Here is a 56226-nt window from a genome sequence, read left to right as displayed (position 1 = left end):
CCGGTTCGGCAGCCGCCGTTCCGGTCAATCTGCGCGGTGCACGAATTCTGGTCGTCGACCGCAACGAAGCGACCCGCGGGGTTGCAAGGGAGTTGCTGACGGAGTGGGGGTTCGATGTCACCGCCGTCGCGAAGCCCGACGAAGCGCTCGCCTTGCTGTCGGCCGCCGCCTCGATCGACATCACCGTCGATGCGGCGATCGTCGACAAGGATTTGCGCGACGGCGGCGGCCGCCGCCTGCTCGAGGCAATCCGCGAGGATTTCCCGCAGACCGCGCTGATTGCGCTTTCCGCGCTCGGCGCGCGGACGCTGGAGCAAGGCTTCGATGTGCCCGAGACGGACGCCCACCTGATGAAGCCGATCCGCGCCGGGCTGCTGCGCGAGACCGTATGCAACGTGATCCGCTCCGCCCGCCATCGAGGATCTGCCGGAGCCGTCCCGCCGGCGGCCACGAGCGATACCCCCGCCACCGTGCCGCTACGTCTCCTCGACGGCGGTCCGGTGCCGGTCGACGTGCTTGTCGCCGAAGACAACGAGGTCAACCAGATCCTTTTCCGGCAACTGCTCGAGGGGGCGGGCGTCAGTTTCCAGCTGGTCACCGACGGCGAGCAGGCCGTGGAAGCGTTCAGGCGGCTGCAGCCGCGGATGATCCTGATGGACGTGTCGATGCCGGTGATGAGCGGTCACCAGGCAACGCGCGCCATTCGCGAGATCGAGACCGGTTCCGGGGGACGGGTGCCGATCGTCGCGGTCACGGCACATGTGCTCGACGGCGACCGCGAGGCCTGCCTATCCGCGGGAATGGACGACTATCTGGCCAAGCCCATCAGCATCGACAGGCTGGAGGAAATGATCGATCGCTGGCTGAACACCGCCCGCAGGGCCAATGCCAACGGCACGACACTTCATTAGCTCAAACGGCTATGGCCGCCGCTGTCCGCAGAGCATTTCCCGCTTTCCGGCGAAGCCGCGCCTGCGTTCCACCGAAAAGCCGGCGGCGGCGAGGTTGCGCCGGACGAAGCCGGCTGCGGCATAGGTCGCGAACGTGCCGCCAGGGCGGGTGTGGGCGAACACCTCTGCCATTAGCTCCGCCGACCACATGTCCGGATTGCGGGACGGCGCGAAACCGTCGAGGTACCAGGCGTCGAAGGAAAGCCGGCTCCACCCCAGTCGCTCGAGTGCCGGGCCGACGATCACCGTCAGCCGGGTCCGCTCATCGAGCGTCAGGTCGATCATTTCCCGGCTTCCCGGTGCATCGGGCCACAACGCGGTCAGCGCACCGCGCTCGCCGTTGATCTCGGGCCAGTGCGCCAGCGCGCGGTCGATGGCCTCGCGCGCAAGCGGGAAACGCTCGAAGGAAACGAAATGCAGGCATCCGCTTCCGGCGGATGCCGCGCGCCACTGGCGCCAGGTCTCGCAGAGGTTGAGCCCGGTTCCGAACCCGAGTTCGCCGATGGTGAAGTCGCCGCCCCCGGCCCAGCGGTCGGGCAGGCCGTTGCAGCCGAGAAAGACGTGACCGCATTCGAGCCTGCCGTCCGTGCGGCAATAAAAGTGATCGCCATAAGCCGGCGAATAGGGCATATCGCCCTCATGCCAGTCGAGGGTCAAACTACTCGCCGCAGGCGCGGCGTCGGGAGCATTGTCAGCCATGCCGGCAGTCGATAGTCGCGCCGGCCGTCCTGGTCAACCGGTGCCGGACGTGCTGGTGGTCGGCGCCGGGATCATGGGGCTGTGGGCCGCGCTGATGGCGGCGCGCGCCGGGCTGTCCGTGCTCGTGCTGGAAGGCGACGACGTCGGCGCCGGCGCCAGCGGCGGCCTGCTGGGTGCGCTGATGCCGCACCTGCCGGACCGGTGGAACGCCAAGAAGCAGTTCCAGTTCGAGTCCCTGGTTTCGCTCGAGACCGAGATCGCCGAACTGGAGGCGGCGACAGGCCTGTCTGCCGGGTATCGCCGTACCGGCCGGCTGATCCCGCTCGGCGCCGGACATCAAGGCGATCGCGCCAGGCGGCATGCTCGTGACGCCGCCGAAAACTGGCGGGTGCCGGGCCGCAGCTTCACCTTTGACCTTGTCGATGCCGCACCGACCGCGCAATGGCCGGCGCCGGACGCCATGCCCGCCGGGCTGGTGTTCGACAGCCTGGCGGGCCGGGTCTGGCCACGGGGGCTGCTGGCGTTGCTGCGCGCCGCGCTTGCCGCCATGCCGAAGGCGACCATCCGCACAGGATGCGAGGTGCGAGCGGTCGACGGCGCGACGCGAGCCGTGGTGCTGGCCGACGGCGAGCGGATCGCCGGCGGCCACCTTATCCTTTCCGCCGGCGTTGCGAGCTTCGCGCTGCTCGCAGCGATGGGGCCCGCGACGCCTCGGCCGGTCGGCTGCGCAGTCAAGGGACAGGCGGCGCTGTTTCGGGCGGACGTCGACCCGGCTTTGCCGGTCCTGTTCAGCGACGGTGTCTATGTCGTTCCGCACGAGGACGGATACTGTGCGGTCGGCAGCACGAGCGAGGACCGCTTCACCGATCCGGTTTCCACCGATCGCCTGCTGGACGAGACCATTGCCGGGGCCTTCCGACTGGCGCCGATCCTCCGCTCGGCCGAGTGCGTCGAGCGCTGGGCCGGGGTGCGGCCGAAGGCGATCGGACGCGACCCGATGGCGGGGCGTCACCCGGTGTTTCCCGGCATCAGCCTGTTGACCGGCGGCTTCAAGATCAGCTTCGGCGTCGCGCACGAACTGGCGCGCGCGGTCGTCGATGAGGCAAAAGGCGACAGCCCGGCGCGGCTGCCGCCTTCCTTCACGGTCGAGGCGCATCTGGAGGCTGCGCGCCGTGATCGGACGTGATCGTCACATCCAGTAGGGGCGGATGCCGTAGTAGTCGTGGATGCGCTGGCCGTTGTCGCGGCTCCAGTCGTAGTCCATTCCGCTCTCGTAGTGCGGCGCGGCTTCCACCTGTTCCTTGGTCACGTCGATCCGGTAGCCGCCGAGGCCGACGTCATAGTCCAGCTTGCTCCACGGCACGGGGTAATGATGGTGGCCGATGCCGAGGAAGCCGCCGAAGCTGAGCACGGCATAGGAGACCTGTCCGGTCAGCTTGTCGAGGATCAGGCGTTCGACCGAGCCGATGTGCTTGCCATCGGCGCCGTAGACTGCGGTGCCTTCGACCTTGTCGCTGGCGATCAGCGCTTCGGTCTCACGGATGTTGGCGTCGTATGAGGTCATCGTTCTACTCCCTGTCTGTTGTGTCGGTGACAATGCGCTGAGGGACGTGATTGTTCCGGTCTTGCGGAGCCGGGTACGGCCATCATCGCGCCGACGGCGATCGCCCGGGCGGTGCTGCCCGAGACCGTTTTCCGGCTTGGGAGAGACCGCATTTCGCCTCGACTTTCTCGTCTCGGGTGCTACCGTTCGGGCGTGCATCCAGGGGTGAAACGATGTCCGAAACGACCTATCCGCGCGATCTCGTCGGCTACGGCCGAACGCCGCCGCACCCGCGCTGGCCGGGCGACGCGCATATCGCCGTCCAGTTCGTCGTCAATTACGAGGAGGGCGGCGAGAGCTGCGTGCTCGACGGCGATCCGGCGTCCGAATTCCTGCTGTCGGAGATCGTCGGGGCGCAGCCCTGGCCGGGCCAGCGCAACCTCAACATGGAATCGATCTATGAGTACGGCGCGCGCGCCGGCTTCTGGCGGCTGTGGCGGCTGTTCACCGACCGCAACGTGCCGGTCACCGTCTACGGCGTGACCCTGGCGATGGCGCGCAATCCCGAAGCCGTCGCCGCGATGAAGGAGGCCGGTTGGGAGATCGCCAGCCACGGTTATCGCTGGCTGGAATACAAGGACTTTGCGGAGGAGGCCGAGCGCCGGCACATCCGCGAGGCGGTGCGGCTCCATACCGAGCTGACCGGTTCGCATCCGCTCGGCATGTACCAGGGCAAGCCGTCGGCGAACACGCTGCGGCTGGTGATGGAGGAGGGCGGGTTCGTCTATTCCTCCGATTCCTATGCCGACGACCTGCCCTACTGGGTGGAGGGCAACGGCGAGCCCTTCCTGATCATCCCCTATACGCTTGAGACGAACGACATGCGCTTTGCCACGCCGCAGGGTTTCAATGCCGGCGACCAGTTCTTCACCTATCTGAAGGATGCCTTCGACGTGCTGTACCAGGAAGGCCGGGAGGGCAGCCCGAAGATGCTGAACGTCGGCCTGCATTGCCGGCTTGTCGGCCGCCCCGGGCGCGTCGCCGCGCTGGCGCGCTTCGTCGACTACGTGCTCTCGCACGACAAGGTCTGGGTACCGCGCCGAATCGACATTGCAAGGCACTGGCACGAGCACCACAAGCCGGAGACAGGCACGCCATGACCCGCGCCGACTTCATCGCCCGCTTCGGCGGCGTGTTCGAACACTCGCCCTTCGTCGCCGAGCGCGCCTTCGATGCGGGCCCGATCGGCGAGCCGCTGACGGCAGGCGCCGTGCACGCGGCGATGGCGGCCCAGTTCCGGGCCGCTTCCGCCGGCGAGCAACTCGCGGTCCTGCGCGCCCATCCCGATCTCGCCGGCCGGCTCGCGATCGCTGGCGAGCTGACCGAGGACAGCCGCAAGGAGCAGGCCGGCGCGGGCCTCGACCGGCTCAGCGCGCAGGAGCATGCGCGCTTCACGGCGCTGAATGCCGCCTATGTGGCAAAATTCGGCTTTCCCTTCATCATCGCGGTGAAGGGGCTGGGCAAGGACGACATTCTTGCCGCGTTCGAGACGCGGATCGAAAATTCGCGCGAGCAGGAATTCGAGACGGCCAAGGCGCAGGTCGAGCGAATCGCGCTGCTGCGGCTCGCGGCCCTGGTTCCGGGAGAGGGCGATGCCTGAGCCGTCCGAGCCGCGCCGCGTGCCGGTCGTCCTGCCGGTGCGGGCGCTGACGAAGGAGGCGTTCGCGCCGTTCGGCTCCCTGATCGAGGCCGACCCTTCGACCATGCGACACATCAACGCCGGCACGACGGAGCGCTACCACGCGCTCGCCGAAGCGGAGGTGACCGGGCAGGACGCACGCGTCATCATCAACATCTTCCGCGGCAGCCCGCGCGTATTTCCCTATGTCGTCGACATGGTGGAGCGTCACCCGCTCGGCAGCCAAAGCTTTTCGCCGATCGACAATCGTCCCTGGCTGGTGGTCGTGGCGCAGGACGAGGGCGGCCGGCCGGGCGCGCCGCAGGCGTTCCTGGCTAGCGGCCGGCAGGGCATCAACTACCGGCGCAACGTCTGGCACCACCCGCTGATGGCGGTCGGCGCCGCCAGCGACTTCCTTGTCGTCGACCGCAGCCCCGCGGACGGCAACCTCGAGGAGTTCTTCTACGAAATGCCCTACATCATCGAGAGCCCGGAGGTGACGCCGTGACGAGCCGTGGACGACTGACCACCCACGTTCTCGATACCGCCCGCGGCCGGCCGGCGGCCGGGCTCGCGATCGAGCTGTATCGCTACGAGCCGCAGGGCGACCGCCTGTGGATCGCCACTGCGACGACCAATGCCGACGGGCGCGTCGATGCCCCGCTGATCGAAGGCGACGATTTTCTCGCCGGAACCTACGAGCTCCTGTTCCATGCCGGGGACTACCTGCGCAGGAGCGGCGCCGGCGTCACCGACCCGGCCTTCCTCGATCTCATCCCCTTTCGCTTCGGCGTCGCCGATCCGTCCGGGCACTACCACGTGCCGCTGCTTCTTTCGCCCTACGGCTACTCGACCTACCGCGGGAGTTGACCGGCGCACCGGACGATCAGAGCCCGGCCTTCATCGCCTTGCCGGCGACATAGGTTTCGCGCACCGAGCGGTCGTCGCCGAGGGTCTGCAACAGAAACAATTCGTCGGCGAGCGAGCGCACGACTTCCATCCTGAGGGCCATGGCAGGGGTCGCCGCCGCGTCGAGAACGACGAGGTCGGCGTCGCTGCCGGGCTGCAGCGTGCCGATCCGGTCGGCAAGCGACAGCGCCTCGGCGTTGCCGAGCGTCATGTGATAGAAGCTCTCGAACGGGTTCAGCCGCTCGCCCAGCAACTGCTGGATCTTGTAGGCCTCGTCCATTGTCCGGAGCATCGAGTAGCTCGTGCCGCCGCCGATGTCGGTGGCGAAGCCGAGGCGCACCGGCCTGTCGCGGCGCGACAGCGACCTGAGCGGGAACAGGCCGGAGCCGAGAAACAGGTTGGACGTCGGGCAGTGCACGGCGACCGCGCCCGCCTCGCTCATCGCGTCCGCTTCGCGATCGGTCAGATGGATGCAGTGGCCGAACAGGCTCTTCGGTCCGAGCAGGCCGTAGCGCGCATAGACATCGGTGTAGTCGGCCGCCTCGGGAAAGAGGCTGGCGGTGAAACGGATCTCGTCCTCGTTCTCCGACAGGTGGGTCTGGATGTGCAGGTCGGGAAACTCGCGGGCGAGCCGGCCTGTCGCCTCCATCTGCGCCGGGGTCGAGGTGATGGCGAAGCGGGGGGTGATGGCGACGTGGTTGCGGCCCTTGCCGTGCCACTCGGCGATCACCGCGCGGGTCTCGTCGTAGCCCAGCTGCGGCGTGTCGAGCAGGCCCTGCGGCGCGTTGCGGTCCATCATCACCTTGCCGCCGACCATGCACATGCCCCGCCGCAGCGCCTCGGCGAAATAGGCGTCGGCCGAGGTCTTGTGCACCGAGCAGTAGGCGACCGCGGTCGTGGTGCCGTGGCGGATCAGTTCGTCGTAGAAGTGGCCGGCGATGCGGGCCGCGTGCGCCGGCTCGACGAAGCGGCATTCTTCCGGGAAGGTGTGCGTGTTCAGCCATTCCAGCAGGTTGGCGGCATAGGCGCCGATCACCTGCATCTGCGGAAAGTGCAGGTGCGTGTCGATCAGGCCCGGCAGGATCAGATGCGGGCGGTGGTCGATCTCGGCGACGCCGGCCGGGGCCTTGGCCCGGACGTCCGCATAGGCGCCGGTCGCCGCGATCCTGCCGTCCACGACCAGCAGGCCTCCATCGGCGTCGTAGTGGTAGCTGCCCGTGTCGTCCATGCCTTCGGGCCGGCGGACGAAGCCGAGCAGTCGCCCGCGCAAAAGTATGGCCGTCATTTCGCGCCTCCGAAGACCGCGCTCTCGTACCAGGCGGTCAGCACCCGGCGCTCCTCGGGGGTGACGCCGGTCAGGTTCCCCGGTGGCATGGCATGACTGCGCCCGGCCTGCAAATAGATTTCGCGCGCATTGCGCGCGATCGCCGCGTCGCTGTCCAGAACGACGTCCTTCGGCGCAGCCAAAAGGCCGTCCCAGACCGGCTCGGCGGCATGGCACATGCTGCAGCGGCTTGTGACCACGTCGCGCACGGCCGGGAAATGCGGATCGGCCGCGAACTTCCGGAAGATCGGCGCGGACGTGGCCTCCGGCACCTCGCCGACCAGTACCTTCGGCGCGGTCGACAGCCAGATGATGAGGATGAACAGGATTGCCGTCGCCAGCCAGGTCCAGGTCGGCCGGCCCTTGCGGGCGTGGGTGGTGTTGAACCAGTGGCGGATGGTGACGCCCATCAGGAAGACGAGGGCGGCGATGATCCAATTGAAGGCGGTCGCGAAGGCGAGCGGGTAGTGGTTCGACAGCATGAAGAAGATGACGGGCAGCGTCAGGTAGTTGTTGTGCAACGAGCGCTGCTTGGCGATCACGCCGTACTTCGGGTCCGGCGTGCGTCCGGCGATCAGGTCGGCGACGACCACCTTCTGGTTGGGGATGATGATGAAGAAGACGTTGGCCGACATGATCGTGGCGGTGAAGGCGCCAAGGTGCAGGAACGCGGCGCGGCCGGTGAAGACTTGTGTATAGCCCCAGGCCATGGCGACCAGCAGCGCATACAGCAGGATCATCAACCCCCAGGTGCTGGCACCGAGCGGCGACTTGCAGAGCAGGTCGTAACAAATCCACCCGAGTGCGAGCGAGGCGATCGAGATCGCGATCGCGGCCGGTGCGGAAACCTCGAGCACGCTACGGTCGATCAGGAACAGGTCGGCGCCGGCATAGTAGACGATGCAGAGCATGGCGAAGCCGGACAGCCAGGTGGCGTAGCTCTCCCATTTGAACCAGGTCAGGTGCTCGGGCATCGTCGCCGGCGCTACCAGGTATTTCTGGATGTGGTAGAAGCCGCCGCCGTGCACCTGCCATTCCTCGCCGTAGGCGCCGGCCGGCAGGTGGTCGCGCCGCACGAGGCCAAGGTCGAGCGCGATGAAGTAGAAGGACGAGCCGATCCAGGCGATCGCGGTGACGACGTGCAGCCAGCGCACGGCAAAGCTGACCCATTCCCAGGCAATGGCGTAGTCGTACATGCGGGCCCCTCTCGTTCATTCGCATCCGCACATTGCGAGAATTTTGCCGCAGAGGAAAGGGGTTGGGCAGGCGAGCCAACGCCGACGCATCAGTCGGCGAAGCTCGGCAGTTCCGAGCGCAGCCAATTGCGGAACAGCTTGATTTTCGGAACGTTGCGCCGGCTTTCCGGATAGGCGAGCCAGTAGGCCTTGCCGTCGGTGCAGGCGATGTCGAACGGCTGGTAGAGCCGGCCGAGCGCGATGTCGTTGGTATAGAATTCAGGATTGAGCATGGCGACGCCGTGGCCGGCCATCACCGTGTCGGCCTCCAGCGTCTGGGTGCCGAGATAGGTATGCGGCCGGTCGCTGAGGTCGATGCCGGGCAGGCCGGCGGCGGCGAACCATTGCGTCCACCACGGGTCGGTCGGATCGAAGATCGGCAGCTTCAGCAGATCCGTCGGCTCTACAATGCCGCCGACGCTCGCGGCAAGCGCGGGGCTCAGCATCGGCGTGAAGCTCAGTTCCATCAGCTTGTGGCTGGCCAGCCCCGGCCAGTTGCCGTCGCCATAGCGCAGCACGACGTCGACCGCCTCGCGGGAAAAGTCGACCAGCCGCTGGTCGGTCAGCAGGCGCACCGCGACCGTCGGGTTCTGCAGGTGAAACGATCCCAGATGCGGCGCCAGCCATTTCGAGGACAGGGTAAAGGTCGAACTGATGACCAGCGTCGCCTCCGCGTCGTCCAGAACGGAGCTGAAGGCAACGCTGAGGATGGCGAAGGCCTCGGCCACCCGGGGCGCCAGCCGCTGACCGGTCTCGGTCAGCACGATCTGCCGCGGCCGGCGCAGGAACAACGGCTCGCCGAGGAGATCCTCCAGCAGCTTGATCTGGTAGCTGACGGCCGTCTGCGTCATGCCCAGTTCCTCCCCGGCGCGGGTGAAGCTGCCGTGTCTCGCGGCGGCATCGAAGACGCGCATGGCGTTCAGGGGGAACTGGCGCGCCAGTTTCATGGATCAGCTCTCTTTATGCGTCCAGACGGAGGTTCGATTGGAATTCCAGCATTCTCCGGCGCAAACTGCAAGCAAGTTCAACGACCGCCATGAGGTGTCATTATGGCTTGCCCGGACATGGAATATCAGCGCCAGACCCTTCCCACGCCGTTCGACTGGTGGGTGCGCGCCGTCGTCGACGCGCTGATGCCGACCTTGCAGCACAGACCCCCGCGGCTGGATGTCGAGAACCTGCCTGACCATCTCAAGCGTGATCTCGGCCTTCTCGACGGCCGGGCACCGTACCGGGAAAGGGACTTTTGATAACCGAAAGGCGGCCATCGTCCCGGATCGGGGCGATGGCAACGGTCGCTCACGCCGCCTTCAACCGCTCGACCGCCATCAGCACCCGTTCCGGCGTCGCCGGCGCATCGAGTCGCGGGCAGTGGCGATAGCCGGCGACGCTGGCGACCGCCATGGACAGCGCCTCCAGCACCGAGATTGCCAGCATGAACGGCGGCTCGCCCACGGCCTTCGAGCGGCCGATCGTCGGCTCGACGTTCTGCGACCATTCGGCAATCGCGATATTGAAAACCGGCGGCCGGTCGGAGGCGAGCGGAATCTTGTAGGTCGAGGGCGCGTGGGTGCGCAGCCGGCCCTTTTCGTCCCACCACAGTTCCTCGGTCGTCAGCCAGCCCATGCCCTGGACGAAACCACCCTCGATCTGGCCCCGGTCGATCGCCGGGTTCAGCGAGCGGCCGACGTCGTGGAGGATGTCGACGCGGTTGACCTGGTGCTCGCCGGTGAGGGTATCGATCGAAACCTCGGACACCGCCGCGCCATAGGCGAAATAGTAGAAGGGCGAACCGATGCCCCTGGCGCGGTCCCAGTGGATCTTCGGCGTCTTGTAGAAGCCGGCGGCCGAGAGCTGGACGCGGGCGAGGTAGGCCTGCCGGATGAAGTCGGGGAAGGGGACCAGGGTCTCGCCGACCCGCACATGGTGCGGTACGAAGGCGACGGCCTCCGGCGGAACGTTCCATTTTTCCGCGGCGAACGCGACGAGGCGCTCCTTGATCTGACGCGCCGCGTCGAAGGCCGCCATGCCGTTCAGGTCGGAACCGGAGGAGGCGGCGGTGGCCGAGGTGTTCGGCACCTTGCCGGTCGTCGTCGCGGTGATCTTGACTTGCGCGATGTCGACCTGGAAGGCGTCGGCGAGCACCTGTGCGACCTTGACGAACAGGCCCTGGCCCATCTCGGTGCCGCCGTGGTTCAGGTGGATCGAGCCGTCCTGGTAGACATGCACCAGCGCGCCGGCCTGGTTGTACCAGGTGGCGGTGAACGAGATTCCGAACTTGACCGGCGTCAGCGCGATCCCCTTGCGGATCACGCGACTCTTGTCGTTGAAGGCGAGGATGGCGCGGCGACGTGCCTGGTAGTCCGATGAGCGTTCCAGCTCGTCGACGATACGGTGGACGATGTTGTCCTCGACCGGCTGGTGATAGGGCGTCAGGCAGCGGTCGGAGCCGGCCTCGCCGTAGAAATTGGCCTTGCGGACTGCGAGCGGGTCCTTGCCGAGCGCGTAGGCGATCTCCTCGATGATGCGCTCGCCGCCCACCATGCCCTGCGGACCGCCGAAGCCGCGGAAGGCGGTGTTGGAGACGGTATGGGTCTTCAGCGGCTGCGAGCTAAGCCTTACGTGCGGATAGAAGTAGGCGTTGTCGGCGTGAAACAGCGCCCGGTCCGTCACCGGCCCGGAGAGGTCGGAGGAAAAGCCGCAGCGCGCGGCATAGTTGGCCTTTACCGCCAGGATGCGGCCCTCATCGTCGTATCCGGCCTCGTAGTCGATGATAAAATCGTGGCGCTTGCCGGTGGCGACCATGTCCTCGTCGCGGTCCGGGCGGATCTTCACCGCGCGTTTCAGCTTCTTGGCGGCGATGGCGGCGATCGCGGCGAACTGGTTCGACTGCGTCTCCTTGCCACCGAATCCGCCGCCCATGCGGCGCACCTGCACGGTGACGGCATTGGAGGGCACGCCGAGCGCATGGCTGACCATGTGCTGCACTTCGCTCGGGTGCTGGGTCGAGGACCAGACGGTGACCTCGTCGTCCTCACCGGGAATGGCGAGCGCGACGTGGCCCTCGAGATAGAAATGGTCCTGGCCGCCGACCCGCATCCGCCCGCCGAGGCGGCGCGGGGCCTGCGCGAGCGCCGCCTCGGCGTCGCCGCGCGACAGCGTCAACGGGTCGGTGACCAGAATCGCTCCGCCTGCGAGCGCATCGGCAGCGTCGGTCCAGTGCGGCAGGTCGCGATACTCGATCGTCGCCAGCCGGGTGGCGCGGCGGGCCGCCTCGCGCGTCCGCGCGATCACGGCGAAGACCGGCTGGCCGTGGAACTCGACCCTGCCTTCGGCCAGCACCGGTTCGTCGTTGCGGCCGGTCGGGCTGATGTCATTGACCCCCGGCACGTCCGCGCCGGTCATGACCCAGACGACGTCCGGCGCGGCGCGAACTTCGGCCAGATCGATCGCGACGATCTCGGCATGGGCGCGCTCGCTCATGCCGAGGGCGGCATGCAGCAGGCCGTCCGGTTCCGGTATGTCGTCGATGTACTCAGCCGTGCCGGCGACATGCTTGTGGGCGGAGTCATGCCGCTGCGGCGCGTGCATCGGCGCGGTGATCGTCTTGCGGTCCTCGAAGGCGGAACGGTCCATCATGCCTCACCTCGTTCGGGTTGCCGGCGGCCCTGCCGCAGCGACCGACCCGGGCCGTGTGCAGCGCGGCTGCGGGAGGGCGCGTGCCGTGATTGCCGCATCACGCCACCTCCCCGAACCGCCGCAACTGCGCGGCTTCGCCGGCCGTCTCCAGGAAGAAGCGTAAGAGCAGGTTCTTCGCGGCCAGCATCCGGTACCCGGCCGACGCGCGCCAGTCGGTAAGCGGCGCGTAGTCCTTTTCGAAGGCGGCGCACGCCGCTTCGACCGTCGCTTCGCTCCACGGCCTGCCAGCAAGGGCGGCCTCGACGTGGCGGGCGCGCTTGGGTGTCGCCGCCATGCCGCCGAAACAGACGCGCGCCTGCTCCACTCCGGCCCCGGCATCGAGCGTGACACGGAAGGCGCCGCAGAGGGCCGAAATGTCTTCGTCGCGCCGCTTCGACACCTTGTAGGCGGCGAAACGGTCGTCCGGCGACGGGGCCGGCACGAACACACTCTCCAGGAATTCGCCCGGACGGCGGTCCTGCTTCCCGTAGTCGATGAAGTAGTCTTCGAGCGGCAGCTCGCGCGTTCCGGTGGCGGAGCGCAGCGTCAGCGTCGCGCCGAGCGCGATCAGCGGCGGCGGCGTGTCGCCGATCGGCGAGCCGTTGGCGATGTTGCCGCCGATCGTGCCCATGTTGCGCACCTGGTCTCCGCCGAGCCGGTCGAGCAATGGCCGCAGCGCCGGGGCAAGGCTTGCGAGCGCTTCCTGCGCCTGGGTGTAGGTCACGCCGGCGCCGATGCGGAGGCCGCCGGGCGTGCGGGTCACGGTCTGCAGTTCCGGCAGGTGGTTGATGAACACGACCGGGTCGAGCGCACGCATCTGCTTGGTTACCCAGAGGCCGACATCGGTGCAGCCCGCGACGACGGTGGCGTCCGGGTCCCGGGCAAGCACGCCGGCAAGGTCCTTCACCGTCGCCGGGACGATGACGCGGCCGCCCGGCGGGCCAAGCCGGATGGTCTTGCGCGGGGCGAGCGCTGCAAGCCTCGCTGCCACGTCCGCGCGGCTGCGCTCGATCGGGTCGAACACGGCGCTCGGCCGCTCCGCCGCGACCGCCTCCGCCGCCCTGACGATCGGCTCGTAGCCGGTGCAGCGACAGAGATTGCCCTGGAGCGCGCGCTCGATCTCCGGCCGTCCGGGCCGGTCGTTGTTGAGCCAGAGGCCATAGAGCGACATGACGAAGCCCGGCGTGCAGAAGCCGCATTGCGATCCGTGCTGGTCGACCAGCGCCTGCTGTACCGGGTGGAGCGTGCCGTCGGCGGCAGCGAGATGCTCGACCGTGACGACGTGGGTGGCGTTCATCGACCCGACGAGTCGGATGCAGGCGTTGACGCCCTCGTAGACGAGCCGGCCGTCGAGCAGCCGTCCGACCAGCACGGTGCAGGCGCCGCAATCGCCCTCGGCGCAGCCCTCCTTGGTCCCGGTCAGCCGCCGGCGCAGGCGAATCCAGTCGAGCAGCGTCAGGGTGGCAGGCACGTCGTCGAGCGCGACGTCCTCGTCGTTCAGGATGAAGTCGATACTGCCGGTCCTTTCGCCCATGCGCCGCCCTTTGCGTGCTATTGCGCCGTCCAGCCGCCGTCGATGGAGATGTGCGTGCCGGTGATCGATCGGGCCGCGTCGCTGGCAAGGAACGTGGCCGCTTCCGCGATCTCCTCGACGGACACGAACTCCTTGGTCGGCTGGAACTTCAACATGACGTCCGACTTCACCTGTGCCTCGCTGATGCCGCGCGCGCGCGCGGTGTCGGGAATCTGCTTTTCCACCAGCGGCGTCAGCACATAGCCCGGGCAGATCGCGTTGACGGTGATGCCCTGGTCGGCGACCTCCAGCGCGACGGCCTTGGTCAAGCCCATGATACCATGCTTGGCCGCCACATAGGCCGACTTGAAGGGCGAGGCGACGAGGCCGTGGGCGGAGGCGATGTTGACGATCCGGCCCCAGCCCTTCGCCTTCATGCCGGGGATGGCGGCACGGATGGTGTGGAACGAACTCGACAGGTTGATGGCGATGATCTGGTCCCACTTCTCGACCGGGAAGTCCTCGATCTTCTCGACATGCTGGATGCCGGCATTGTTGACGAGGATGTCGACGCCGCCGAACTCGGCGGTGGCGGTCGCGATCAGGTCGGCGATCTCGGCGGGTTTCGTCATGTCGGCGGGATGATAGAGGATCCTGCCGCTGCCGAGGCCAGCGAGCTTTTCGCGGGTCGCGTCGATCTCGGCCGGGTCGCCGAGCCCGTTGATCACGACATTGGCGCCGTTCCTGGCAAAGGCACTGGCGATCGCAAGCCCGATGCCGCTGGTGGAACCGGTGACGACGGCTGTTTTCATTTTACAACTCTCCCTGCATTCACGCCGGCCGTCCTCGTTGCCGGCCGTGCTGCGTCGCAGCAGCCTACGCGCAAAGCTCGAAGGCTTGCAATTGGCTTTTTGGAAGGAGAAAACAGGGAGGTCGGGCGCGGTCGACTTGCGATTTATTTTCTTTTGACATTCGTTTTGATGTCGTATTGAAACTTTCGAAGGGCCATCGGGAGCGGTCCGACACAGGCGGGAGGATTTCATGGGTGGATACATTCTCGCGATCGACCAGGGCACGACCTCGAGCCGGGCGATCGTCTTCGATGGCAACCAGCAGATCGCGGGTGTCGGGCAGCGTGAGTTTACCCAGCAGTTTCCCCGGTCCGGCTGGGTCGAGCACGACCCCGAGGAGATCTGGAACAGCGTGATCTGGTCGGTCCGTGCCGCGCTCGAAAAGGCCGGCGTCGCCGCCGCCGACCTGTCCGCCATCGGCATCACGAACCAGCGCGAGACGGTCGTGGTCTGGGACCGGGCAACCGGCCGGCCGATCCACAATGCGATCGTCTGGCAGGACCGGCGCACGGCGGCCCATTGCGAAGAGCTGAAGAACAAGGGCCTTGAAGACATCTTCATCGCCCGGACCGGGCTGCTGCTGGACCCCTATTTTTCCGGCACGAAACTCGCCTGGATCCTCGACAGCGTCGAGGGCGCGCGCGGGCGCGCCGCGCGCGGCGAACTCTGCTTCGGCACGATCGATAGCTTCCTGATCTGGCGGCTGACCGGCGGGCGGTCGTTCAAGACCGATGCGACCAACGCCAGCCGCACGCTGATGTACAACATCGCCGACAACGGCTGGGACGAGGAGTTGCTTGCGATCCTGAACGTGCCGAAGGGGATGCTGCCGGAGGTGCTCGACTGCGCCGCCGACTTCGGCGTCACCGAACCGGAGCATTTCGGCGCAGCGGTGCCGATCCTCGGCGTGGCCGGCGACCAGCAGGCGGCGACGATCGGCCAGGCCTGTTTCGAGCCCGGCATGATGAAGTCGACCTACGGCACCGGCTGCTTCGCGCTGCTCAATACCGGCGCCGACATGGTGCGCTCGAAGAACCGGCTGCTGACCACGATCGCCTATCGCCTGGACGGCAAGACCACCTACGCGCTCGAAGGCTCGATCTTCATCGCGGGCGCTGCGGTGCAGTGGCTGCGCGACGAGTTGAAGATGATCGAGACCGCCTCCGAGGCGAGCGCGCTGGCGGCCAAGGCCGATCCGATGCAGCAGGTCTATCTCGTGCCGGCCTTTACCGGCCTCGGTGCGCCGCACTGGGATCCCGATGCGCGCGCGGCGATCTTCGGCATGACCCGCGGCACCGGGCCCGCCGAGTTCGCCCGGGCGGCGCTCGAGGCCGTCTGCTACCAGACGCGCGACCTGCTCGACGCGATGCACGGCGACTGGCGGAACGGCGGCAGCGAAACGGTGCTGCGCGTCGACGGCGGAATGGTGGCCTCCGACTGGACGATGCAGCGGCTCGCCGACATCCTGAACGCGCCGGTCGACCGGCCGACGATCCTGGAGACGACGGCGCTCGGCGCGGCCTGGCTGGCCGGGGAGCGCGCCGGGGTCTGGCCCGACAAGGCCGGCTTCGCCAAGGGCTGGGCCCGTGACCGCCGCTTCGAGCCGCAAATGGACGAAGGGACGCGTGGCGCGAAGGTTAAGGGCTGGAAGGACGCGGTGCGGCGGACGCTGAGCGCCGGCTAGGCGGACGGAGTGCATGACCGACGGTATTGGGGCGGCGAACGGGCTCGGCGCTCAGGGCCGCTGCACGGCATAGAGTTCCCACGTTCCCGGAACGTCCCGCAATGTCCTTGGGAGACGTTCCGAAAACATCGTGCCGGATCCGGCGACGAGGTCGCGAACCGTGCGCGACACCAGAAGTTCGCCGGCCGCGGCTTCATCAAGAATGCGCGAGGCAATGTGAACGGCGAGCCCGCCGACATCGCTGTCCCGCATCTCGCACTCCCCGGTATGCGCCGCAGCGCGAATGGAGAGGCCGAGCGCGGCGAGTCGTTCCGAGATTGCACCGGCGCATCGGATCGCCGGGGTCGGTCCCGGGAAGGTGGCAAGCAGGCCGTCGCCGGTCATCTTGATCTCCCTGCCGCCGTGGCGCTGCAACTCTGAGCGGATGGCGTCGTCGTGACGCCTGAGAAGTGCGGTCCATTCGCGGTCGCCGAGACGGGCGGCCAGCGACGTCGATCCGACGATGTCGGTGAAGAGGACGGTCAGCAGGACGCGTTCGACGACCGCTCGGGGGCGCTCTCCGGTCAAAAATTCCTCGATCTCGTCGAGCGCGCGGTCGGTGTCCCCGGCCCAGATCACGTGGTCGTCGCCCGGTAGCACGACATATCGGGCGCCGGCGATGTGATCGGCGAGATATCGGCCTTCCTCCGGCCGTACCCAGCGATCGCCGGATCGGCTGAGGACCAGGGTCGGCGCCCTGATCGTCGGCAGGATGTCCCGTACGTCGACCTCCGTGCTCCAGCGCCAGAGCGCGATCGCGTCCTGCGGCGCGGCAGCGTTCCGCAGATACGAGGCGAGCAGTTCGGCCGTCTGTTCATCCTTGACCAGGCTGGGTGCCGCATTGGAGAGGTCGAACGGCCCGCCCCAGTCGAGGGCGATCTTCTCCAGTTCTTCCTCGATCTGGTCCGGCGTCCTGGCCCAGGGATAGTCATGCGCCCAGCGACCCCGCGCATAGGCGCCATGAAGCACCAGGGCCGTCGCTTGTTCCGGACATGTCGCGGCGAACTGCATGCACAGGCTGCCCCCTTCCGACGTTCCGAACAACGCCGCGCGTGCGGATCCGACCGCGGACAGGACGGCGTTCAGGTCCTGCATGCGATCCCCGATCGATGCAGGGCCGATGATGCGATCCGAGAGCCCGGTGCCGCGCTTGTCGAACATGATCAGGCGCGCAAAGGCGCTCAGCCGATCGAAGACGTGAACCATGCTGGGCAGGTTCCAGGCATGGTCGAGGTTGGAGACCCAGCCGGGGACGTAAACAATGTCGATCGGCCCGTTGCCGACCACCTGGTAGGCAATGCTCAGATTCCCGCTGCGGGCGTAGCGTGTCTTCGGGATCATAGAGGCATCTTCCGCCTCGGCCGAGGCATTGGCAAGGCGCCCTCGCCGCGTGCGGGAGCGTTGCGGCTGCGAAAAGATCGAACGAAATTCGCATGCGCGTTGTCGGTTTCGGCGTTACTGCTACGTCAAGCCAACGAGGAGGATGCGATGCTGTATGCCGTTCTTTGCTACAATTCCGAGGAGGCCGTGGCCGCCTGGAGCCGGGAGGAGGAGGACAGGGTGATGTCCGACCTTGCTGCGGTCGAGCGCAAGTATGCCGAGGCGGGCAAGCTCGGACCTGTCGCCCGGCTGATGCCGACCACGGCGGCGACGACGCTGCGCAAGGCGCAGGGCGAGAGCTTCGTCATCGACGGCCCGTTTGCCGAGACGAAAGAGCAATTTCTCGGCTTCTTCCTCGTGGACGTGGAGACGCTCGAGGAGGCGATCGCCTTTGCCAAGGAACTCGCCGTCGCCAACCCCGGCGCCGGCGCCTACGAGATCCGGCCGCTGCGCGTCTTCAAACCCGGCGGAGCATTGGAGCCACTGTGAGCGAACTTGGCTGGATCGACGTTGCGCTCACTTCCGCCCGCCCGCAGGCGATGGGGGCGCTGCTGCGTTACTTCCGCGATCTCGACCTCGCGGAGGAGGCCTTCCAGGAAGCCTGCCTGAGAGCGGTGAAGAACTGGCCGGAAAAGGGGCCGCCGCGCGACCCGGTGGCCTGGCTGATCTTCGTCGGCCGCAACAGCGGCATCGACAGCCTGCGCAAGCGTGCGCGGCAGGCGCCGCTGCCGCCGGAGGAGATGCTGTCCGATCTTGACGATGTCGAGGGGGACCTCGCCGAGCGGCTCGACGGCTCGCACTATCGTGACGACATCCTGCGGCTCCTGTTCGTCTGCTGCCAGCCCGGCCTGCCGACCACCCAGCAGATCGCGCTCGCCCTGCGCATCGTCTGCGGCCTCTCGGTCCGCCAGATCGCGCGCGCCTTCCTCGTCTCCGAAGCGGCGATGGAGCAGCGCATCACCCGCGCCAAGGCGAAGATCGCAACGGCCGGCCTGCCGTTCGAGGCGCCGGACGCGGCCTCGCGCGCCGAACGCCTCGGCATCGTCGCCTCGATGGTCTATCTCGTCTTCAACGAGGGTTACTCGGCCGTCGACCGGCAGCGGGCGGACACGCCGTTCTGCGAGGAGGCGATCCGGCTGGGCCGGCTGCTGTTGCGCCTGTTCCCGTCGGAGCCGGAAATCATGGGCCTGACCGCGCTGCTGTTGCTGCAGCACTCCCGGCTGAAGGCCCGGTTCGACGACGACGGCCAGATCGTGCTGCTCGAGGACCAGGACCGCAGCCTGTGGGATGCGCGGATGGTCCGCGAGGCGCTGGCGCTGATCGACAAGGCGCTCCGCCATCGCGCGCCCGGTCCCTACCAGATCCAGGCGGCGATCGCGGCGCTGCACGCCCGTGCCGGGAGCGCCGAGGAGACCGACTGGGAGGAAATCGACGCGCTCTACCAGGCGCTCGAGCGCCTGCAGCCGTCCCCGGTGGTGACGCTCAACCGGGCGGTCGCGGTGGCGAAGCGGCAGGGGCCGCAGGCGGCGCTCGAACTGGTCGACCCGCTGGCCGACCGCCTGTCCGGCTATTTCTACTTCCACGGGCTTCGCGGCGGGCTGCTGAAGCAGCTCGGGCGGCGCCGGGAAGCGCACGAGGCGTTCGAGCGCGCGATCGCGCTCGCGACCACGCCGGCCGAGGCGGCCCACATCCGCCAGCATCTCGACGGGCTGGCGCGCGAGATGGCCACAGGCGTCTAGAAAAAAGCCGGACCGCTGTCGGACCGATCGGGTCTCGCCCGTCCTAGAGACGAAAAGCCGCAACAACCGAACGAGGAAACAGTCATGGACCAGACCGTAACGACCACACCCGCCGACGCGCGCGAATTGGTGCTCAGCCGCGTCCTGAACGCCACCCCGGCCCAGCTCTTCAAGGCATGGACGACGCCGGAGCTGATGACGCAATGGTTTGCGCCGAAGCCGTACGAGACGCCCCTGGTCGAGATCGAGCCACGTGACGGCGGCAAGTTCCGCACCGTCATGCGCGGGCCGAACGACTTCCACATGGACTCGACCGGCGTGCTGCTCAAGGTCGAAGAGAACCGGCGGCTGATCTTCACCGATGCCTTCGGGCCGGACTGGAAGCCGACCGAGAAGGCCTTCTTCGCCGCCGAGATCATCTTTGACGACCTCGGCGACGGCCGGACGCGCTATACGGCGATCGCCCGCCACTGGACCGTCGAGGACTGCCAGGCGCATGAAAAGATGGGCTTCCACGACGGCTGGGGCAAGGTGGCCGAACAGCTGGAAGCGGTCGCGTCCGGGCTGTAGGGTCGGCGGCTCGAAGACCGCCGCTCGCGCGGTCTTCGGCGTTCCCCGGCCAGGGGAGCGGCCCGGCGGCATGGCTTCCGGCGCAGGGCCGTGGTAAGAGCCCGCCGAAAGCGAGACAAGATGACCCTCGACAATGACGAAGACCTGCTCGGCATGCAGGCAGTCGGCCGCCTGTGCGGCAACGTGCTCCAGCACATGGGCGTCGCCATCCGTCCCGGCATGACCACGGCGGACCTAGACCTGATCGGGCGGCGCATGCTGGAGCAGGCGGGCGCCCGCTCGGCGCCGGAGAGCTGCTATGAATTTCCCGGCGCCACCTGCATCAGCGTCAACGAGGAGGTCGCGCACGGCATTCCCGGCACGCGCGTCATCGCCGAGGGCGACCTCGTCAACATCGACGTCTCCGCCGAACTCGGCGGCTATTTCGCCGACACCGGCGCGTCCTTTCCGGTCGGCCGTGTCGCACCCGGCGCCGAACGGCTCTGCCGCGACGGCAAGCGCGCGTTGTGGGTGGGGCTGAAGGAGATCAGGACCGGCAAGCCGTACGCGGCCATCGGCAACGCGATCGGCGCCTTCGCCCGCAAGAACCGCTACACGCTGATCACCAACCTTGCCAGCCACGGTGTCGGCCGCTCGCTGCACGAGGAACCGTCGGAGATCGCCACATGGCCCGATCCGCGCGAGAAGCGGGTGATGACCGAAGGACAGGTGTTCACGGTCGAGCCGTTCCTGTCGCTCGGCGCCAACTGGGCAGAGAACGGCGACGACGCCTGGACGCTCTATAGCGACCCGCGGGCGCCGACCGTGCAGTTCGAGCACACCGTGGTCGCGACGAGGAATGGTCCGCTGATTCTGACGCTGCCGGGATAGGATCGGCCCGGCCTTCAGGAAAATTGGTCCGAGGCTTCAGTTTTACTCGTTTGTCCCGGCATGCTGCAGGGCAATAAACTGCCGGCATGCTACAGGACCCCAGAGCGAATGTTGCCCGGCCATTGCCGGTGGCATGGGCGGGAGCGATAACGCTCGCGTCGATCATGGGGTTTGGCCGGTTCTTCTACACCCCGGTGCTGCCGGCGATGATGGCGGATCTTGGTCTCGACCCGGCCGAAAGCGGGCTGATCGCCGCGGCCAACTTCGCCGGCTACCTCGCCGGCGCCGTGCTGGCGGGATACGGCTGGGCGGCCGGGCGCGAACGGCGGCTCGCGCTTGCCGCGCTGGCCGCGAACGCCCTCCTGCTCGCCGCGATGGGATTGGCAAGCTCGATCCCCGCCTTCGTCGGCATCCGCTTTTTGGCCGGCGTCGCCAGCGCCTTCGGGCTGGTGTTCACCTCCGGCATCGTGCTTTCCTTCGGTCTCGCCGCGGCGGACAGGCGTGTACCGGTCATCCATTTCTCAGGCGTCGGCGCGGGCATCGCGCTGTCGTCGGTGCTGGTCGTCGCGCTCTCGTCGTTCGACCCGGCGGGGATGGCGGGATGGCGACGCGACTGGTTCGTCGCCGCCGGACTGGCCTTCCTTGCGGTGTTGGTGGTCGGTCCGCTGTTGCCGCGGACGGCGGCGGGCGGCAGCGAGCCCCGGCCGGAGCCGCCCCTGTCCTGGACGCGGCCGCTCGCGGCCCTCACACTCAGCTATGGTCTGTTCGGAATCGGCTATGTGGTTACCGCCACCTTCATCGTCGCGATCGCGCGGGAGGGCGGCGGCGACCGGTTGCTCGAGGGGCTGACTTGGTTCGTCACCGGTCTGACCGCGGCGTTTTCGCTGCTCGCGTGGCGATGGCCCGAACGCCGGCTGGGTGCACTCGGCGTCTACCGCACGGCGCTGGTGGCCGAGGCGCTCGGCGTCGCGGCGACGGCGGTGCTGCCGGCACCGGCCTCGGTGCTGTTGGGCGGCGTGCTACTCGGCGCCACCTTCGTCACGATCACGGCCTACGGCCTGCAGCTCGGCCGCGCAATGGCGCCGGCCAGCCCGCGCCGGTCACTGGCAATGATGACCGCAGCCTTCGGGGTCGGGCAAATCGTCGGACCGATCGCCGCCGGGTGGCTGGCGGCGCGCAGCGGCGGATACGGCCTTCCCAGCCTGCTGGCGTCGGGCGTGCTGGGCATTGCGGTGGTCGCAACATTGCCCGCAAGCGCAAGGGCGTTGATTAAATCTCGGTAATGAAAGGCGGCAGCGATTGTTGCCATCGGGAAACTGCTCTAGGTTCCGGCAACCCCGGAACGGACGCCCCGTTCGCGCAACGAGAGACGACGACCGTGTTTCACTCCTTCTTTCCCCAGCCGAAAATTTTCTTCCTGTCCGCGCTGCTCTGGACGGCCGTGGTGGTCGCTTTCTGGTACCTGTTCGGCGAAAACCTCGGCACGGCGATCGGCTTGCCGCCGCTCGCGGAAGGGCAGGAGGCGCCGATCGGCCTCGGGCACTTCTTCACCACCGCCTCGATCTGGTTCTACCTCTACTTCATCGCCTCTATCGTGGTCTTCTGCGCCTACTGGCACTACCGCGCCGCCCATCAGCCCTGGCGCCTGTGGTCGATCTGGGGCTCTGCCTTCCTGATGTTCTCGGTCTATTTTTCGGTCGACATCAGCGTGGCGGTGAACAACTGGCGCCGGCCGTTCTATGACCGCATCGTCGAGGCGCTGAAGGCGCCGAACACCGTCGGCTACGACGAAATCTACGGCTACGTGTTCGTCTTCTTCCAGCTCGCGACCGTATCGATCATCACGGCGGTCTTCATCGCCTTCTTCACCAGCCACTACGTCTTCCGCTGGCGCAATGCGATGAACGACTACTACGTCTCGGTCTGGACGCGGGTGCGCCACATCGAGGGCGCCTCGCAGCGTATCCAAGAAGACACGATGCGCTTTGCCAGCACCGTGGAGGGGCTTGGCATCCGTCTCGTCGATTCCTTCATGACGCTGATCGCGTTCCTGCCGGTGCTGCATGCGCTTTCGGCCAGCATCGCGGAACTGCCGGTCGTCGGCGCGATTCCCTTTCCGCTGGTGACGGCGGCGATCTTCTGGTCGATCTTCGGAACGGCGATGCTGGCCCTCGTGGGCGTCAAGCTGCCAGGGCTGGAGTTCCGCAACCAGCGGGTCGAGGCCGCCTATCGCAAGGAACTCGTCTATGGCGAGGATCATGCCGACCGGGCCCAGCCGCCCACGGTGCGGGAGCTGTTCGACAATGTCCGCAAGAACTATTTCCGGCTCTACTTCCACTACATGTATTTCAACGTCGCCCGCTATTTCTACCTGCAGACGGACGTGATCTTCTCGACGTTCCTGCTCGTGCCTTCGATCGTCGCGGCCACCATCACATTCGGCCTGATGCAGCAGATCCAGGGCGCCTTCTCGCAGGTGACCAACTCGTTCCAGTATCTCGTCAACTCCTGGCCGACGGTGATCGAGCTGATTTCGATCTACAAGCGCCTGAAGGCGTTCGAAGCGGCGATGGACGACAAGCCGCTGCCGGAAATCGACGAGCAGTTCATCGCCGCCGGCGGCGTCGAGGAACTGGCGCGGTAGAGATCAGAGAGCCTCTGCGGCGGCCCGCGCCGGCGTCCTCTGTTCCAGGATGGCCATCGCTTCGCGATGGCTGACGCAGGCGACATCGCGCTTGCCGCAGACCTCGGTCAGGAAACGGTCGAGCGCGCGCCAATAGGCGCCGCCGTTCATTTCGACGAAATGGAAGCCGAGCTGCAGCGGGATGCGTGCGCCCGCATACTGCCGCTCGAAGGCGGCGCGGTAGGCGGCGATGGTCCGCTCCTCGAAGCGGGCGCTGTTCTTCTTGTCCTCGATGCCGAGCGAGTGGCGGACGAAGAGATTGTAGTCCATCGCGATCACCGGCCTGCCGCTGGGCCCTTCCGCGACCAGCGGCAGGGCAAAGTGGACAAGGCCGTCGCGCCGGCGCGGAAGGGCCGGCCCCTTGGAGACTTCGCTGGCGTCGTAGCGGAAGCCGAAACGGCGCAGCGCTTCGGCCAGCGCCGGGCTGGTCGACAGGTACGGGGCGCGGAATCCCAGAATTTCGGTCTCGGCAAAGTCCTTCCATTCCAGCGGCTCGCGTTCGGGCACGCCGGCATTCTGCCAGGCATCGCGCAGCGTGCTGCGGAACAGATCAAATTCCTGGGCCCAGTCCTCGGCGCTCCACTTGCCGCCGTCGAAATGACCGCAGGCATGGCTGCCGATGTCGTGACCCTCGCTGCGGGCAAGCCAGATCTCGTCGAGCCGCGCCACCACGTCGGCGTCGTCGGGTGCGAAGCCGACATTCGACCTGCCGCGCTGCTCGTGCGGCGCCTGGTAGGCCTTGCGGTCGGCCTTCGTCATCAGGAAGGTGCAGGACAGGAAGTAGGTGAAATGCGCGCCGGTGCGCTTGGCCATGTCCCGGCTGCGCCGCCACAGCGCGTTGTCGTGGGCGCCGTCGAACGAGACGACGACCAGTTGCTGCGGCTTGCCGCCGGCGGGTCCGGAATCGCGCGCAACAGCCGGAGAACCGGCGAGGGAGAGGGCAAGGGCGAGCGAAAGGACCGAACGAATCATGACAACCGCGACAATTTGCAAAGGGCGGTTGATCCGGCGCGAATGCGGCAAAGCCGTGTTCGCACTGGCATTTACCTGTGGGTAGCGCTATCCCAGGGCAACGGTCGCGGACCGGATAGCAAAGACGGAAGGCGGATATTCATGGTTTTGCTGGTTGCCGGCATCGTTCTCTTCATCGCCACTCATCTGGTTCGCCCCTTCGCGCCTGGATTGCGTACCGGCGCGATCGAGCGCCTCGGCAAGCCCGGCTTCATGGCGGTGCACGGCATCGTCTCGCTGGTCAGCCTGGCGATGATGGCCTATGGCTTCGCCGCGGCGCGCGCGGCCGGCGGCACCATGCTCTACCAGCCGCCGATGTTCCTTTCACATATCGCCCTGACGCTGCTGCCGATCGCCAGCATCTGTCTGGCCGCGGCCTTTCTGCCCGCCGGCCATATCCGCGCCAAGCTGAAGTTCCCGGCGATCGGTGCGATCAAGCTGTGGGCGTTCGCACATCTGCTTGCCAATGGCGAGAGCTATTCGGTGCTGCTATTCGGGGCGATCCTCGCCTGGGCGGTCATCCTGCGCATCTCGCTGAAGCGGCGGGTCGCCGCCGGCGAGACGCAGCTGCCGGCGTTCGTGTCCGCGCGCTACGACCTGATGGCGGTCGTGCTCGGCGTCGCGCTTTACGCCGTGATCCTGCTGGGGCTGCATGAATGGCTGATCGGCGTCGCGCCGATGGCGTGACCGTCGCGGCCGCGGCCGGAATTCGCCGCGGCCCCCTTACAAGCCGGCGAAAATCGGGTAGAAGGCGCGAAATCCAATTTTGAGTGAGAGCCGGACCGAGAATGGCAAACCAGGACGACAGCTTTATCCGCGAGGTCAATGAGGAACTCCGATCCGACCAGATGCGCGCCATCTGGCGGCGGTTCGGCCGCGTCCTCATCGGCGCCGCCGTGCTTCTCGTTCTCGGCACGATCGGCAAGGTCACCTACGAGTACTGGCGCGAAACCGAGGCCTCGGCCGCCGGCGACAGGTTCCTCTCGGCGCTGACCGAGATCCGCGAGGGCAACAGGGAGGAGGGCCAGCAGCAACTCGCCGCCCTGGAGAAGGACGGCTTTGGCGCCTATCCGGTGCTCGCCCGTATGCGCACAGCTTCGCTGCTCGCGGAAAACGGCGACACGACCGGCGCGGTCGCGGCTTTCCAGTCGCTCGCCCGGGACGGGACGCTGCCGCAGGCGCTGCGGGACGTCGCCCGCCTGCGCGCGGCCTACCTTCTCGTTGACGGCGGGTCCTACGACGAGATCTCGGCGGAGGCCGAGCAACTCACCAATCCGGCCAGCCCCATGCGTCATTCGGCGCGCGAGGTGCTCGGCCTGTCCGCCTACAAGCACGGTGACTTCGATCGCGCCAAGGAGTGGTTCGAGCAGATCACCGGCGACGGCGAAAGCCCGCGCAATGTCGCCAGTCGCGCGCAGATGATGCTGGACCTGATCGCCGCCGGCGGCAAGGCCTCCTGACGCCGCGGTCGCGCGGCCCAATCGGAACGGAACGTCCCATGAGCTTCACCGTCGCCATCGTCGGGCGCCCCAATGTCGGCAAGTCCACGCTGTTCAACCGGCTGGTGGGCAAGAAGCTCGCGCTCGTCGACGACACGCCGGGCGTCACCCGCGATCGCCGTCCGGGCGAGGCAAAGCTGGTCGACCTGCGCTTCCGCGTCGTCGACACGGCCGGCCTCGAAGAGGCCGCCCCGGAAACGCTGCAGGGACGCATGCGGGCGCAGACCGAGGCCGCGATCGACGAGGCGGACATCGCGCTGTTCATCGTCGATGCCAAGACCGGGCTGACACCGGTCGACCAGGCACTGGCCGAGATGCTGCGCCGGCATGGCAGACCGGTGGTGCTGGTCGCCAACAAGTCCGAGGCGCGTGGTTCGGACGCCGGATTCTACGATGCCTTCACGCTCGGCCTTGGCGAACCCGTGCCAATCTCCGCCGAGCACGGGCAGGGCATGCTCGACCTGCGCGACGCCATCGTTGCGGCGATCGGCGAGGACCGGGCCTTCCCGCCGAAGGGCGAAGACGAGGCGCTGACGGACGTCGACGTGCCGCAGACCGCTTCGGATGGCGAAGACGAAGAAGAGCCCGGCTACGACGAGACAAAACCGCTGCGCGTTGCCATCGTCGGCCGGCCGAATGCCGGCAAGTCGACGCTGATCAACCGCTTCCTCGGCGAGGACCGGTTGCTGACGGGCCCGGAGGCGGGGATCACCCGAGACTCCATCTCGGTGGAATGGGACTGGCGCGGCCGCACCATCAAGATGTTCGATACCGCCGGCATGCGCCGCAAGGCGAAGGTGCAGGAGAAACTGGAGAAGCTGTCTGTCGCGGACGGCCTGCGCGCCATTCGCTTCGCCGAGACGGTCGTGATCGTCTTCGACGCCACCATCCCGTTCGAAAAGCAGGACCTGCAGATCGTCGATCTCGTCCTGCGCGAGGGACGCGCGGCCGTGCTCGCCTTCAACAAGTGGGACCTGATCGACGACCCGCAGGCCGTGCTGGCGGACCTGCGCGAGAAGACCGAGCGGCTGCTGCCGCAGGCGCGCGGCATCCGTGCGGTGCCGATCTCCGGCCAGACCGGGCGGGGTCTCGACAAGCTGATGCAGTCGATCATCGACACCGACCGCGTCTGGAACCGCCGAATCTCCACGGCGAGGCTCAATCGCTGGCTCGAGGCGCAGCAGATCCAGCATCCGCCGCCGGCCGTGTCCGGCCGCCGCCTGAAGCTGAAATACATGACGCAGGTGAAGGCGCGTCCGCCCGGCTTCATGATCTCCTGCACGCGTCCGGACGCACTGCCCGAGTCCTACGTCCGCTACCTGACAAACGGCCTGCGCAACGACTTCGAGCTGCCCGGCGTGCCGATCCGCATCCACTTCCGGGCGTCGGAAAATCCGTTCGAATCGAAGCGCAAGAAGCGCTGATGGGCGATTGCCATCGCGGCCTTCAGCGGCTGCTCAGGCGGCGCTCTTGTTGAATGCGTCGCGCAGCGCGACGATCTCCGTCTTCAGCCGTTCGATATGGTCGGCCGTCGTGCCGGACGCCGCGACGATGCAGGCCGGGATGGATTCGGCCTTCACCTTCAGCGCCACACCCGTCGAGGTCAGCCGGATCAGCACCTGGCGCTCGTCTTCCTTGCTGCGCTCGCGCTTGACGAGACCTGCCACCTCGAGGCGCTTGAGAAGCGGCGTCAGCGTGCTGGATTCAAGGAAGAGCTTTTCGCCGATGCTGCCCACGGTCTGGCCGTCCTCTGTCCAGAGCGTGACCATCACGAGGTATTGCGGGTAGGTCAGCCCCAGCGCATCGAGCAGCGGCTTGTACAGCCTGTTCAGGGCGTGGGTGGCGGAATAGAGCGCAAAGCAGACGAAACCGTCGAGCGCAAGCTTGTTGTCGTTCATGGTCGTGATCCCGGCGCATGATCTCGCTCGCGGCCGGGCCACGCACTGCGCCTCAAGAATGCGGGCCGGACGCAGCAATTTATATCGCGCGATAAATATTGGCGAGCGATTATTTGCATGACAGCCATGCAAAAATATCTATCGCGCAAAATCAAATCGTGCGCGATAGATATTGCCGTGTTCACGACGAACCGCAACCGAAAGGAACCCGACAATGTCTACGATCAAGAACATGCTTTCCGCAGCAGCGATCCTGGCAGCCACCACCGTTGGCGCCACAGCCGAGCCGGTTCTCGAGCCGACGACACAGAAGTTCATCGACGCGCTGGCCGGCGCCAAGCCGATCTACACCTTCTCGCCGGCCGAGGCCCGCGACATTCTCGCCGGCGCCCAGAAGGGCGACGTGAAGACGCTGCCGGCCTCCATCGAGAACAAGGTCATCAAGGCTGGCCCGACGGGGAGCATCAAGCTGCGCGTCGTCCGTCCCGAGAACGCCTCTGGCGCGCTTCCGGTCGTCCTGTACTTCCACGGCGGCGGTTGGGTCCTGGGTGATGCCGACACCCACGAGCGGCTGGTTCGCGAGATCGCCAACGGAGCCAATGCCGCCGTCGTCTTCGTCGACTATGAGCGCTCGCCCGAAGCACGCTATCCAATTGCCATCGAGCAGGCCTATGCGGCGACCAAGTATGTCGCCGAGCATGCCGACGAGTTCAATGTCGACGCCAGCCGGCTCGCGGTCGTCGGTGACAGCGTCGGCGGCAACATGACGGCCGCCGTCACCCTGATGGCGAAGGAACGCGGCGGCCCGCAGATCGACCACCAGGTGCTGTTCTACCCGGTCACCGACGCCAACTTCGAGACAGGATCCTACAATGAGTTCGCCAACGGCCCGTGGCTGACCAAGACGGCGATGAAGTGGTTCTGGGATGCCTACCTGCCGGATGAAGCCAAGCGCAAGGAGCCGACCGCTTCGCCGCTGCAGGCCTCGCTGGAGCAGTTGAACGGCCTGCCGCCGGCCCTCATCATCGTCGACGAAAACGACGTCCTGCGCGACGAGGGCGAAGCCTATGGCCGCAAGCTCACCCAGGCCGGCGTCGAGGTCACCTCGCTCCGCTACAACGGCACGATCCACGACTTCGTGCTGCTGAACGCGATCGCCGAGACGCCCGCCGTGCGCAGCGCCATCAAGGTCGCCAACGACACGCTGCGCAATGCTTTCGCGAAGTAGCGACTGCCGATCAGCCACGAAAACGGCCCGTGCGGAGACCCGCGCGGGCCTTTTCGTATCAGGCGGCCGCGAGCCTGTCGGCGCTGACAAGCGCGCCGTGCTCGCCGATCACTCTGGCGGCAATGGCCGCGGCGAACGCGGCCGCGGCCCGCGCGTCTTTCGTTTCCAGGTAGCGCGCCAGGAATGACCCGTTGAAGCTGTCGCCGGCGCTGGTCGTGTCGACCACCCGCTCGACTCTGGCCGCCGGCACATGGACCGAGGAGCCGTCGAAGGCAACGGTCGCGCCCTCGGCGCCATTCTTGACGATGACGTTCGGCACGCCCAGCGCGCGGTAGCGATCGAGGGTCGCCGCTATCGAGGCGTCGCCGAAATGGGTCTGCTCGTCGTCGAAGCTGGGCAGGACCAGCGTCGCGGCGCGGGCGCCATCGCTGATGGTCGTGCGCATGCGCTCCGCACTGTCCCAGAGCCGGGGGCGGATGTTCGGGTCGAAGGCGACGAGCTTGCCGGACGCCTTGGCGCGGCGCAGTTCCGAAAGCAGCGTGTCGACGTCTTCCGGCGACAGGATCGCCAGCGTGATGCCGGAAAAGACCACCACGTCGGCGGCCTCGACCGTCGCCCGCAGCCGGTCGGCGTCTCGCGCCAGAAGCTTGGCCGCCGACGCCGAGCGCCAGTAGGAGAAGCTGCGCTCCCCGTCCTTCAGGTGGATCATGTAGAGGCCCGGCGCGCGGTCGTCGATGCGGGCGACATGGCCGGTTTCGATGCCGTGGCCGGCCATGAAGTCCATCATCTCGTCGGAGATCATGTCGTTGCCGACGGCGGTAAAATACTCCACGCTCCAGTCCGACGGCAGGAACAGCCGGGCGTAATAGGCGGTGTTGAACGTGTCGCCGGCAAAGCTCTTGCGCATCAGTCCGCCGTCCGCCTGCATCAGTTCCACCATGCACTCGCCGATTGCGAGCAGTCGTCCTGCCATCGTCCCGCCTCCTACCTGCGTCGGAAGGAGGAAATACTGTCAAAAAGCGCGAGCGGCAAGGTGATGCCGGCGCTTCCCGCCCGCCTTCTCGCCGTGGCGCGCGTTTCGCCGGGGATGTATATGCCGTAGTCGCGCGACAGGCGCTCCAGTTGCTGCGCGAGACGGTCTTCGAAATCGCGCGCGAGAAACTGCGGCGCGATGGCGAGGATGAAGAGGCCGGCGCGGGGCGATTCGCTGCCGTCGTCGAAATCCGGCGCGTCGAGCGACCAGGCGGCCCCCGTCACGCCGGCCGACAGCACCTCGACCATCAGGGCGATATTGGCGCCGCGCGTGCCGCCGAAGGCCAGCAACGCCCCCTTCATCGCCTCGTTCGCATCGATGGTCGGATTGCCGGCGCCATCGAGCGCCCAGCCCTCGGGCAGCGGCTCGCCCCGTTCCGCCGCCTGCCGGACCTTGACGAAGGCGGTGGCACTCGACGACTGGTCGATCACCAGCGGCGACCCGTTCGCGCGGGGAGCGGCGAAGGCGAGCGGATTGGTGCAATAGACCGGCTTCGTGCCGCCAGCGCCGGTGATCAGGGCCGGGCCGTTGGTGGCGGCGAGGGCGACGAGGCCGGCTTCGGCCAGCCGCGCCGCATACCAGCCGAGTTCTCCGGCGGTGTAGCTGTTCTGCGAGGCGTAGAGGGCCAGCCCGAAGATGCGTGCCTTTGTCACCAGTTCGTCGAAGGCCAAGTCGAACCCCAGTTGGGCGATGCCGCACCGGCAGTCGCATTTCATCAGCGCGGGGATCGGCGAAGTGATCAGCGGGTCGGCGCGGCCGTCGATCCGCCCGCTCGCGAGCGCATCGAGATAGTCGGGCAGGTGGGCCAGGCCGAGCGCGGGCTTGCCGGCCGCCTCGGCATCGACGATCGCCTTCGCGAGCGAGCGCGCCGTTGCTTCGCTCGCGCCCGCGCGCAAAAGGGCGCTGGACGCCAGCGTCGAGATTTCCGGCAGGGACAGGGCAACGGTGCGGTCAGGCATCTCACGGTCTCCCGCTCCGCGGCGCGGGGCGCGGCGTTGGTCGCTGTCATCATCCGATCCGGTGGCGCTGGCGTCAACTGGGCAGCGCCGCAGCTGAAATCGCCGTTTACGTCCCGGCCAGCGCCCGCTACACAGGGGCGGGGTGAACGTCCGGAGGTCCTCCATGACTGCTTCGCAGAAGGCCGCCGACTGGTGGCGCGGTGCCGTGATCTACCAGGTCTATCCCCGCTCGTTTCAGGATACCAACGGCGACGGCATCGGGGATCTCGGGGGCGTGACGGCGCGGCTGCCCTACATCGCCGCGCTCGGCGTGGACGCGATCTGGCTCTCGCCCTTCTTCAAGTCGCCGATGGCGGACATGGGCTATGACGTCTCCGACTATTGCGACGTCGACCCGATGTTCGGAACGCTCGCCGATTTCGACGTGATGCTCGCCGAGGCGCACCGTCTCGGCCTGAAGGTCGTGATCGACCAGGTGATCTCCCACACCTCCGACCAGCATCCCTGGTTCAGGCAGAGCCGGGCCAACCGCGACAACGCCAGAGCCGACTGGTACGTCTGGGCCGAACCGAAGAAGGACGGCACCGCGCCGAACAACTGGCTCTCGGTGTTCGGTGGTCCGGCCTGGGAGTGGGACGGGGTGCGCCGCCAGTACTACATGCACAATTTCCTGGCGTCGCAACCGGATCTGAACTTCCACAATCCCAACGTCCAGGACGCCTTGCTGAGGACCGTCCGGTTCTGGCTGGAGCGCGGCGTGGACGGGTTCCGGCTCGACACCGTGAACTACTACTTCCACGATCGCATGCTGCGCGACAACCCGCCGAACACGCCCGATCCCGACGCCACCGGCTTCGACGCGCCGGAGTCCAATCCCTATGGCATGCAATCGCATCTCCACGACAAGACCCAGCCGGAGAACATCGCCTTCCTCGAACGCTTCCGCGCGCTGCTTCAGGAGTATGACGACCGCGGCTCGGTCGGCGAGGTGGGCGACGGGGCGCGGTCGCTGCAGACCGTTGCCGACTACACGAGCGGCGGCGACAAGCTGCACATGTGCTACACCTTCGACCTGCTCGGGCCGGAGCTCAGCGCAAGGCATGTCCGCAAGTGCGTGGAAAGCTTCCAGCAGGCGGTGACGGACGGCTGGGTGTGCTGGGCCTTCTCCAATCACGATGTCGAACGCCACGTCAGCCGCTTCGCCGAGACCGCGGAGGAGCGCGGGCGCGTCGCCAGGCTCGCCGTCACGCTGCTGTCGACGCTGCGCGGTTCGATCTGCCTCTACCAGGGCGAGGAACTGGGGCTGCCGGAAGCGACGCTCGCCTTCGAGGACCTGCGCGATCCCTACGGCATCCGCTTCTGGCCGGCTTTCAAGGGGCGCGACGGCTGCCGCACGCCGATGCCCTGGCAGGGCGGTTCGCCGCATGCCGGCTTCACCTCCGGCAGGCCGTGGCTGCCGGTGCCGCCGGAACATGGACCGCTGGCGGTTGACGTGCAGGAGCGGGACGCCGGCTCCGTCCTGCACCACTATCGCGCGACGCTGACCTTCCGCAAGGCGCATGCCGTCCTGATCGACGGCGCGATGACCTTCCTCGATGCCGGCGCGGACCTGCTGGCATTCACGCGCGAGAAAGACGGAGAGAGGTTGCTCCTGGTGTTCAACCTGTCCCGGAAGCCCGCGGCGTTTGCGCTGCCGAAAGCCCTCGGCAGCGTGCAACCGGAACCCCTTCCGGGATCTGCCGCAGCGCTCGGCACGGGCGAGATCAGGCTCGGGGCGCTCGACGCGTTCTGCGGCAGGCTGTCCTGAGCGTCCCGCCGGCCGTCAGCCGGCCGGCGTCACGAGGAGGCGCGCCGCCGCCGTTACCCGATCAGCGCGAAGCGATCGACATCGACCATGCCGCGGTCGGAGATCTTCAGATGGGGAATGACCGGTAGCGGCAGGAAGGCGAGTTGCAGGAACGGCTCCTCCAGCGTGGCGCCGAGCGCAAGCGCGGCCTCGCGCAGGTGGTGCAGGGTGTCGCGAACGGTCTCATAGGGCTCGCAGCTCATCAGCCCGGCCACCGGCAGCGCGATTTCGGCCGTGACCTTGCCGCCCGCGACCACGACGAAACCGCCATGGATCTCGCCGAGCCGGTTCACGGCGAGAGCCATGTCGTCCTCGTCGACGCCGACGACGCAGATATTGTGGCTGTCGTGGCCGACGGTGGAGGCGATCGCGCCCTTCTTCAGGCCGAAGCCCTGGACGAAGCCATTGGCATGGTTGCCGTTCTTGCCGTGGCGCTCGATCACCGCGACCTTGATGATGTCGCGGGACAGATCGACCGCGGCCTCGTTGCCCCTGGCCGGAAGGCGGTAGCGCCGGTGTTCGGTGATGATCTTGCCGGGCATGACGCCGATCACCGGCGTCTCGCCCTCGCTGACGGGCACGGCAAAATGCGCGGCCTTGACCGGACGCGTGCGGACGCTGTCGAGGCCGACCGGCGCGACGGGCGTGCGGGCGGCGAACAGCGCATCGTCGACCCGCCGGCCGCCGGCGAAAACAATCTGCGCCCTGCAGTCCTCCAGCGTGTCGATGACCACGAGGTCGGCACGCCAGCCGGGCGCGACCAGGCCGCGATCAGCCAGGCCGAAAGCGCGGGCGGCCGAGATCGAGGCGGCGCGGTAAACCGCGAGCGGGGCACGTCCGTGGGCGATGGCGGTGCGGATCATGTGGTCCAGATGGCCCTGCTCGGCGATGTCGAGCGGGTTGCGGTCGTCGGTGCAGAGCGCGATGAAGGGCGAGAGCCGTTCGGTCATCAGCGGCAGCAGCGCCAGGAGGTCCTTCGAGACCGAGCCTTCGCGGATCAGGATGTGCATGCCCTTGCGGATCTTCTCCAGCGCCTCCTCGGCAGTGGTGCACTCGTGGTCGGTGCGGATGCCGGCGGCAAGGTAGCCGTTGAGGTCGCGGCCGGACAGGAGCGGCGCGTGGCCGTCGATATGACCGCCCTGGAAGGCCGCGAGCTTGGCGAGGCAGCCCGGATCCTTGTGGATCACGCCGGGGAAGTTCATGAACTCGGCAAGGCCGATCACCTTGGGATGGCCGCGGAACGGCAGCAGCTTCTCGATCGGCAGGTCGGCGCCCGAGGTCTCCAGATGCGTGGCCGGCACGCAGCTCGAAAGCTGCACGCGGATGTCCATGATCGTCTGTTCGGCCGAATCGAGGAAGAACCGGATGCCGTCCTCGCCGAGCACGTTGGCGATCTCGTGCGGGTCGCAGATCGCCGTCGTCACACCGTGCGGCAGCACGCAGCGGTCGAACTCGTGCGGGGTGACGAGCGAGGATTCGATGTGCAGGTGGGTGTCGATGAAGCCGGGCACGACGATCCTGCCGGAAATGTCGATCGTCTCGCGTCCCCTATACTCCTCGCAGGTTCCGACGATACGCTCGCCGCAGATGGCGACGTCGGAGGCCACGAGCTCGCCGGTGACCAGATCGAAGAAGCGCCCGCCCTTCAAGACGATGTCGGCCGGCTCGCGGCCGGTGCCCTGGTCGATCATCGCTTCGAGCTTGGTGGTCATGAAATGCCTCGTTCCGCGTTTCCGGCCCTTATATCGCGAATCCGGAGTCGGCGATACCGCGGCGATACCAGCTGCCGGGACCCGTCGACGGATGATGTAAATCCGAAGGCAGTACTTGTTGATGGAGAATATTAACGGTGATATGTCTCTGAAAACTTGAGGATGTGGTGGTTTGTATACTCGGATTGAGGCGATATGACCGCAAACAGTTTCAGGAAAAAAAGGGGAATGGTACTTGCTCGAAACCTGCTGAAGGCAAGGAGCGAGTTGAAGCGAAATATCGTTATTCTCGATGTCGGCGGAAGAGAGGAATACTGGGATAACGTCAATCTAGAAGGCGTCGACAGAATAATCATCCTGAACAATGATGAGAGCGAGTTCTTGCGCCGCGGGTCTCATGGGGGTTCCGTTTTTGAATTCACGGTCGGAGACGCTCGCAATCTTGCTGAATTCGCAGACAGCAGCATTGATTTCGTGCATTCGAACTCGGTCATCGAACATGTCGGGCCCTGGTGGGACATGAAGGCCATGGCGCAGGAGGGCCGCCGGGTCGGCCGACACGGCTGGGTCCAGACCCCGGCCTGCGAGTTTCCGATCGAACCGCATTACGGTCTGCCCTTTCTGCACTGGCTGGCGGCGCCGATGCGGAGGAAACTGCTCAGGCTGTCGCCGGTCTATGGCAGGCTGAGCATTGATGAAAAGCGATTTCATGTGGACCGGATCAACCTGCTGTCTTCGCGCGAGGTAGGGGCGCTTTTCCCGGATTGCGGCATCTATGTGGAGCGCGTGCTGGGCTTGCCGAAAAGCTACACAGCCATTTGGTGAGCCGGCGGCACGACCGTCCTGGGCCACCGGCGCGACCGGTCCCATCCGGCGCGTCGGTCGCCAATCAGGTGAAATTACCGGCCGTGGCCCCTTCGGCCGGACCGAAGAGGGCGCCGACTCGGGGAGCGGCCTGTTGCTGTGGAGCGGCCTGGCTCCAGCCGCGACGCCCGGCCGCGGCGTCGAAGCGCACGGTTCGGATCAGATATTGTCCGTCAGCACGTCCCGAAGCTTGCCGAACAGTTCGTCGATGTGGTGCTTCTCGATGATCAGCGGTGGCGACAGCGCGATGATGTCGCCGGTGGTGCGGATCAGCAGACCCTTTTCATAGGCCTTGAGAAAGGCGGAGAAGGCGCGTTTGGTCGGCTCTCCGGCAATCGGAGCCAGTTCGATCGCGCCGATCAGGCCGAGATTGCGGATGTCGATGACATTCGGGCAGTCCTTCAGCGAGTGCAGCCCATCCTCCCAATAGGCGGCAAGCTCGGTGGCGCGGGTCAGCAGGCCCTCTTCCTTGTAGGTGTCGAGCGTTCCGAGGGCGGCGGCGCAGGCGATCGGATTGCCGGAATAGGTGTAGCCGTGGAAGAACTCGATCAGGTGCTCCGGGCCGGCCATGAAGGCGTCGTGGATTTCCGAGGTGACGAAAACGGCGCCCATCGGGATCACGCCGTTGGTCAGCCCCTTGGCGGTGGTGATGATGTCCGGCTTGACGTCGAAGTACTGGGCGGCGAACGGCGCGCCGAGGCGGCCGTAGCCGGTGATGACCTCGTCGAAGATCAAGAGGATGCCGTGCTGGGTGCAGATCTCGCGCAGCTTCTGCAGGTAGCCCTTGGGCGGAATCAGCACGCCGGTGGAGCCTGCGACCGGTTCGACGATGACGGCGGCAACGGTCGAGGCGTCGTGCAGGGTGATGATGCGCTGCAGCTCGGAGGCGATGTCGCCGCCGTGCTCCGGCTCGCCCCGGGTGAAGGCGTTCTGCTCCGGCATGTGGGTGTGCGGCATGTGGTCGACGCCGGTCAGAAGCGTGCCGAACATCTTGCGGTTGGCGACGATGCCGCCGACGGAGATGCCGCCGAAGTTGACGCCGTGATAGCCGCGCTCGCGGCCGATCAGGCGGAAGCGCGAGCCGTTGCCCTTGATGCGGTGATAGGCGAGCGCCACCTTCAGCGCGGTGTCGACCGACTCGGATCCGGAATTGGTGTAGAGCACATGGCTCATGCCCTCCGGTGCGATATCGATCAGCCGGTTCGCCAGCTCGAAGGCCTTGGGATGGCCGAGCTGGAAGGCCGGTGCATAATCCAGTTCGCCGGCCTGTTCGCGGATAGCCTCCGTGATCTTCGGCCGGCAATGGCCGGCATTGACGCACCACAGCCCGGCGGTTCCATCGAGAACCTGGCGGCCGTCATGGGTCTGGTAGTGCATGTCCTTGGCGCTGACGAACAGGCGCGGTTCCTTCTTGAACTGCCGGTTGGCCGTAAACGGCATCCAGAAGGCGCGCAGGTCGTTGGGGGTGTTCAGACGGTTGGACATGACGGTCTCCATGGCCTCGGACTTGAAGGCGGGTGGCATGCACGTTGCGGCACACCAATCTTTACCCGTTGGTCAAATTATCGAAGCCTGCGGTGTCGTCAAGCGGCGCTCAAGCCGCCGCCAATCGCCGTCATTTCAGTGCCGTGCTGGTGCCAGCCGAATGCAGGCCATCGGCAACTGCCCGATGGCCGTGCGCTATCGCGCGGTCCGCTGTCCCGGTGCGCCGGGAGCTGCCGCGTGCCTGTTGGTGTTCGAGCAGTCGAGGCGCCTAGGCGTAACGCAATTGCAGGCTCGGCTCGGCCTCGCCGTAGATGCTGCCGAGCGCCTCCAGAATCGTCATGACCGCGCCGGACTTGCTGGAATAGTAGATCGTCTGGGCATCGCGGCGGGTGGAAACGAGATTCTGGGCGCGCAATTTGGAAAGATGCTGGGACAGGGCCGACTGGCTCAGTCCGACCTTACGCGCCAAGGCTCCGACAGTGATTTCTCCTGCAACCAGTACTTTCAGAATAAGCAGTCGCTTCGGGTTAGCCATTGCGGACAAAAGATTTGTTGCAACTTCGGCCTGTACCTGCTCCTCGTTAGAGAAAGCGTCCATTTAAAACTCCGTCAAACCTAATCACTTCAATATCCGTGGGTCCGATATTTGTATGATGGTTAGCATATAAACAAATCCAACCACATCAAGTGGCCAGAAATTGGGGTAGCCGCGCCGATCTTGGCGTTTTCCTCATGATTCCGTCTGTCGCGCCTGTTTCAGCAGGTCGACGAGGACGGGCCGAAGCTCGCCCGCATCGGAGAGTTCCGCACCGAATTCAAGGCGTTCCAGCCGGTCTCCAAACGAAAGGTCGAGCCCGGCGGCGTCGATGCCCGAGATCGTCCAGTTGCCGTCCCTGGCGCCGCAGTAGTGCCGGGCGTAAAGGCCGGCCGCCTCGGAATGGTCACTATTCATGTGCGCCACCGCGCCCGCCTCCTGCAGCGCGAGTGCCTCCCGGGCGGGGGAATGGATCAGCAGATCGTCCGGCGTCAGCAGGTAGGCCTTGCCGAACCCGCCGTTCAGATTGGCGCGCAGCGGCAGGAGCCGGAAAAAGGTGAAGTCCGGAAAGTCGACGTAGAGCTTCGCCTTTGGGTGGCGGCGGACGAAGCGCTCGCGAATGCGCGCGTGTTGCTCGCTGCCCCGCTCGACCTCGGCCGCCTCGGTGATTACAGTCAGCCGCGGGTGGGCGAGGGGGTCACCCTTGCCCGGTTCGCCGGCCAGCAGCGACGAGCGTGGGTCGAGGCGCAGCGCCTTGGTGTGGACGGACAGCGCCGAGACGAGAATCACCGGAACACCGTCGATGTCCGTGCCGGTCAGGACCCGGCTGGCGAAGGGGCCTCCGCTCTCCGGCTCCAGCACCGCGAGCGCCGCGCTGCGGGCGCCGCGCAGCAAGGTCCGGGCGAGCTTGCGGGCATCGTCGTCGGTGTCGCGCAGGACGTTCGGTGCGTCCTTTTCTTTTGTCATGGCAAATCCTCGAGTGGTCAGGCCCCCCGGAAACGGCAAGCGGCATCGAAAGTCAAGCCGTCTGTCGGGTGCCGCGGCCGGGGGCGCGCGGCCTACTCGCGGCGGCGGTGCCGGGTCAGGCTTTCGACCACGTTCTGGGCGTTGATGGTGCCGACGACGACGCCGTTCTCGACAACGCCGATGTTGCCGGGCTGGCGCGACATGGCGTCGAGAACGTCGACGAGGGCCGTCTCGGGCTTGGCCGTGGCGGCGACGCCGACCGCCGGCCCACCGAGGCCGGGCTGCATGACGTCGCGGGCCGTGAGCATGTTGATCGGGTTCATGTTCTGCACGAAGTCGGCGACGTACTGGTTGGCCGGGTTCTTGACGATGTCCTGCGGCGTGCCGCACTGGATGATGCGGCCGCCCTCCATGATGGCGATGCGATTGCCGATGCGGAAGGCTTCGTCGAGGTCGTGGCTGACGAAGATGATCGTCTTCTTCAGCCGTCGCTGGAATTCCAGCAGTTCGTCCTGAAGGCGCGTACGGATCAACGGATCGAGGGCGGAGAACGGCTCGTCCATCAACAGGATCGGCGCCCCGGTGGCAAAGGCGCGGGCCAGGCCGACGCGCTGCTGCATGCCGCCGGAAAGCTCGTTGACCTTGCGTTCGGCCCACTGGGTCAGATTGACCAGCTCAAGCTGTTCCGCGACGCGGGCCTTGCGCTCGGCGTCGGGTACGCCGGCCAGTTCCAGGCCGAAGCCGACATTGTCGGCAACCGTGCGCCAGGGCAGCAAGGCGAACTGCTGGAACACCATCGACACCGTGTGCATGCGGAAATCGCGCAGCGCACTCGGCGAGCAGGCGTAGGGGTCGAGCGGGTCGCCGCTGGTCTTGACCTCGACGCCGCCGCGGACGACCGGGGCGAGGCCGTTGACGGCGCGCAGCAGCGTCGACTTGCCCGAGCCGGAGAGCCCCATCAGCACAAGGATCTCGCCCTCGTGGATCGCCAGCGAGGCGTCGGCGACGCCGAGGACGAGGCCGGTCTCCTTGCCGATCTCGTCGCGACTCTGGCCGGCGTCGATCATGGGCAGCGCGCGTTCGGGTTTCTCACCGAAGATGATGTCGACGTTGCGGAAGATCACGGCCTCGGTCATGCGCCTTCTCCTTCATCGGACGAGCGGAAAAGGCGGTCGAGGATGATCGCCAGAATGACGATGCAGAGCCCGGCCTCGAAGCCCATGGATATGTTGACCGAGTTCAGCGCCCGGACCACCGGCACGCCAAGGCCCTTGGCCCCGACCAGCGCGGCGATGACCACCATCGACAGCGACAGCATGATCGTCTGGGTCAGGCCGGCCATGATCTGTGGCGTGGCGAAGGGCAGCTCCACCTTGCGCAGCACCTGGCCCGGCGTGGCGCCGAATGCCTGCGCCGCCTCGACCAGCGAGGGCGGGGTGGAGATGATGCCGAGCCGCGTCAGCCGGATCGGCGCGGGGATCGCGAAAATCACCGTCGCGATCAGGCCCGGTACCATGCCGAGGCCGAACAGGATCAGGGCCGGGATGAGATACACGAAGGTCGGGATGGTCTGCATCAGGTCCAGGACTGGACGCAGGAACGCGTAGAACCACGGGCGGCGGGCGGCGGCAATTCCGAGCGGAACGCCCACGGCCATGCTGACGCCGGTGGCCGCCAGCACCAGCGCAAGGGTTTCCGTCGTTTCCTTCCAGTAGCCCTGGTTGACGATCAGAAGCAGGCCGAAAAGGGTAAAGGCGGTGACGCCGAGCGACCGGCGCTGGTACCAGCAGAGGGCAGAGATCAGCCCGATCAGCCCGAGTGCATAGAAGAACCGGCCCTGGTCGCTGGAGAACGGACCCTGCAGCAGAAACAGGATCGCGTCGATGCCGGCCTGCAGCACGACCTTGAGAAAGTCGAAGAGTTCCTTGCCGTTGGTGGTCAGCCAGTCGACCGCCGTCTTCGCCCAGGGACCGATGGGCAGTTTGATGTTCGTCAGCCATTCCACGGGACTGCACCTACCTTTTGAGGGTGTTGACACGTCATGCCGCGTGCTCGGGCGCTCGAAGCAATGGCGCAGGAGCGCGGCGGATCAGATGATCAATCGTCTGTCGAGGCAGCGGCGGCCCTTGCCGGACGACGTGCCGCCTGGTCGCGATCAGGCGGGGCGGGATTTGCTCCCGCCCCGCTCCACCTTCAAAGGCCGAGCGAAGCCTTGACGGCAGCAAGGCCGTCGCCACCGTCCTTCGTCGTCACGCCGGCCAGCCACGGCTCGACGGCCGACGCATTGGCCTTCAGCCAGTCGGCGGCAGCGGCATCGGGCGCCAGCCCGTCGTTGAGGATCTTGGCCATGATCTCGTTTTCCATCGGCAGCGTGAACTTGAGGTTCTTCAGCAGCTGGCCGACGTTCGGGCATTCCTCGACATAGCCCTGGCGGACGTTGGTGTAGACGGTCGCGCCGCCGAAGTCCGGGCCGAAGATGTCATCGCCGCCGGCAAGATAGGTCAGCTTGAAGTTGGCGTTCATCGGATGCGGTTCCCAGCCGAGGAACACGATCGGCTTGCCATCCTGCTCGGCGCGCGCGACTTCCGCGAGCATGCCCTGCTCGGAGGATTCGACCACCTCGAAGCCCTTGAGATCAAAGGTGCCGTTGTCGACCATGTCGATGATCAGGCGGTTGCCGTCATTGCCGGGCTCGATGCCGTAGATCTTGGCGTCGAGGGCGTCCTTGTGGGCGGCGATGTCCTTGAAGTCGGCGATGCCGAGCTCGGCGCCCTTGGCGTTCGTCGCCAGCGTGTATTTCGCCCCTTCGAGGTTCTCGCGCACGGTCTCGACCGACCCGTCCTCGCGGTAGGGCTTGATGTCGGCTTCCATGGTCGGCATCCAGTTGCCGAGGAACACGTCGATGTCCTTGTTCTTCAGCGAGGTGTAGGTCACCGGAACCGACAGCACGGTCGTTTCGGTCTCGTAACCGAGGCCCTCCAGGATCACCGATGCGGTCGCGGTGGTGGCGGTGATGTCCGTCCAGCCGACATCTGCGAAGCGTACGGTGCCGCAGCTTTCCGCCTCCGCCGCCATGGCGCCGGACGCGCTAAGGGCAATGGCCGATACCGCGGCGAAAACCGAAGCTCTGAAAATCATTCCTGCTTTCATATCTTTTTGCTCCCCTTGCTTTTTTGATGCGCAAAACAAGCACCAAAAGCACCATTATTCAAGCACTTTACGATGCCCTAACCGAGGGGCGGGGGCTAGTTTATTTCACGGCGCTTCGCAATCGGGCGCAATTTTGTCGTTGTGGAAGACGCGCGTTGATTTCTGTGATTTTCACCCGGCCGCGACTGGAAATCGCCGCCCGCGCGGGGCAGTAACGGGGCTGGAGACACATATGGCCAAACTCTATTTCCACTACGCGACGATGAACGCCGGGAAGTCGACGATGCTGCTGCAGGCGTCGTACAACTACCAGGAGCGCGGGATGCGCACGGCGATCTTCATTGCCGCGCTCGACGACCGCGCCGGCACGGGGCGCATCGCCTCGCGCATCGGTTTGCAGTCCGATGCAATCGCGTTCGACGCGACCGACGATCTCTTCGCCAGGGTCGAGGCGCTGGCGACCGACGGCGCCGGCGCGATCGCCTGCGTCTTCGTCGACGAGGCGCAGTTCCTGACTGAGGAGCAGGTCTGGCAGTTGGCCCGCATCGCTGACCGTCTCGGCATTCCGGTCATGGCCTACGGCCTGCGCACCGATTTCCGGGGCCGGCTCTTTCCCGGTTCCTATGCCCTGCTTGCGATCGCCGACGAGCTGCGCGAGGTACGGACCATCTGCCATTGCGGGCGCAAGGCGACCATGGTCGTCCGGCTCGATGCGGCCGGCCAGGTGGTGCGGCAGGGCGCTCAGGTCGAAGTGGGCGGCAACGAGAAATATGTTCCCTACTGCCGCCGCCACTGGGAAGACACGATGCGCGCCGACCAGGGGCAGGCCGGTCCGCCCGCAAGCTGAGATGTCGTTGACCGCACAGAGTTTCCTTTCTGTCGCGGCGAAGCCCGGTCAGCCGGCGTCCGGCATCTGGAGGTTGCGCGCAAAAATACCTCCCCGACGGGGCTTGCAGGCGCGGCTCGGATTCCCACATCATGTCATGCCGGACCGAGGCAGAGGGTGGCCGGCGGAGTAGCCGCACGGGCCGGAGGCGAGGATGCCCCGGTCGACCTGCGCGTCTGCCGAAACTGTAGAGGGGAGCATGCATGGCCACACTTCAAAATTTCGACGCGGAGATCGAGAAGACGCGCGCGGTCGTGGAACAGGTTCGCGGCAAGATGGAACAGACCGGCGTCGCGCTGGACCAGTTCGCAAAGGCCGACACCAAGCTCGGCGACGTCAATTTTGACATCGAGAACGCCCGCATCCAGGACGTGCTGGCCCAGCAGAAGGTGATGGAGGCCAACATCGCCGACCTGATCATCGGCCTCGAGGACGCGACCAATGTCTTCGGTACCGAGTTCGAGAGCATGAAGAGCTATACCGGATACGAGAAATTCATCGGCCTGTTCTCCAAGCAGAAGATGCAGCGCATGCGCACCGACCGGGTGCGCAACATGTCGCTTGCCGGCAACCTGCAGGAACTGCTGTCCAAGTCCGACACGATCGTCGGCATCCTGAAGGATCAGAAGGCCATTCTCGACGGCCGCTACAAGACCTCCGAGGCGAGCCTGATCCAGGTGATCGAGCGGCGCAAGCAGACGATGGCGAACCTCGAGATGACGCAGAAGCGCATCGACGAACTGAACCCGCAACTGCTGGACATCGAAAACCGCATCGCCGCCTCGACCGACCAGAAGACGCGCACGCAGCTCGAAGGCGAACGGTCGCAACTGGCGACCGAGTACAACGAGAAGCAGGCCAAGGAGCAGGAGCTTCTGGCCGAGAGCCAGACACTCGAGCGCTACACCTCGATGTTCCAGACCTTCGTCGATTCGCTCAACAATCAGATCGCCGCGCAGAACACCCTGATCAATAAGCTGACGATCGATACCGAACAGCGCATCGTGCTCTACAAGGCGCTGGAAGATTCGCTGAAGACGGCGGCCCAGCAGGACGTCGCGCACCGCATCAACACGCTCGGCAGCCAGGTCGACACCGCAGCGGAGGAGACGATGGCCGGCATCGGCTCGGCCGCGCAAAAGCACATCGGCGACCTGCTCGAGATGCACGAGAAGAACATGCTCGCCACCCAGGACATCCAGCGCCGCAAGAAGCTGGCGGACGACGCGTTCGCCCGCCGCTTCCAGGAGGTGATGGCCAAGCACGACGCGTCGAACTACGTTCGGACGTGAAGCCGTTGGCCGAGACTGGCTTGCGCGGAAACACCTTGGCTGCGGCGCTCGCATCGCTGACGGGGCGCGGGGCGAGAGCCGGTGCGGCCATTCCCTCCGGTGCGCCGGCGGGGACCCGGGACCGGCCGGCCGATAAGGGGCACAGATGAAAGCCGCCGCCGAAAGCGCCGTCGCGCAATATTTCACCTCGATCCGTGCCGCCCTCGGGGGGCTGGAGACCTATCTCGGCGACCGCAACTCGCCGCTCTACCAGCACGGCGTGATCGGCGCGGCGGTCGTTCCCTATCTCGAGCGGCTCAAGGCTTCCTTTGCCTGCTGGGAAAACCGGATCGGATTCGTCGACGAATTCCGCATCTCGCGTGCCGAGAGCGGCTTTCCCGTCTACCAGAACGTTCTCGAACTGGAGAACGACCGCAAGAGCGCGGACAGGCGGCTGGCGGAAATTCCATCGGCGGACGCGCTGCGCGGCGAGATGGCGGACTTCATCCTGCGCAACAAGGAGTTTCCGACCGCATTGCAGACGAGCATGGCCGAGCGCATGTATCTGCAACAGATCGGCAAGGGCGAGATCTTCTCTCCGTTCATTCTGCCGGACACGATCCGCGTCGCGGTGAACCCCAAGACGATGCGCCCCTACTACGTCGTCAGCTGGGGCGCGTTCGACGGCACCAGTACGTTGCCGATGGTCTACATGGCCACGGTGGAGGACTCGACGGAGAAGATCGTCGAGCTGCTGGTCACGGCCGACGGCAAGCTCAACCCGGACGTGGCGATCGACCTGCCGGTCGGCGGCCTGCTCAACCCGGAGCTTGCCAGCCGGTTCGACGATTTCGCACTGAAGAACAGCGCCTACTCGCTCTCGCCGGCGACGATCGCGACAAACCTCGACAGGGACTTCGAGATGCTGCACCCCAAGCAGCTCCGCCGTATCGTGCTCGGCCCCTTCTATTCGGCCGACATCACCGACCACAACGAGAAGGTCGGCGACATCCTCTCCAGGGTGCGCAAGGCCGAGAACGCCTGGCTCCTGACCTGGACGATCCAGGAGGTCTTCTCGAAGGCCGAGCGGCCGGCCAAGCGCGGCTTCTGGAACTCGACGCCGGCGCAGGAGGAATTCCATATCGACACCGACGACCTCGAGGCCTCGCGCATGGGAGTCAGCGGCTACGAGAAGCACGCGCTGGTGCCGCACGACGCCTATCAGGCGCTCTACGCCGCCGGCGAGGCCGGCAAGGTCTTTGGCGACTACAAGGTGCATGTCATCTCCGCCAACAACGTGATCAGCGAGGTCTGATGCCATGAGCCTGAATGCCGGCCTGACGATGATCCCCGAAAGCGACGTTGCCAAGCATCAGGCGGTGGCGCAGGGCATGGTGACGCGACTGGTGCTTCTCGAGGCCGATGGCGGGCCGGGAACGGCGCAACTGGCAGGCACCGGCCGGCGCTTCGTCTCGACGGTCTCGACCGGCGGCGTGCGTCGCACGCGCGACGTCGAACTGGCGAAGACGATCGCGGCGATCCGGCCGGCCGATCCGATGCTGTCGCCGGCGCAGCACCAGTTGCTCTATCGGGCCCGACGCGGCGTCCAGGTCGCGCTTGCCGTCGCCGACGCCTTCGCCAGCCAAACCGAGCTGGAACAGTTGCAGTCACGCAATGCGACCGCGCCGCTCGCCGGCGAGGAGGCGACCCGGTTCAAGGCGCTGCTTTCGGCTGCCGCCTATGTCGCGGCCTTCACCTTTGCCGCCTATCTCGGCGCGACCTTGCCGGCCGAGGGAGAGCCGGCGGAGGATACCGAGGAGCCCGACTACCTGTTCGAGACCGCGCAGGACGCACTGAAGAGCCTGATCGCCGGACTCGACCGAAGCATCGCCGGCTTGGCGGACGACACGGCCCTGATCGGACGGGCGCGGTCTTTCTCGCGGGTCGCTCTGGAGGGGCTGATCGGGCGCAAGTCGCGCTTCAGCGGTCTGTCCAGCTTCGAGAGCGCGCATATCCGTATCGAGGCGGACGACTTTACCATCAACGGTTTCGACGTTGCCCCAGGACAGAAGCGCAAGCCCTTGTCGATGAGCTTCAAGAAGCCGAACGAGATCGTCGGCAACCACATCGCCAAGTACCAGGCAATGCGGCTCGCCAGGATGCTGATGGCCTATGATTTCGAGCGGCAGATGAACCCGTTCGTCGAGCTCGGCGGCTTCCTCTTCACCTTCATCGGCGACGGCATGCCGGGCACCGGCAAGACCATGCTGATCCAGATGCTGGCCGGCCTGCTCGACGACTACTGCCGCGTCGCCGGCTACCCGTTCCACTACGAGAACTTCGGCGTCGACCAGATCTCATCCTACCAGGGCAAGTCGGGGCAGAACTGCAAGGAGTTCGTCGGCAATATCGTCAATCCGAAGGCGATCGGCTTCGGCACGATCGACGACGTCGACCAGGTCGCCGCGAGGCGCTCGGACGACCGCGCCTCGGCCGGGCAGCACGAGGTGACGGCGGTGCTGATGGAGAGCTTTGCCGGCGCCTCGACGGTGGTGCGCGGCAACTGCACCTTCGGCATGTTCTCCAACTATCCGGAAAATGTCGACGACGCGCTGCGCCAGCGCGCCGGTGCGCGCTGGCTGGTCGACGGGCCGCTGACGCGGGACGACTACATCGACATCTTCGCGATCCTCGTCGGCAAGAACCACGAGATCCCGCTGGGCGAACATGCGCTGCTCGCCGGCCAGGAGATCAAGCGCGCGGTGACCACCTCCTACGGCCAGCACGCGCTGCCGCAGGAAGACGGACTGCTGGCCGTCTGGGAGCGCTACGAAAAGACGCACGGCAAGCTCGCCACGCTCGCCGATGTCGGCACCTACCTGCACATGATCAAGGAGGCCGAGCCGCGCTTTACCGGCCGGGCGATCAAGAACGTCACCGACGCGATCAAGATGCGGGCGATGGACGTGGACCTGCCGGACGACTGGTTCGCCACCCCGGAGGCGTTCATGCACAGGTCCTATGACGAGAAGAAAAGGATGATCGAGGACCTGCGTGGCCCGATCACGATGGAGATGGTGCTGCAGGAAATCAACCGCTATGCCGACAGCGAGTTCCGCTACGCCGACAAGTCCGACGAGGCCGCCGTCACCGAGATCATCCGCCGCGAGCGCCAGCGCGAGCGGGCCGTGCGCGAAATCGAGGCGATGAAGGCCGAGGGGCGGTGGGACGTGCCGCGATGAACCGACTACTCGAGGCCGAACTGATCTACGGGCGGCTGCTGGAGGTGGCCGACCCGCACCTGGTCGAGCGCTACAATCGGGCGCTGGAAGCCTTCGGGCTGCCGCCGACGAAACTGGCGCGGTTCCGGATCGACATGACCGGCTTTGCGCCGGAGGTCGCCGACGAACTCGGTGATCGCGACTACCTCGACCCGAACCGGGTGAACCGGCGGTTCATCATCCTCACGCCCGACCAGGCGAGCCTGCCGGTCGTGCACACCAGCTTTTCCAACACCGCCGCGCTGATGCATGAGTTCTTCGACGCCAATGCGCGGGCGATCAATGCGGTCACCATCCGTGACGCCCTCTATGGCGAGATCGAGGACAGTGTCTCGGTCGTCAATGACATCGACGACCTGTTGTCCATCAACGAGGTGCGTTTCCGCGTGCTGTCGGCGGAGGACGTGCTCGGCAAGGCCGCCGAGTTGCGCGCGCTGGTCGACCGGCTGAAGACCGTCCCCGATGCCTGGGCCGACGATGCCATGCTCGAACGCATGGTGGAACTTGCCCGGCAGACGGGCGACATCCGCCAGAACGCGCTGGTGCCGGACCAGCTCGTCTTTCGCCACGAGGCGTTCTGGGCCAACCATTTCGGCGGGGTCTATGTCTTCCTCGACGGGCGGCAGACGACGGTGATCTGTGACCCGTCGGTACCCGGTTTCCGGCGCTCGCGCCCTTGGCAGGTCAGCTACATCGCGCTCAACGACTACCCGCGCATCTTCGAATTCCTGGCCTCGACCCGGCGACTGGAACTGCCGCGCGCCTCCTGGGTGGAGGCATCGGGCCTGCTCCAGCATCGCGCCGAGATGGCAATCTGCAGGCTGATCAACCGGACGGATCCCCGCGTCGACATCGCCGAGGCGGACCGGATCTGGATCCAGACCTGGATGCATCGAAACGCGACATTGATCGCGGAGGACGGTGTCTATCCGTTCCTGCAGGAGGCGCTGCGGACGATCGCGACAACGGGCGAGATCCGGATGAAGGACGTCGATCCGTGGGGGCGGTTCCTGCTCGTGCGGGCCGCACCGGCCCATCCGGACCAATGGCTCGTCAACCAGCTGATATCGCAGCTGGTGCCGTTCGACTTCGTTTCCTGCTTCGTTTTCGACAAGCAGGGCTTCTACGATTCCTATGGCTCGTTCAGCGAAAAGTTTAGAGAATTCGTGGTTGAAACGTTGACGCGAACCTATCTGAAGGACAAGCCCGCCTTCCGGCAGCGGCTGTACGGAATTGGGGAGGACAGAGGCCATGCTTGATCCGATCGTCACGTTTTTCCAGCGGGTCTTCGCCGCCATCGGTCGTGGGATCGGCCTCGTCATATCCTGGCTGGTCTGGCCGTTCGCGGCGGCGGCCCGCTGGTACCGGCATCGCGCCTGGATCATCAAGGGGCCGATTGCGGTGGTCTTGCTCGGCCTGGTCGCGCTCTACGGCTACTTCATCTGGCAGACCCAGGTGTGGGCCAACTTCAACATCGACTATCCGGATGCCTACAACCTGTCGGCGCGCCGGAACGATGCCGGGCTGCCGGTGAAGGCGGCTGCCGGCGAGACGGCGCCGGAAAGCAGCTGCGAGCGCTCGGCAATCGTCGAGGTGTCGGCGGACCTGATCGACTTCAACGTGAACCAGAACGCCTGGATTTCGTCGATGCTGCTCTACAAGCTCGGCCTGTTCGGCCTCGACTGGGACGACACGCCGTGGCTCGACAACAAGGCCTCGTTCCAGCGCGGCATCAACCAGGCGATCCGGCGTACCTCGGTGGAACTGGTGGATTCGCTCGGGCGCGTGCGCGGCACCTCCGGGGTGAACGCCGACCTGCAGGCCGCGCGCGGCAACATCCAGTTCGACGAGGAGACTTGGTATTTCGGCATCAGCCCGTTCGGCCCGAAGACGCCGACGCCGAGCTTCTACCGTGCGGCGATGCGGGACCTTCGCAAGTTCAACGACTCGCTGTCGCAGTGCGCCGCCACGTTCGACGCCCGCTCCGACAACCTCGTCCAGTTCCTCGACCGCATCGCCAACGACCTCGGCAACACCTCGGCAATCCTGCGGGAACGGTCGGAGTTCTACGATTCCGGCTGGTTCGACGTCAGGGCCGACGACCGCTTCTGGTTCGCCTTCGGCCAGCTCTACGGCTACTATGGCATCCTGACGGCCACCCGCGCCGACTTCGACGCGGTCATCGGCCAACGCGGGCTGACGCAGATCTGGGCGGAGTCGGAGCGGCAGCTCCGCGCCGCGCTGAACATCCAGCCGCTGATCATTTCGAACGGGCGTGAAGACGGCTGGATCATGCCGACGCATCTGGCGACGATGGGCTTCTATATCCTGCGCGTCCGCTCCAACCTGGTCGAGATGCGGGACATCCTGACGCGATGAGGCGGGCGAACGGGCAGGGCCGAAAAGGGAAAGCGGCACCGCCCCGGCGCTGCCGGGCGGCGCGGCATCAGCGGCCGGTCATACCGGCAGCCATCCGGTGCTCTTGACCTCCTCCATCACGGCATAGGTGTGCGTCTCGCGCACCCCCGGCAGCGACAGGAAGACGTCGGAAAGGAAGGCACGGTAGGCTTCCATCCCGGCGACGCGGGCCTTGACGAGATAGTCGAAGCCCCCGGCGACCATATGGCATTCCATCACGTTGTCGCTCTGGCGGACGGCCTCGGCGAAGGTGTCGAACACGTCCGGCGTGGTCCGGTCGAGCTTCACCTGTACGAAGACGAGCAGGTTGCGGCCGAGGCGCTCGGGCGAGAGCACGGCCATGTAGCCGGTGATGTAGCCGTCGCGGGTGAGGCGCTTGACGCGCTCGGCCGTCGCGGTGGGCGAGAGGTTCACCTTCTCCGCCAGCTCAATGTTCGTCAGGCGGCCTTCCTGCTGCAGCGCGCGGAGGATTTTCCGGTCGAGCCGATCAAGTTCCTTCATGATTCCCTATCGTATTCGCTGTCTGGCAACTGATCGGGCGGCTGTTGCCACGAAATCCGGTGAAAGTCACTTCACAAATTTCGCGGTTCGCCGCCGCTCTTGGATGTTGAGCAGGCTCGGTGCGCCATTTTGTCGCATTTCGCCCATCGGGTGGCGAATTCGGGTGTAGCCTTTCGCCGCCGTTCACGCTCTTAATGCTGGCGACGCTCGGCGGGTGCGGCCTTGTCCGGCCTTCTGGGCTGTTGCCGTTGGCGTGGCCGACGGCCACACGGAAAACGAACATCCGGGCGGCGACCGCGGAGGAGCGGCCGGGCGACCCGCGGGAGAGGGGAGCAGCATTCATGAGCGAGGTGAAATCCGACATCGAGATCGCGCGGGCGGCCAACAAGCGGCCGATCGTGGAGGTCGGGGCGAAGCTCGGCATTCCGCCCGAGGAACTGCTTCCCTTTGGTCACGACAAGGCGAAGATCAGCGCTTCCTTCATCGCCGCGCAGCAGGAAAAGCCTGACGGGCGGCTGATCCTGGTCACTGCGATCAATCCCACGCCGGCGGGGGAGGGCAAGACGACGACGACGGTCGGCCTCGGTGACGGACTCAACCGCATCGGCAAGAGGGCGATCGTCTGCATCCGCGAGGCCTCGCTCGGTCCCTGCTTCGGGGTCAAGGGCGGCGCTGCCGGCGGCGGCTATGCCCAGGTCGTGCCGATGGAGGACATCAATCTCCACTTCACCGGCGACTTTCACGCGATCACGGCCGCGCACAACCTTCTGGCCGCGCTGATCGACAACCACATCTACTGGGGCAACGAGCAGAACATCGACGTTCGCCGCATCGCCTGGCGCCGGGTGATGGACATGAATGACCGCGCCCTGCGCGCGATCGTCTGCTCGCTCGGCGGCGTTGCCAACGGCTATCCGCGCGAGGCCGGGTTCGACATCACGGTGGCCTCCGAGGTCATGGCGATCCTCTGCCTCGCCAACGACCTGAAGGACCTCGAGCGGCGGCTCGGCAACATCATCGTCGGCTATCGCCGCGACAAGAGCCCGGTCTTTGCCCGCGACATCAAGGCCGACGGCGCGATGGCGGTGCTTCTGAAGGACGCGATCCAGCCGAACCTCGTGCAGACGCTGGAGAACAATCCGGCCTTCGTCCATGGCGGCCCCTTCGCCAACATCGCCCATGGCTGCAACTCGGTCGTGGCGACGAAGACGGCGCTCAAGCTCGCCGACTACGTGGTGACGGAGGCCGGCTTCGGCGCCGATCTCGGTGCGGAGAAGTTCTTCGACATCAAGTGCCGCAAGGCCGGGCTGAAGCCGGCCGCGGCCGTGATCGTGGCGACGGCGCGGGCGATGAAGATGAACGGCGGGGTGAAGAAGGACGAACTCGGCCGCGAGAACGTCGAGGCCGTCCGCAAGGGCTGCGCCAATCTCGGCCGCCACGTCCAGAACGTCAAGAAGTTCGGCGTGCCCGTCGTCGTGGCGATCAACCACTTCACCTCCGACACCGAAGCGGAGATCCAGGCGATCAAGGACTATGTCGCCACGCTCGGCGCCGAGGCGATCCTGTGCCAGCACTGGGCGCAGGGGTCGGCGGGCATCGAGGCGCTGGCGCGCAAGGTGGTCGAGCTGGCGGAATCGGGCCGGTCGCAGTTCGCGCCGCTCTACCCCGATGACATGCCGCTGTTCCAAAAGATCGAGACTATCGCCAGGAGCATCTACCATGCCGGCGAGGTGATCGCCGACAAGTCGGTGCGCGACCAGTTGCATCAATGGGAGGCCCAGGGCTATCGCAACCTGCCGATCTGCATGGCGAAGACGCAGTACTCCTTCTCCACCGATCCGAACCTGCGGGGTGCGCCGGAGGGACATACCGTGCCGATCCGCGAGGTTCGGCTGGCGGCCGGGGCCGGCTTCATCGTCGTCATCACCGGCGAGATCATGACCATGCCGGGCCTGCCAAAGGCGCCCTCGTCCGAGAAGATCTTCCTCAACGAGCTGGGGCAGATCGAAGGACTGTTCTGACCGCCGGCGGGCGGAGTTCCTTGCCGTCGGCCCTGCCGCCCGGAAACGGGCGCCCCCTATAGGGGGCACCCGTTGCTTGGTCGATCGTGAGGGCTCCTAGAACTTCTTCGTCAGCGAGACGCGGAAGCTGCGGCCCGGCTCGGTGTAGAAGTCCTCGGTGGTCGGGGCGACGCCGTCCGGCACGCTGATCGCGTCCCAGTACTTCTTGTCGAAGATGTTGAAGACACCGGCCTGGACCCGCAGTCCGGCGACCTGCTGCGGCTCCCACCAGGCCGTGGCGTCGACGATGCCGTAGCCTGGCGCCTTGAAGCCGGAGCCGTTGACCTTGTTGCGGGCGGCCGCCGTCGTCAGCGAGATGTCGGAGCCCCAGGTCTCGACCGCGTAGCCGAGGCCGACGATGGCTCGCAGCGGGGCAACCGAGTTCAGGTACTCGTCATTGTCGGTATCCTTGCCGTAGGTCCAGGCAAGCGAGCCCCAGGTCCGCCATTCGTCGGTGAAGCGCCATTCGCCCGCGAACTCGACCCCGTAGATCTGCACATGCGCACGGTTCTCATAGCCGGTGATGCCGCCGACCGGAAACTCGCCGCCGGGCGGGGCGATCTGCACCATGTCGATGAAGTTACGGTAGTAGTTGTTGAACAGGGTCGTCGAGACCGTGTAGGCGTCGGAATCGTAGTTGGCGCCGACCTCGAAACCGTTGCTCGTCTCCGGCTTCAGATCCGGATTGCCGATGCGGGCATAGGAGCCGGGCTGACCGTAGTTCTGGTAGAGTTCGGTGGCGCTGGGCGCACGGAAGCCCTGCGCCCACTGGGCGAACAGCTCCAGTTCTGCGCTCGCCTGCCAGGCGGCGCGCAGTTTCGGCGAGAAACGGGAACCGCTGCTCGAATTGAGGAAGGCGTCGTCGAAGTTCGGGCTGTCCTCGTAGGCTGCCGTCGATTTCGGCGAATGACGGAACCAGTCGAACCGGAGGCCGGGCGTCAGCGTCACATTGTCCAGCAGCGCGATGTCGTCCTCGACATAGGCGCCGAAGAAGGTGCTGTCGACATCCGGCATGTCGGAGGCATTGGAGTGCAGGAAGCGGCAGGCCTGCGGACCGAAGAACTGCGGGATCGTCGTCCAATCGACGTCCGGGCAATTGTCCACGCCCCAGGAATACTGATGCGTCTTCTGGCCGTACAGTTCCGCGCCGAAGCGGAAGTCATGCTCGATGCCGCCGAGTTGCACGGCTTTCGAGGCATCGCCGTTGATGCCGTAGGTCGACTGCTCCAGAAGATTGTCGCGCCGGTATTCTCCCGCAGGATAGCCGTAGAAGAAGGGATCGCCCGGGATGATGAAGGCGCGCGGATCGGTCAGGCGGATCCCGTCCGTCGTCGCGTTCAGCTTCTGCTTCTGCCAGTAGGTGACGATGCTCGCCTGGTCGACCCAGTCGGTGCCGTCGGGGGAGATGAAGTCGTAGGAGGCCGAGATGCGCTTGCGGTTGGTCTCTTCGCCGGTCTGCAGGCCGGGCACGTAGAGTTGGGTTCCGGTCGTGCCGAAGACCGCGCGCATGTTATCGGTGTTCTCGTCGAGATTGAAGAATTCTCCGGTCAGGCCGAGGCGGTGGCCGCCGTCGATGTACTGATGGATCTTGGCAAGCACGTTGCCCTGGTTGAAGTCCATGGGGTTGGGCTCGGTCCTGTCCGGACCGTAGCCGCCGACGTCGCCCTGGTTCTCGGTCTCATTGCCGTGCTTGTAACCGCCCTGGAGCAGAAGGAAGGTGTCGTTGAAGCGGGTGGCGAGGGCAGCGTTGCCGAGGATGCTCTCGTTGGCGCTGTCATAGGTGGCCTTGGTGAGGGCACCATAGTTCTTGTCGCCCTCGATCAGGTCCTCGGGGTCAAGCGTCCTGAGCTGAACCACCCCGCCCAAGGCGCCGGAACCGTAGCGGCTGGAATCGGTGCCCTTGGTGATGTCGATCGCCGAGAGGCTGTCGAAATCGAAGGCATTAAGGCCGCCGCGCGCGGAGTCGCGCGGGTCGGTCAGCCAGGGCACGCGGATGCCGTCGAGCGTGGTGAGCACGCGATTGCCCTCAAGGCCGCGGATGTTGATGCTGTTGTTCTGGCTGTCGAAGTTGACGCCGGCGTCGATCCGTCGCGAAAAGTCCTGGAAGTCCGTGACCATGCGCTCCTCGAGCTCCGCCCGCGTCGTCGTCTGGGTCAGGGGGGACGCCGCCAGCAGTTCGGGCTCGCCCTCGACGGTGACCGTCCTCAACGTGGTCGGCTGCTCTGTGGTGGGGCTTGTCGCCTCCTGCGCGAGGGCGGGAATTGCCGCGCCCAATGCAAGCGCGATCGCGGTACCGGCCAGCAGTGTCCTGGTTAGCGGCGAGTTCGAAGTCATGGAAGTAACCCTCTGAAAGATATGCGTGCGAAGCCGCCGCGCGCCGCTGCTGCGTGCGCGCGCCTGTTCCGGAATTTTCGGATTGCGTCCCGATGGAAGCCCCGCGAATTGTGTTATAAATGCGGAGTAAAATAGTCAAGTTTGAAAATGAGTTTTTTAGTCAAGTTATTTGTCGGGCCGCTGCGCCTGCGCTGATGGCATGAAGGCGAGGGGGCAGGCGGCGGCGGTGACGATCAGCCGTAGGGGCCGAGATAGTCGGTCTTGCCGACTTCGACGCCGTTGTGGCGCAGGATGTCGTAGGCGGTCGTGACGTGAAAGTAGAAGTTCGGCAGCGCGAACTCCAGCAGGTAGTCGGTGCCGGCAAAGGTCAGGGTGAGCTTGCCGGCGTTGAGGGTCACTTGACGGGTGTCGCTGCCCTTCAGCGCCGCAGCGTCGACCGAGTCGAGATAGGCGATGGTCTTGTCGATGCGAGCCCTGAGCTCGGCAAACGTGCCCTCCGTGTCGGCAAAGCTCGGCGCGCCCGTGCCGGCGAGGCGGCCGAGCGCGTTCTTCGAGGTGTCGCTGGCGCGCTGGATCTGGCCAGAAAACGGCAGCATGTCCGGGAACAGCCGCGCGTTGACCAGGACCTCGGGCTGGATCCGCTTCGTCTCGGCGTGCGCCTCCGCCTTGTCGACCAGCGTCGACAGGACTTTCAGGCCGCGGACGAAAACCGGAACGGAAAGGCGGTGCATGGAGAGAGACATGGAGGGGTTCCTTACCAATCAGAATGAGCCGAAAGCCGGTTCTTCATAATCTGATTCAAGATAGGTCGTGTTGTCCGCGGTTTTGAGTGCCGTTGCCGCGTCGCAGCCACGGAAAGTAGCGGGTCACCAGCAATAGCGGTAGCCATTCCCGCGCTTCCTGACGTCGAGATGAAGATGGGTCTCGTGCGCGGCGTCGCTGCCGGGATCGAGGACGGTGGTGAAATACAGGCAGGCGGATGCCACCGCCGCCCGTTGCAACGCTCCTTCGGCGGTCGCGTCCTTCTCGCGCGGGGCGATCTCCAGGCCGCCGCCGCCGGCGAAGTCAAGGCCGGCGATGTCGATCGCGTTGCCGAAGGCGTGCTCCGAGATCTTCCCGCCGGGAGCGCCGTTGCGGTTGCGGCAGACATAGGCCGAAGCCTGCCTCAGGCCGACGAGCCGCCGTTCCGGCATCACCGCCTTGAGCGCCGGGACGAGGGCCTCGCGGGTCCAGCGTTGCAGCTGGAGCGCGGTTTCGCAGCGCAAGGTCGCCGCTGGCATCAATGCGACGGCGGCGGTAAGGTAAGAGACGGTGACCGGGCGGGCGATGCCGCAGCCGCTCTTCGGGTCGATCCGCGGCGGCTCGTTGAAGACGGCGCCGGCTGATTTCAGCGCGGCGATACAGGATGCGAACGCAGCCCCGTCCTCCTCGGCCAACGGCGCGGGCGGGGCGGGAAGGCTGGGCGCGCTCGGCATATCCTCTTTCCTGCCCTGCGACGGACGCCGTGCGTCCTCCGCCTTCGAGCGGGGCGTGGCCGCATCATCCGACGGCGGGCGCGCACCCGGCAACGGCCCGCGTTCGGGAAGCGAGGTCCCTGCCAGGATGAGGCAGCCGGCAAGTAGGGCGGTCAAACGCGGCCTGATGGGGTAACCCTCCGCTTTCCACATGGGCTTTCAGGAGGAAACGCGCAAGGCGCGCAACGGTTTCGCTTGCGAGCGAACAGGACCGTCCGACCCGCGCTCAGATGCCGCCGCCTTGGAGACACTCGAGCCCGGGCGGGGCGGTCGCGCCGGTGTCTAGCAATCCGGTCAGCTCGCGCACGCGTTCGATCAGGCGGTGGTTGTCGTGGTCGCCGTTGGCGGCGATCATGTCGAGAAGGAAAAAAATCAGCGCGCGCGTCTCGCCGGCGTCCGTCGGCGAGGTCCGAAGGATCGCCTCGAACGC

Annotated in this window: 52 protein-coding genes (2 of these 52 running past the window's edge); 27 read left to right on the top strand and 25 right to left on the bottom strand. The window is 66.3% G+C overall.

All coding sequences use genetic code 11. The annotated features are described in order from the left end of the window. Positions 1-911, top strand: partial view of a PAS-domain containing protein gene (locus ACXAGF_RS14160; protein WP_475018039.1) — the 3' end only. Its footprint begins 2758 nt before the window's first position; only the last 911 of its 3669 coding nucleotides appear in the window; its start codon lies off the left edge, out of view; the stop codon is at positions 909-911. Positions 912-920: 9 nt separating this feature from the next. Here ACXAGF_RS14160 and mnmC2 read toward each other — a convergent pair whose 3' ends face one another. Further along, positions 921-1649, bottom strand: coding sequence for a tRNA (5-methylaminomethyl-2-thiouridine)(34)-methyltransferase MnmC2 (gene mnmC2, locus ACXAGF_RS14155; RefSeq protein ID WP_475018038.1), 729 nt, complete (start codon positions 1647-1649; stop codon positions 921-923). A 40-nt stretch (positions 1650-1689) separates the two neighbouring features. Between mnmC2 and ACXAGF_RS14150 the strand changes: the two genes are divergently transcribed. Next, positions 1690-2835, top strand: coding sequence for an NAD(P)/FAD-dependent oxidoreductase (locus tag ACXAGF_RS14150; protein WP_475019298.1), 1146 nt, complete (start codon positions 1690-1692; stop codon positions 2833-2835). 3 nt (positions 2836-2838) lie between these two features. Here ACXAGF_RS14150 and ACXAGF_RS14145 read toward each other — a convergent pair whose 3' ends face one another. Further along, complete coding sequence (locus ACXAGF_RS14145) at positions 2839-3213, bottom strand: PRC-barrel domain-containing protein (RefSeq protein WP_475018036.1); 375 nt, start codon at positions 3211-3213, stop codon at positions 2839-2841. 212 nt (positions 3214-3425) lie between these two features. Here ACXAGF_RS14145 and puuE point away from each other — a divergent pair, with 212 nt between their 5' ends. The 4 genes from puuE to uraH are packed head-to-tail and all read left to right on the top strand — an operon-like array spanning position 3426 to position 5740. Continuing rightward, the gene (gene puuE / locus ACXAGF_RS14140) at positions 3426-4352 is read left to right on the top strand and encodes an allantoinase PuuE (RefSeq protein ID WP_475018034.1); all 927 of its coding nucleotides are present in this window, start codon (positions 3426-3428) and stop codon (positions 4350-4352) included. Beyond that, positions 4349-4852, top strand: a complete 504-nt coding sequence (uraD, locus tag ACXAGF_RS14135) for a 2-oxo-4-hydroxy-4-carboxy-5-ureidoimidazoline decarboxylase (RefSeq protein WP_475018032.1) — start codon at positions 4349-4351, stop codon at positions 4850-4852. The genes puuE and uraD overlap by 4 nt, the downstream gene beginning before the upstream one ends. Then, entirely contained in the window at positions 4845-5378 is a 534-nt protein-coding gene (locus tag ACXAGF_RS14130; protein ID WP_475018030.1) for an ureidoglycolate lyase, read from the top strand. The genes uraD and ACXAGF_RS14130 overlap by 8 nt, the downstream gene beginning before the upstream one ends. Beyond that, the gene (gene uraH, locus ACXAGF_RS14125) at positions 5375-5740 is read left to right on the top strand and encodes a hydroxyisourate hydrolase (protein WP_475018028.1); all 366 of its coding nucleotides are present in this window, start codon (positions 5375-5377) and stop codon (positions 5738-5740) included. The genes ACXAGF_RS14130 and uraH overlap by 4 nt, the downstream gene beginning before the upstream one ends. 16 nt (positions 5741-5756) lie before the next feature. Here uraH and guaD read toward each other — a convergent pair whose 3' ends face one another. From guaD to ACXAGF_RS14110, 3 genes are all read right to left on the bottom strand, one after another. Continuing rightward, on the bottom strand, positions 5757-7064 hold the full coding sequence (gene guaD / locus ACXAGF_RS14120) for a guanine deaminase (RefSeq protein ID WP_475018026.1): 1308 nt from the start codon (positions 7062-7064) through the stop codon (positions 5757-5759). After that, positions 7061-8299 (bottom strand): urate hydroxylase PuuD, encoded by a 1239-nt coding sequence (gene puuD / locus ACXAGF_RS14115; protein ID WP_475018024.1) that lies wholly within the window; start codon positions 8297-8299, stop codon positions 7061-7063. Before puuD ends, guaD begins: the two co-directional genes overlap by 4 nt. A gap of 89 nt (positions 8300-8388) precedes the next feature. Continuing rightward, a complete protein-coding gene (locus tag ACXAGF_RS14110) occupies positions 8389-9285 on the bottom strand; it encodes a LysR substrate-binding domain-containing protein (protein ID WP_475018022.1) in 897 nt (298 codons plus the stop codon). 102 nt (positions 9286-9387) lie between these two features. Between ACXAGF_RS14110 and ACXAGF_RS14105 the strand changes: the two genes are divergently transcribed. Then, positions 9388-9588: a hypothetical protein gene (locus ACXAGF_RS14105; RefSeq protein WP_475018020.1), complete on the top strand. Its 201-nt coding sequence runs from the start codon at positions 9388-9390 to the stop codon at positions 9586-9588. 49 nt (positions 9589-9637) lie between these two features. Here the strand turns inward: ACXAGF_RS14105 and xdhB are convergent, their stop codons facing one another. The 3 genes from xdhB to ACXAGF_RS14090 all read right to left on the bottom strand — a co-directional run bounded on the left by xdhB (position 9638) and on the right by ACXAGF_RS14090 (position 14341). Continuing rightward, a complete protein-coding gene (gene xdhB, locus ACXAGF_RS14100) occupies positions 9638-11974 on the bottom strand; it encodes a xanthine dehydrogenase molybdopterin binding subunit (RefSeq protein WP_475019297.1) in 2337 nt (778 codons plus the stop codon). A 100-nt stretch (positions 11975-12074) separates the two neighbouring features. Then, positions 12075-13550 (bottom strand): xanthine dehydrogenase small subunit, encoded by a 1476-nt coding sequence (gene xdhA / locus ACXAGF_RS14095; RefSeq protein WP_475018018.1) that lies wholly within the window; start codon positions 13548-13550, stop codon positions 12075-12077. A gap of 17 nt (positions 13551-13567) precedes the next feature. After that, positions 13568-14341: a 3-hydroxybutyrate dehydrogenase gene (locus ACXAGF_RS14090; protein ID WP_475018016.1), complete on the bottom strand. Its 774-nt coding sequence runs from the start codon at positions 14339-14341 to the stop codon at positions 13568-13570. A gap of 229 nt (positions 14342-14570) precedes the next feature. Here ACXAGF_RS14090 and glpK point away from each other — a divergent pair, with 229 nt between their 5' ends. Beyond that, positions 14571-16064, top strand: coding sequence for a glycerol kinase GlpK (gene glpK, locus ACXAGF_RS14085; protein WP_475018014.1), 1494 nt, complete (start codon positions 14571-14573; stop codon positions 16062-16064). A 51-nt stretch (positions 16065-16115) separates the two neighbouring features. Here the strand turns inward: glpK and ACXAGF_RS14080 are convergent, their stop codons facing one another. After that, positions 16116-17444, bottom strand: a complete 1329-nt coding sequence (locus tag ACXAGF_RS14080; RefSeq protein WP_475018012.1) for an adenylate/guanylate cyclase domain-containing protein — start codon at positions 17442-17444, stop codon at positions 16116-16118. 147 nt (positions 17445-17591) lie between these two features. Between ACXAGF_RS14080 and ACXAGF_RS14075 the strand changes: the two genes are divergently transcribed. The 6 genes from ACXAGF_RS14075 to sbmA all read left to right on the top strand — a co-directional run bounded on the left by ACXAGF_RS14075 (position 17592) and on the right by sbmA (position 23306). Beyond that, positions 17592-17972: a YciI family protein gene (locus ACXAGF_RS14075; RefSeq protein WP_475018010.1), complete on the top strand. Its 381-nt coding sequence runs from the start codon at positions 17592-17594 to the stop codon at positions 17970-17972. Beyond that, positions 17969-19222 (top strand): RNA polymerase sigma factor, encoded by a 1254-nt coding sequence (locus ACXAGF_RS14070; RefSeq protein ID WP_475018008.1) that lies wholly within the window; start codon positions 17969-17971, stop codon positions 19220-19222. Before ACXAGF_RS14075 ends, ACXAGF_RS14070 begins: the two co-directional genes overlap by 4 nt. Positions 19223-19306: 84 nt before the next feature. Further along, positions 19307-19792: an SRPBCC family protein gene (locus ACXAGF_RS14065; protein ID WP_475018006.1), complete on the top strand. Its 486-nt coding sequence runs from the start codon at positions 19307-19309 to the stop codon at positions 19790-19792. A gap of 120 nt (positions 19793-19912) precedes the next feature. Beyond that, the gene (map, locus tag ACXAGF_RS14060; protein ID WP_475018004.1) at positions 19913-20662 is read left to right on the top strand and encodes a type I methionyl aminopeptidase; all 750 of its coding nucleotides are present in this window, start codon (positions 19913-19915) and stop codon (positions 20660-20662) included. A gap of 128 nt (positions 20663-20790) precedes the next feature. Continuing rightward, positions 20791-21945: a YbfB/YjiJ family MFS transporter gene (locus ACXAGF_RS14055; RefSeq protein WP_475018002.1), complete on the top strand. Its 1155-nt coding sequence runs from the start codon at positions 20791-20793 to the stop codon at positions 21943-21945. A gap of 95 nt (positions 21946-22040) precedes the next feature. Then, on the top strand, positions 22041-23306 hold the full coding sequence (gene sbmA / locus ACXAGF_RS14050) for a peptide antibiotic transporter SbmA (protein ID WP_475018000.1): 1266 nt from the start codon (positions 22041-22043) through the stop codon (positions 23304-23306). A 3-nt stretch (positions 23307-23309) separates the two neighbouring features. On the opposite strand, the gene ACXAGF_RS14045 is transcribed toward sbmA, so the two are convergent. Continuing rightward, positions 23310-24317 (bottom strand): polysaccharide deacetylase family protein, encoded by a 1008-nt coding sequence (locus ACXAGF_RS14045; RefSeq protein WP_475017998.1) that lies wholly within the window; start codon positions 24315-24317, stop codon positions 23310-23312. A 141-nt stretch (positions 24318-24458) separates the two neighbouring features. On the opposite strand from ACXAGF_RS14045, the gene ACXAGF_RS14040 reads away from it, so the two are divergent. From ACXAGF_RS14040 to der, 3 genes are all read left to right on the top strand, one after another. Then, positions 24459-25043 carry an NnrU family protein gene (locus tag ACXAGF_RS14040; RefSeq protein ID WP_475017995.1) on the top strand — a complete coding sequence of 195 codons (585 nt, stop codon included), beginning with the start codon at positions 24459-24461 and terminating at the stop codon, positions 25041-25043. 101 nt (positions 25044-25144) lie between these two features. Next, on the top strand, positions 25145-25816 hold the full coding sequence (locus tag ACXAGF_RS14035) for a tetratricopeptide repeat protein (RefSeq protein ID WP_475017993.1): 672 nt from the start codon (positions 25145-25147) through the stop codon (positions 25814-25816). 38 nt (positions 25817-25854) lie between these two features. After that, entirely contained in the window at positions 25855-27279 is a 1425-nt protein-coding gene (der, locus tag ACXAGF_RS14030; protein ID WP_475017991.1) for a ribosome biogenesis GTPase Der, read from the top strand. Positions 27280-27312: 33 nt separating this feature from the next. On the opposite strand, the gene ACXAGF_RS14025 is transcribed toward der, so the two are convergent. After that, entirely contained in the window at positions 27313-27753 is a 441-nt protein-coding gene (locus tag ACXAGF_RS14025) for a MarR family winged helix-turn-helix transcriptional regulator (protein ID WP_475017989.1), read from the bottom strand. A gap of 214 nt (positions 27754-27967) precedes the next feature. On the opposite strand from ACXAGF_RS14025, the gene ACXAGF_RS14020 reads away from it, so the two are divergent. Next, positions 27968-28981 (top strand): alpha/beta hydrolase, encoded by a 1014-nt coding sequence (locus tag ACXAGF_RS14020; RefSeq protein ID WP_475017987.1) that lies wholly within the window; start codon positions 27968-27970, stop codon positions 28979-28981. Positions 28982-29039: 58 nt separating this feature from the next. Here the strand turns inward: ACXAGF_RS14020 and ACXAGF_RS14015 are convergent, their stop codons facing one another. Both ACXAGF_RS14015 and ACXAGF_RS14010 read right to left on the bottom strand, forming a co-directional pair. Beyond that, positions 29040-29954 (bottom strand): sugar kinase, encoded by a 915-nt coding sequence (locus ACXAGF_RS14015; protein WP_475017985.1) that lies wholly within the window; start codon positions 29952-29954, stop codon positions 29040-29042. A gap of 11 nt (positions 29955-29965) precedes the next feature. After that, positions 29966-30973, bottom strand: a complete 1008-nt coding sequence (locus ACXAGF_RS14010; RefSeq protein WP_475017983.1) for an Ldh family oxidoreductase — start codon at positions 30971-30973, stop codon at positions 29966-29968. A gap of 163 nt (positions 30974-31136) precedes the next feature. On the opposite strand from ACXAGF_RS14010, the gene bglA reads away from it, so the two are divergent. Beyond that, positions 31137-32780 carry a beta-galactosidase BglA gene (bglA, locus tag ACXAGF_RS14005; protein WP_475017981.1) on the top strand — a complete coding sequence of 548 codons (1644 nt, stop codon included), beginning with the start codon at positions 31137-31139 and terminating at the stop codon, positions 32778-32780. Between the two features lie 53 nt (positions 32781-32833). Here the strand turns inward: bglA and ade are convergent, their stop codons facing one another. Next, positions 32834-34531, bottom strand: a complete 1698-nt coding sequence (gene ade, locus ACXAGF_RS14000) for an adenine deaminase (RefSeq protein ID WP_475017979.1) — start codon at positions 34529-34531, stop codon at positions 32834-32836. Positions 34532-34726: 195 nt separating this feature from the next. Between ade and ACXAGF_RS13995 the strand changes: the two genes are divergently transcribed. Then, positions 34727-35356: a class I SAM-dependent methyltransferase gene (locus ACXAGF_RS13995; RefSeq protein ID WP_475017977.1), complete on the top strand. Its 630-nt coding sequence runs from the start codon at positions 34727-34729 to the stop codon at positions 35354-35356. Positions 35357-35554: 198 nt separating this feature from the next. Here ACXAGF_RS13995 and aptA read toward each other — a convergent pair whose 3' ends face one another. From aptA to ACXAGF_RS13965, 6 genes are all read right to left on the bottom strand, one after another. Next, positions 35555-36880, bottom strand: a complete 1326-nt coding sequence (gene aptA / locus ACXAGF_RS13990; RefSeq protein ID WP_475017975.1) for an omega-aminotransferase AptA — start codon at positions 36878-36880, stop codon at positions 35555-35557. Between the two features lie 268 nt (positions 36881-37148). Beyond that, a complete protein-coding gene (locus tag ACXAGF_RS13985) occupies positions 37149-37478 on the bottom strand; it encodes an ArsR/SmtB family transcription factor (RefSeq protein ID WP_475017973.1) in 330 nt (109 codons plus the stop codon). A gap of 132 nt (positions 37479-37610) precedes the next feature. Beyond that, a complete protein-coding gene (locus ACXAGF_RS13980) occupies positions 37611-38381 on the bottom strand; it encodes a HugZ family pyridoxamine 5'-phosphate oxidase (protein WP_475017971.1) in 771 nt (256 codons plus the stop codon). 92 nt (positions 38382-38473) lie between these two features. Beyond that, positions 38474-39517, bottom strand: coding sequence for a choline ABC transporter ATP-binding protein (gene choV / locus ACXAGF_RS13975; protein ID WP_475017969.1), 1044 nt, complete (start codon positions 39515-39517; stop codon positions 38474-38476). After that, positions 39514-40386 carry a choline ABC transporter permease subunit gene (gene choW / locus ACXAGF_RS13970; protein WP_475017967.1) on the bottom strand — a complete coding sequence of 291 codons (873 nt, stop codon included), beginning with the start codon at positions 40384-40386 and terminating at the stop codon, positions 39514-39516. Before choW ends, choV begins: the two co-directional genes overlap by 4 nt. A 188-nt stretch (positions 40387-40574) precedes the next feature. After that, positions 40575-41519, bottom strand: coding sequence for a choline ABC transporter substrate-binding protein (locus tag ACXAGF_RS13965; RefSeq protein WP_475017965.1), 945 nt, complete (start codon positions 41517-41519; stop codon positions 40575-40577). Between the two features lie 244 nt (positions 41520-41763). Here ACXAGF_RS13965 and ACXAGF_RS13960 point away from each other — a divergent pair, with 244 nt between their 5' ends. From ACXAGF_RS13960 to ACXAGF_RS13935, 6 genes are all read left to right on the top strand, one after another. After that, positions 41764-42378 carry a thymidine kinase gene (locus tag ACXAGF_RS13960; RefSeq protein ID WP_475017963.1) on the top strand — a complete coding sequence of 205 codons (615 nt, stop codon included), beginning with the start codon at positions 41764-41766 and terminating at the stop codon, positions 42376-42378. Positions 42379-42620: 242 nt separating this feature from the next. Then, positions 42621-43709 carry a hypothetical protein gene (locus ACXAGF_RS13955; RefSeq protein ID WP_475017962.1) on the top strand — a complete coding sequence of 363 codons (1089 nt, stop codon included), beginning with the start codon at positions 42621-42623 and terminating at the stop codon, positions 43707-43709. Between the two features lie 145 nt (positions 43710-43854). Beyond that, on the top strand, positions 43855-45003 hold the full coding sequence (locus ACXAGF_RS13950; RefSeq protein WP_475017960.1) for a hypothetical protein: 1149 nt from the start codon (positions 43855-43857) through the stop codon (positions 45001-45003). A gap of 4 nt (positions 45004-45007) precedes the next feature. After that, positions 45008-46930, top strand: a complete 1923-nt coding sequence (locus ACXAGF_RS13945; protein WP_475017958.1) for an AAA family ATPase — start codon at positions 45008-45010, stop codon at positions 46928-46930. Then, positions 46927-48228 (top strand): DUF6638 family protein, encoded by a 1302-nt coding sequence (locus ACXAGF_RS13940; RefSeq protein ID WP_475017956.1) that lies wholly within the window; start codon positions 46927-46929, stop codon positions 48226-48228. The genes ACXAGF_RS13945 and ACXAGF_RS13940 overlap by 4 nt, the downstream gene beginning before the upstream one ends. Next, a complete protein-coding gene (locus ACXAGF_RS13935; RefSeq protein ID WP_475017953.1) occupies positions 48221-49348 on the top strand; it encodes a DUF2333 family protein in 1128 nt (375 codons plus the stop codon). The genes ACXAGF_RS13940 and ACXAGF_RS13935 overlap by 8 nt, the downstream gene beginning before the upstream one ends. Before the next feature lie 78 nt (positions 49349-49426). Here ACXAGF_RS13935 and ACXAGF_RS13930 read toward each other — a convergent pair whose 3' ends face one another. Continuing rightward, entirely contained in the window at positions 49427-49888 is a 462-nt protein-coding gene (locus ACXAGF_RS13930) for an Lrp/AsnC ligand binding domain-containing protein (protein WP_475017951.1), read from the bottom strand. A 341-nt stretch (positions 49889-50229) separates the two neighbouring features. Between ACXAGF_RS13930 and ACXAGF_RS13925 the strand changes: the two genes are divergently transcribed. Continuing rightward, positions 50230-51909, top strand: a complete 1680-nt coding sequence (locus ACXAGF_RS13925; RefSeq protein ID WP_475017949.1) for a formate--tetrahydrofolate ligase — start codon at positions 50230-50232, stop codon at positions 51907-51909. Positions 51910-52005: 96 nt separating this feature from the next. Here the strand turns inward: ACXAGF_RS13925 and ACXAGF_RS13920 are convergent, their stop codons facing one another. The 4 genes from ACXAGF_RS13920 to ACXAGF_RS13905 form a co-directional block, all read right to left on the bottom strand. Continuing rightward, entirely contained in the window at positions 52006-54282 is a 2277-nt protein-coding gene (locus tag ACXAGF_RS13920; protein ID WP_475017947.1) for a TonB-dependent hemoglobin/transferrin/lactoferrin family receptor, read from the bottom strand. A gap of 233 nt (positions 54283-54515) precedes the next feature. Next, positions 54516-55025 (bottom strand): DUF1993 domain-containing protein, encoded by a 510-nt coding sequence (locus ACXAGF_RS13915; RefSeq protein WP_475017945.1) that lies wholly within the window; start codon positions 55023-55025, stop codon positions 54516-54518. A 123-nt stretch (positions 55026-55148) separates the two neighbouring features. Beyond that, positions 55149-55757, bottom strand: a complete 609-nt coding sequence (locus ACXAGF_RS13910; RefSeq protein WP_475017943.1) for an extensin-like domain-containing protein — start codon at positions 55755-55757, stop codon at positions 55149-55151. 265 nt (positions 55758-56022) lie between these two features. Beyond that, positions 56023-56226, bottom strand: partial view of a hypothetical protein gene (locus ACXAGF_RS13905; RefSeq protein ID WP_475017941.1) — the 3' portion only. 111 nt of this gene lie beyond the right edge of the window; 204 of the gene's 315 nt are visible here — the last part of the coding sequence; its start codon lies off the right edge, out of view; its stop codon occupies positions 56023-56025.

The sequence above is a fragment of the Mycoplana sp. ABR4_002 genome, assembly GCF_056159645.1.
This window is presented reverse-complemented; position numbering and strand designations above follow the sequence as displayed.

Coding starts and splice junctions, on each gene's coding strand:
- ACXAGF_RS14020 (WP_475017987.1), top strand. CDS start 27,968: ATGTCTACGATCAAGAACATGCTTTCCGCAGCAGCGATCCTGGCAGCC.
- glpK (WP_475018014.1), top strand. CDS start 14,571: ATGGGTGGATACATTCTCGCGATCGACCAGGGCACGACCTCGAGCCGG.
- aptA (WP_475017975.1), bottom strand. CDS start 36,880: ATGTCCAACCGTCTGAACACCCCCAACGACCTGCGCGCCTTCTGGATG.
- ACXAGF_RS14145 (WP_475018036.1), bottom strand. CDS start 3,213: ATGACCTCATACGACGCCAACATCCGTGAGACCGAAGCGCTGATCGCC.
- ACXAGF_RS14080 (WP_475018012.1), bottom strand. CDS start 17,444: ATGATCCCGAAGACACGCTACGCCCGCAGCGGGAATCTGAGCATTGCC.
- ACXAGF_RS14090 (WP_475018016.1), bottom strand. CDS start 14,341: ATGAAAACAGCCGTCGTCACCGGTTCCACCAGCGGCATCGGGCTTGCG.
- ACXAGF_RS13955 (WP_475017962.1), top strand. CDS start 42,621: ATGGCCACACTTCAAAATTTCGACGCGGAGATCGAGAAGACGCGCGCG.
- ACXAGF_RS14110 (WP_475018022.1), bottom strand. CDS start 9,285: ATGAAACTGGCGCGCCAGTTCCCCCTGAACGCCATGCGCGTCTTCGAT.
- ACXAGF_RS14065 (WP_475018006.1), top strand. CDS start 19,307: ATGGACCAGACCGTAACGACCACACCCGCCGACGCGCGCGAATTGGTG.
- bglA (WP_475017981.1), top strand. CDS start 31,137: ATGACTGCTTCGCAGAAGGCCGCCGACTGGTGGCGCGGTGCCGTGATC.
- xdhB (WP_475019297.1), bottom strand. CDS start 11,974: ATGGACCGTTCCGCCTTCGAGGACCGCAAGACGATCACCGCGCCGATG.
- ACXAGF_RS13960 (WP_475017963.1), top strand. CDS start 41,764: ATGGCCAAACTCTATTTCCACTACGCGACGATGAACGCCGGGAAGTCG.
- ACXAGF_RS14075 (WP_475018010.1), top strand. CDS start 17,592: ATGCTGTATGCCGTTCTTTGCTACAATTCCGAGGAGGCCGTGGCCGCC.
- guaD (WP_475018026.1), bottom strand. CDS start 7,064: ATGACGGCCATACTTTTGCGCGGGCGACTGCTCGGCTTCGTCCGCCGG.
- map (WP_475018004.1), top strand. CDS start 19,913: ATGACCCTCGACAATGACGAAGACCTGCTCGGCATGCAGGCAGTCGGC.
- puuE (WP_475018034.1), top strand. CDS start 3,426: ATGTCCGAAACGACCTATCCGCGCGATCTCGTCGGCTACGGCCGAACG.
- ACXAGF_RS13915 (WP_475017945.1), bottom strand. CDS start 55,025: ATGTCTCTCTCCATGCACCGCCTTTCCGTTCCGGTTTTCGTCCGCGGC.
- ACXAGF_RS14105 (WP_475018020.1), top strand. CDS start 9,388: ATGGCTTGCCCGGACATGGAATATCAGCGCCAGACCCTTCCCACGCCG.
- ade (WP_475017979.1), bottom strand. CDS start 34,531: ATGACCACCAAGCTCGAAGCGATGATCGACCAGGGCACCGGCCGCGAG.
- ACXAGF_RS14015 (WP_475017985.1), bottom strand. CDS start 29,954: ATGGCAGGACGACTGCTCGCAATCGGCGAGTGCATGGTGGAACTGATG.
- ACXAGF_RS13965 (WP_475017965.1), bottom strand. CDS start 41,519: ATGATTTTCAGAGCTTCGGTTTTCGCCGCGGTATCGGCCATTGCCCTT.
- ACXAGF_RS13910 (WP_475017943.1), bottom strand. CDS start 55,757: ATGCCGAGCGCGCCCAGCCTTCCCGCCCCGCCCGCGCCGTTGGCCGAG.
- ACXAGF_RS14010 (WP_475017983.1), bottom strand. CDS start 30,973: ATGCCTGACCGCACCGTTGCCCTGTCCCTGCCGGAAATCTCGACGCTG.
- ACXAGF_RS14130 (WP_475018030.1), top strand. CDS start 4,845: ATGCCTGAGCCGTCCGAGCCGCGCCGCGTGCCGGTCGTCCTGCCGGTG.
- xdhA (WP_475018018.1), bottom strand. CDS start 13,550: ATGGGCGAAAGGACCGGCAGTATCGACTTCATCCTGAACGACGAGGAC.
- ACXAGF_RS13985 (WP_475017973.1), bottom strand. CDS start 37,478: ATGGACGCTTTCTCTAACGAGGAGCAGGTACAGGCCGAAGTTGCAACA.
- ACXAGF_RS13940 (WP_475017956.1), top strand. CDS start 46,927: ATGAACCGACTACTCGAGGCCGAACTGATCTACGGGCGGCTGCTGGAG.
- mnmC2 (WP_475018038.1), bottom strand. CDS start 1,649: ATGGCTGACAATGCTCCCGACGCCGCGCCTGCGGCGAGTAGTTTGACC.
- ACXAGF_RS14035 (WP_475017993.1), top strand. CDS start 25,145: ATGGCAAACCAGGACGACAGCTTTATCCGCGAGGTCAATGAGGAACTC.
- puuD (WP_475018024.1), bottom strand. CDS start 8,299: ATGTACGACTACGCCATTGCCTGGGAATGGGTCAGCTTTGCCGTGCGC.
- ACXAGF_RS13995 (WP_475017977.1), top strand. CDS start 34,727: ATGACCGCAAACAGTTTCAGGAAAAAAAGGGGAATGGTACTTGCTCGA.
- ACXAGF_RS13950 (WP_475017960.1), top strand. CDS start 43,855: ATGAAAGCCGCCGCCGAAAGCGCCGTCGCGCAATATTTCACCTCGATC.
- der (WP_475017991.1), top strand. CDS start 25,855: ATGAGCTTCACCGTCGCCATCGTCGGGCGCCCCAATGTCGGCAAGTCC.
- ACXAGF_RS14040 (WP_475017995.1), top strand. CDS start 24,459: ATGGTTTTGCTGGTTGCCGGCATCGTTCTCTTCATCGCCACTCATCTG.
- ACXAGF_RS13920 (WP_475017947.1), bottom strand. CDS start 54,282: ATGACTTCGAACTCGCCGCTAACCAGGACACTGCTGGCCGGTACCGCG.
- ACXAGF_RS13945 (WP_475017958.1), top strand. CDS start 45,008: ATGAGCCTGAATGCCGGCCTGACGATGATCCCCGAAAGCGACGTTGCC.
- ACXAGF_RS13980 (WP_475017971.1), bottom strand. CDS start 38,381: ATGACAAAAGAAAAGGACGCACCGAACGTCCTGCGCGACACCGACGAC.
- ACXAGF_RS13935 (WP_475017953.1), top strand. CDS start 48,221: ATGCTTGATCCGATCGTCACGTTTTTCCAGCGGGTCTTCGCCGCCATC.
- choV (WP_475017969.1), bottom strand. CDS start 39,517: ATGACCGAGGCCGTGATCTTCCGCAACGTCGACATCATCTTCGGTGAG.
- ACXAGF_RS13925 (WP_475017949.1), top strand. CDS start 50,230: ATGAGCGAGGTGAAATCCGACATCGAGATCGCGCGGGCGGCCAACAAG.
- ACXAGF_RS14025 (WP_475017989.1), bottom strand. CDS start 27,753: ATGAACGACAACAAGCTTGCGCTCGACGGTTTCGTCTGCTTTGCGCTC.
- ACXAGF_RS13930 (WP_475017951.1), bottom strand. CDS start 49,888: ATGAAGGAACTTGATCGGCTCGACCGGAAAATCCTCCGCGCGCTGCAG.
- ACXAGF_RS14045 (WP_475017998.1), bottom strand. CDS start 24,317: ATGATTCGTTCGGTCCTTTCGCTCGCCCTTGCCCTCTCCCTCGCCGGT.
- uraD (WP_475018032.1), top strand. CDS start 4,349: ATGACCCGCGCCGACTTCATCGCCCGCTTCGGCGGCGTGTTCGAACAC.